This is a genomic window from Paenibacillus marinisediminis, from assembly GCF_054343325.1.
The window spans coordinates 1-57,671 of the sequence record NZ_JBTGUH010000016.1 but is presented as its reverse complement, the minus strand read 5'-3'; the positions used below and the strand labels follow the sequence as shown (position 1 = coordinate 57,671).

Sequence of the window (57,671 nt, the reverse complement as noted above, 5' to 3'; positions counted from 1 at the left end):
ATCATACGCTCATTAGCAGCTAGAAAAGGATCATTCTCATCAATCCAACCCAGCTTTCCTCCTTGTTGGGAAGTAAATGAGTCCGTTGACAAGGCTTCCGCTACCTGCTCAAACGATTCTCCTGCTTCCAACCGTTCTAAGGCGAGGTTAGCTGTATCGAGATCAGGAACCACGATATGCGACAATTGCATCGATACAGGATTGCTTATTTCATCTTCATGAAGATCGATATATTGCTCAATCTCTTCATCGCTTACTTCAATACCATGAACTGCAACCTTCTCCAGCATTAAATGATAATGCAGATCTTTATTTATCTGCTCTGGGCTCAAGCCCAACTGTTCCTGCATCGCGGTATAATACGCTTCAACACTCTCGTACCCATACATTTCACGGCGAAGCTCAGCCTCGACTTCTTCTTCCGATACTTGAATATGTAGCGCCGCTGCCTCCATCTCTACAGCTTTGATGGTCATCATCCGCTCCAATACCATGGAACCATACTGCCTCTGCAGCTCCTCGATCCACTGCTCTTTCAATATAGGCTCATTACCTACAACAGCCAAGACAGATGACTGCTCCTGTTCTTGATCAGGCACAGCTCCACGCTTAGGTATATCTATACGAAACAGCAGCATTCCTCCGAGTACGACCACACAAATAAACAGTACGATGATGCAGCCCCATAAGCTCTTGACTTCATTGGTCATGTGGCTAACGTTCCTTCTCTTATACGTTCTTCGCTTCCATCGACAAACGAAGTTGGGCTTCAACGACCTTAGCTAGTTATTACTTCATCGTTTGTGCTAATAGAGCTTCTAACTGTTCACGGTCAAAATGATACCATTCATTGCAGAAATGACACTGAGCTTCCGCTTTGCCATCTTCTTCAAGCATATGCTGCAGCTCTTCTCGTCCCAAACTAATTAAAGCTTGCTCTACGCGCTCCTGTGAGCATTGACAGCGGAACACAATCGGCAGATGCTCCATGATCTGAACATCCTCTACGATCCATGTCAGCAGCTCTTCCGGCTCCAAGCCTTGATCCAGCAGTGAAGTAATTGGCGGCAGCATGCTGAGGGATTGTTCAATCTTCGTGATCTGCTCATCCGTAAGTCCCGGCAGCAGCTGAATGATGAAGCCTCCAGCGTGCAGCACCGAATTATCCACGTCGACCAGCACACCTAATCCAACTGCTGACGGAGATTGTTCGGAGATTGCAAAGTAATACGTAAAGTCCTCGCCAAGCTCACCCGAAATGATAGGAGAACTGCCGCGATACGGCTCCTTCAAGCCAAGGTCCTTCGTGACGTGAATAAAGCCATCACGTCCAATAGCACCGGCTACATCCAGCTTGCCATGTTCGTTGCTTGGTAGATGCACATCTGGATTCGTGACATAACCTCTCACTTCGCCCTTAGCATTAGCATCTGCTACAACTTGGCCTATTGGGCCATCACCCTTTATCTGGACTGTCAGCTTCTCTTCGCCCTTCAGCATTGCACCCATCATGGCTGCAGCTGTTACGGTACGTCCAAGTGCTGCCGTTGCTGTTGGGTAGGTTTGATGGCGTTGCTGCAGTTCATTAACAAGCTGCGTCGTGCGTACTGCAAATACACGAACTTGACCACCAAGCGCCGTTCCTCTCACAAGCACATCTGCATGTGCCTCCTGAGGTGCCATCTCTTGTTCATGGCTAGTTGTCATCTATTTCTGCCTCCGTTGCGAATATATTTTAGACGCGAACTATTCGCGAATTGTTACACTTCGTTATACACTATTTCGTTGATAAATATAACGCAATCCTTCGAGCGTTAATAACGGGTTCGTCTCTTCAATCGTATGCGACTCGCTGCCGATTAGCTCTGCTAATCCTCCAGTGGCAATAACCCGTGTCTTCGTGCCCAGCTCCGCTTCAATACGGCTGATAATGCCATCCACTTGGCCCGCATAGCCGAAGATGATGCCAGCTTGCATCGAGTGTATCGTATTGCGGCCGATGACCGACTTCGGCTTCGTTAACTCAATACGAGGCAGCTTGGCAGCTCGCTGATAGAGTGCTTCCGTCGAGATGCCGATACCTGGCACGATCGCTCCGCCCAAGTAGTTCCCCTTCGAATCGATGACATCGAATGTGGTAGCCGTTCCGAAGTCGACGATGACTAGCGGCTTGCCAACACCATACAGTTCAATGGCAGCTACCGCATTGACGATTCGGTCGGCACCCACTTCACGCGGATTCTCATAGCGAATATTGAGTCCTGTCTTAATTCCAGGGCCTACGATCAACGGTACCTTATGCAAATAGCGTTCACATAACTGCTCCATCGTGTGCACAATAGGCGGCACGACAGACGATATAATGACACCTTCAATATCGTCGATTGATAATTGAGCCATCGATAGCAGGTTATGAATCATGACGCCGTATTCATCAGTGGTAGCTTTTCTGCTCGTACTCAGCCGCCAATGATGCAGAAGGGTCTTATCTTTGTAAATACCGAGCACAATATTGGTATTCCCTACATCAATAACGAGAATCACATTCTCACCCTGCCTTTTTTTCATTTAAGTCAAGACTAATGTCGAGCGCATGGAAGGAATAGGTCAGCGCACCGACCGAGATCACATCTACACCGGATTCCGCCTTCTCTCGTATCGTTTCCAGTGTAATGCCACCCGATGCTTCAATGAGCACATGAGGCGCCGCTGCGCGAATCCGACTGACCGCCTCTTTCATCAATGACGCGCTCATGTTGTCCAACATGATGATGTCGGCACCAGCATCCAATGCTTCCGCTACCTGCTCCAGCGACTCGGTCTCCACCTCAATCTTCATCGTATACGGAATCTGACCGCGTGCGCGAGTAACAGCTGCAAGAATCCCGCCCGCACCTTTAATATGATTATCCTTGATCATGACCGCATCATACAAGCCGAAGCGATGGTTAGCGCCTCCCCCTACACGGACAGCATACTTCTCCAGCGCCCGATGACCAGGCGTTGTCTTGCGCGTATCCACAAGCTTGGCAGGCAGATCAGCGATTACCTCCGCATAAGACGCAGTCTTCGTGGCAATTCCCGACAAGCGCTGCATCAGATTCAACGCCAAGCGTTCCCCAAGCAGGATGCTGTGCGTGCGGCCTTCAACCTCTGCCAGTACCGTACCCTTCTTGACGCGGGCACCCTCTTCTACCATAGGTCGGAAAGAGAGTGCGGGATCCACTACCTCGAATACGGCTTCCGCCACCGGCAATCCGGCAATGATTCCATCTTCCTTTGCATGAATAATCGCTTTCGACTGCTGCGCTTCCGGTATTGTAAATGCCGTAGTCACATCACCAGTACCGATATCTTCCTTCAACCATGCTGTAATCTGCTCACGCAGTGTCATACGCTCTATGCTAAATGTCATCAATTATCTCCTCCGATATACCCTGATCACGCTGAACGAGCGTGTGCTTATGCCAGTTCAGATCATCACGATCCGGGGCATCTTCACGATAATGCCCGCCTCGGCTCTCTACACGCCAATATGCCGACTCTGCTATAAGCATAGCGCATATCAGCATATTCGCAAACTCGTATTCCTCACGACGGGTTAATCGAGTCTGCAGGAATCCCCGTTGACGGTTCATCTCATCCAGCCCTTTCTGCAGCCCCTTCCCCGTGCGCGTAAGACCAACGTAGCGCACCATAAGCTTCTGCAGCTTCAATCGTCGCTCTACGACAGCCTGAATAGGTGAATCATGACGACCGATATCAGCCGAGATTAGCTCAAGAGGCTCTATCGCATCCTCAAGCTTCTCGATGCTGTCTGCGATTCGTTTGCCGAATACCAGCGCCTCTGACAATGAATTGCTCGCCAATCTATTCGCGCCATGAACTCCGGTGGAAGATGCCTCGCCGCAAGCAAACAAGCGCTTAATCGTCGTCTCCCCATGCAGGTCAGTCTTTACGCCGCCCATCATGTAGTGAGCAGCAGGTGCAACCGGAATCCAGTCGGTTGTCAGATCCAGCCCATATTGCAAGCAGGTCTCATAGATGGTTGGGAAACGACGCTTAACCATATCCGCAGATTCATGAGTAATATCCAGATAGACAAAGGTCGACTTCGTCTCCTCCATCTCGCTGACAATCGCACGCGCCACAATATCACGCGGGGCCAGCTCCAACTGATGATGGTATCTTTCCATAAACCGCTCACCCTTAATATTGCGCAGGATCGCGCCCTCTCCTCGCACCGCCTCGGATATAAGGAATCGAGGAGCGCCAGGATAGCATAAAGCTGTTGGATGGAACTGATTAAACTCCATATCCCGGATCACGGCGCCTGCGCGGTATGCTATCGCGATTCCATCGCCAGTGGCAACCTCCGGATTCGTGGTATAGCGATACAGCTGCCCTACCCCGCCAGTGCATAGAACCGCAGCTTTCCCCTTCACAAATACTCTGGAACCGTCTGGCCGCTGAACGATCGCTCCGCGGCACTCACCGCCCTGTATAACCAGATCGATCGCAAAGTGATCCTCCCAGATGGTGATATTCGGGTTGTGCCGTGCCTTCTCCGCCAAGGAGCGGACAATCTCGTAGCCAGTCGCGTCTCCATTCGCATGCAGAATACGGCGATGGCTGTGTGCGCCTTCTCTCGTGAGCGCAAGCTCTCCATTCTCCATATCGAATGATGTTCCGAATTGGATCAGCTCTTCTACACGAGCTGGACCTTCGTGCACAAGCACGTTAACCGCTTCTGTAGAGCATAGTCCAGCTCCGGCAATCAGCGTATCTTCTAGATGGAAACTGGGCGAATCTTCATCAGATATCACCGCGGCAATCCCGCCTTGTGCGTATCGGGTGTTGCTCTCAAAGAGTGATTTCTTCGTAATCATCGTAACCCGATGGTGCTGGCTGGCCAATATCGCGGTATATAACCCAGCGATACCCGCCCCAATCACGATAACGTCAGACTCCTCTATCGGCGTATGTTCAAGTGAAAAGTCTATTAAGTAAGGAGTGTTCATTCGGGCTCACCTCTGACAGATCTTATATGCAGCGATTGCGATTATCTGTGCGGTTAGCAGCAGATAGGGTATTGCAAGCAGAAGAGCAGCAACGTATATAGCATAAAGCCGCAGTATTCAACAGCAGTAACCACATTTCAATTAAAACTGTATCTATTTTAATGCCCCTAGCAACATAAATAAAGCTCATATGACAAATAATTGTCAAAGAGCCTTATTAGTTATTGATTCTATATACAATTGTTCGGAAAAACAAGAGAGTAGCCGCCAAAGTGCAGCTATATTGGGTGCCCTCTAAGGAGGATGACATCAGATAAAGAGATGTTGTATGCCGAAACCGATAATGACCACCCCCATTATGATAACTAATTTTCCACCAGATCGTGTGAATGCTAAATGTTCATCGCCTCGCTCCCTGTCATCAATTAAGTTCCAGAACAACCATGATTCAGGGTGTTTGATCCCAAACAAGCCAACCCCAACTAGTACAATCCCTAACATAAAGATAGAAATAGCCATATAATCACCTCCTCTAGAGATCAATACGCAACCCGTTGTTAAAGGTTTCCATCCAGGGATTAGTCAATGGATAGCTGATCATAAGAGCAAATATAAGAAAAAGCCCTTGATATACAAGGGCTTCTTGAAGTTAGTTCAGTTTATATATTGAGGGAGCATTACTTCACTTGCAACATGCGCTCCAAGGATAACCGTGCTTTCTCCGCAACGTGCTCTGGCACATAGATCTGCGGCTGCATCGTTTCGAGACATTTCACGAGCTTTTTCAGATTGTTAACCTTCATGTTTGGACATACCAAGTATTTAGTTGCGAAATGGAATGACTTATCCGGGCTGTCCTTGCGCAATTGATAGCCGGTTCCATCTTCCGTACCTACGATAAACTCTGTATGCTCTGAGTTCTTGCAGTATTGAAGGATCGCCGTTGTACTGCCTACGAAATCACCCATAGCGACTACTTCCGGTCTGCACTCTGGATGAACAACAAACTGCGCATGAGGATGCTTCACCTTCATCTCGACGACATCTTTAACCGTCAGCATATCGTGAGTATTGCAGTAGCCTTCCCATATAATCATGTTCTTGCCTGTCTTCTGCTGTACGTAATGGCCTAAGTTCTTGTCCGGCACCCAAATGATCTCTTCCGCATCTAGCGACTCGATCACCTTCACCGCATTAGCGGATGTGCAGCAAATATCTGTCTCTGCTTTGATGTCTGCAGAAGAGTTAATGTACGTCACGACTTTAGCATTCGGATGCTGTGCCTTTAATTTACGAAGGCCTTCTACATTGACCATATCAGCCATAGGGCATCCAGCGCGCTCGTCTGGAATTAGCACAGTCTTGTTAGGGGCTAGAATCTTTGCGCTTTCACCCATAAAGTGAACTCCACAGAACACGATAACTTCCGCATCCGTCTCCGCTGCCTTCTGTGCAAGCAGGAATGAATCTCCTCTGAAATCCGCTACTTCTTGTATCTCGTCTCGCTGATAATAGTGAGCAAGTATGACTGCATTGCGTTCTTTCTTCAACTGCATCAATCGTTCACGCAGTTCACGGTTTTGTTCTTCTTTACGAGCCAGTGCTAACGCTTCAAGTTGCACGAATACCCCACCCCTTGGCCTAATCATTAACAACTAATTTACACAACGACTCTAAGTGTGTCAATTCACAAATAGTAAAAAAAGAAGTGCGCCCATACAGGCGCACTTCCGATACCGACTAAGTTAGTCGGAGATTATGATTTCTTCTCTGGATCTTCAGGCTTCACTTCGTCCGCAGTATGAGCAGACTCATCAGCCTTCGAATCCTTAGGCTCCTCAACAGGTGCATGCTCTGTTTCATGCGTAACAGTGCCTGCCTCGGAAGTATCCGTTGGAGTCGATTGACTGTCCTTATCCCAAGGTGTCGGACCTAACTTCTCCGACTTGCCAACCAGATTCACCTTCACATCTCCTGAAGCTTTCACTTCAGCAGGATTCAGTACATCTACTTTAGGTTCAGCTTTGCTCTCTTTCTTTTCCTTCAGAATGCTTGGAACGAAACCTTCGAGCGAGCCGTTCTTAATGAGATGTTCAATCTGTTCGATCTCAAGCGTTTCTTCTTCAAGAAGCGTATTCGCGAGGAGATGCATCTCTCTCTCGTGCTTCTTCAGCAATTCGCGAGCTCGATCATAGCAAGCGCCGATCATGCTCTGCATCTCTTGATCGATCTCATAAGCAATCGCGTCAGAGTAATTCTGCTCATGACCGAGGTCACGACCAAGGAATACTTCACCTTGACGGCTTCCGAACTGCAGCGGTCCGAGTCTGTCGCTCATACCGTATTCCATAATCATGCTGCGAATGATTCGAGTAGCTTGTTGGAAGTCGCTGTATGCGCCTGTTCCAATCTCGCCGATATAGATCTCTTCCGCTACGCGTCCGCCGAGCAAGCCCGTTACTTGGTCCAGAAGCTCTTGCTTCGTAACCAGCATACGATCTTCCTTCGGCATCATGATCACATATCCGCCTGCTTTGCCGCGAGGTACAATCGTAACCTTATGCACGGACTGTGCATGCTCCAGATAGTAACCAATGACCGTATGACCTGCTTCGTGGTAAGCGACGATGCGCTTCTCGCGGTCGCTGATCATGCGGCTGCGTTTCTCCGTACCGACAATAATACGGTCAATCGCATTATCGATATCCTCCATGGTGATATCTTTATGATTCTTACGAGCAGCAAGGAGCGCCGCTTCGTTCAACAGGTTCTCAAGGTCTGCGCCTGTAAAGCCTGTTGTCCGCTTCGCAATAGTAGGCAAGTTAACGTCCGCATTAAGCGGTTTGTTGCGCGCATGTACTCTCAGTACAGCTTCGCGACCCTTCACGTCTGGGCGATCAACCGTAATCTGACGGTCAAAGCGTCCTGGACGAAGAAGCGCTGGGTCAAGAATATCAGGGCGGTTCGTAGCGGCTATGATAATGATACCTTCATTAGCACCGAAACCGTCCATCTCAACTAGCAACTGGTTAAGCGTCTGCTCACGCTCGTCATGGCCGCCGCCAAGACCGGCGCCGCGCTGACGACCTACCGCATCAATCTCATCAATAAAGATAATACAAGGAGCATTCTTCTTCGCGTTCTCGAACAAGTCGCGTACACGCGATGCACCAACACCGACGAACATTTCAACGAAGTCGGAACCGGAGATGCTGAAGAATGGCACACCCGCTTCACCCGCAACTGCGCGAGCGAGGAGCGTCTTACCTGTTCCTGGAGGACCGTTCAACAGAACGCCCTTCGGAATGCGCGCGCCGAGAGCGGCAAACTTGCGATGGTCTTTAAGGAACTCAACGACCTCAACAAGCTCTTGCTTCTCTTCATCTGCACCTGCAACATCTTCGAAGGTAATGCGTTTCTTCTCTTCATTATACAAACGAGCACGGCTCTTGCCGAAGTTCATAACTTTGCCGCCGCCGCCCTGCGCCTGATTAAAGAAGAAGAAGAACAGGACAAACATAATGATTAAGGGTATGAACGAAGTGAGGAGCGTCAGCCACATGCTTTGCTCTTTCATCTTGTCATATTTCCACTGTAAATCAGGCTGACTGTCACTGATTTCCTTAATCTCTTGTACTACCGAGTCTGTATCCGGTATGTACGTCATAAACTGCAACGACTTGGCATCCTGCGGCTTTTCTTTATACTTACCGACGACCAAGTAGGCTCGACCCTCATATTGCATCGTTAGTTCTTGTATATTGTTGGCTGCGAGCTCTTTGCGAAACTGGTCATATCTCGGGGTGTCAATGGCTTCATTGCCGCTTCCGATAAACTGTACAATGCCCACCACGACTAAAAAAAGAATCAGATAAAAACCAGAATTCTTGATGAACCGACTCATCCCCTACCTCCTCTCAAAGACACGAAATTATTGTATCATAGCACGTCTTACCATCTCAACTCACGAACTAGACTGTGAGGACATTCGTGCTCGAATATCTATTCTTCAGGCTCAGAATAAATTTCCGGCTTTAATACCCCTATATACGGAAGATTGCGGTAATATTCCGCATAATCAAGCCCATAGCCTACGATAAATTCATCCGGCAGAACAAACCCTTTATAATCAGCTTCCATATTTACATCACGGCGCGCAGGTTTATCGAACAAGGTAACCACTTTGATGGAGTTAGCCTTGCGTCCTTGAAGCACATCGATGAGATAGCTGAGAGTAAGCCCTGTATCGATAATATCCTCTACAATCAGTACATCGCGACCTTCAACCGATACTTCGAGGTCTTTCACGATGCGGACAACACCAGAGGACTTGGTGGAGGCCCCGTAGCTGGATACCGCCATGAAGTCGAGTTCAAGTGGAACTTCGATGCGCTTCACGAGATCAGCCATGAAAATAAATGCGCCTTTCAAAACACAGATTACAAGCGGCTTCTTGCCAGCGTAATCCCGACTAAGCTCCTTACCAAGCTCTTGAATACGGGCTTGAAGCTGTTCTTCACTAAATACTACCTTCTCAATGTCGTTATGCAATGATGGAACCTCCTAGAATAAATACTTGATGCTTATGATATCATCTCTACGTGCGCCAGTGGCACTCAGAATATGAATTCAACATGGACGAACATATGTCTACGATGTATTACGTTCGAAACCTCAGATGTTGTCGCTTCTGCTTGTTAAATCCGTAGTGACAACTCCAATACACGAACCGTCCTGTTTGTCACAAGCGATTGATCAGAGCGCCGCAGACCGGCGATCCATAACAATTGACCTGCTCCGTCTTCTATTAACGGAATACTGTCACGCAGCGATGGGGGAATTTTGTAGTCAACGAACATATCTTGTACTTTTTTGCTTCCCTTTAATCCTTGCAGCCTCATACGATCACCCGGTCGACGGGTTCTTACGACTAAAGGCCATTCCAATCGATCCGCATCGAATGCAGCATGAAATCGATTGGGCTGCGTTTCTCTGTTCAGCTCAGGCACAGAGACAATTCGCCATGAGAGCGTGCCAATCATACCTGGGAACGCTGCCTGACCAGATGAATTCGGGTCGGATATGATGAATTGGCTGTCCACGTCACTGCCGTCAACATGAACCAATTGATGCTCCTGATCTGAATTTACCCATAATAACTGATTGTATTCTCTTCGAAACTGCAAACCACTGCCGATATCCGCTTTCCAAGTAGTCGGCTCTTCGGCAAGCGCCTGCACACGTATACGTTCAATCGTACCATACTCAGCAGCCTGATCCGAGTCAGGCAACAGATAATTTAATATTAGTTTAATCAATCGGCGTTGTAAAGCAACATGTACCTTACTGAACGTGTTTCTGTCCATCGCACATCCGTTAAGGAAACGAAGTTTATATGACACATGCTGCCAATTCATATCGAGATTGGCTTTATGGATATATGTATACGGTTCCGCACGCTGCTGCATGCGGTTATCCCAGCTGACAATATGTTGATGAAAATAGTCGACAGCCTGTTGTTCCAGCCACTCCTGTTCACTTCGCAGGACTTCTGCCGTCTGACCGATCGCATCAATAATACGTGGATTCTCTTCTTCCAGCAGGGGCAGAATATCCATTCGGATCCGATTGCGTGTATAATCCCGCTTCTGATTACTGCTGTCTTCCGCATATGTAATGCCATGGTATGCACATAGCTCCAATATCTCACGCTTGCGCATATGAAGCAACGGACGAACGTAGATGTATCCAGATTGTTCTCGAGACCATGACATCCCCGAGAGCCCCGCGCTTCCTGAACCTCGGATCAGATGCATAAGAACCGTCTCCGCTTGATCATCCCCATGATGAGCCAACGCAATCCGAGTCATTCCATATCGATCAGCCGTCTCTCGCAGGAAATGGTAACGGAGTATGCGAGCGGCTGCTTGAGGATTAATCCCCTCACGTTCTGCATAGCCCGGAGCATCCACACGTGTCATCACAAAAGGAATTCCCAGCTTAGCCGCTTCGGCTTCAACTATACGCGCCTCTCTGTCTGACTCCTCCCCGCGGAATCCATGATGAACGTGCGCCACGACTAACCGAAGCTTCTCCTCCGAACTGCGGACAGATAATTCATGCAGCACATGCATCAGCAGCATCGAATCGGGACCGCCTGATACGGCAATTACCATGCCGTCTCCGTTATACCACAGCCCTTTCTGCAGTGCTTGCTGTTTCACCCGCTCCACATTCTCTATCCACATGTTTCGATCACGTTGATCTGATCCTGACATGCTGTACGCCTCCACTGTATAACTCAATATGTATTCCTTACACCCTGCTCTATGATCTTAAACTTATCGTATCGCGGTTTTCTTAAGCTTCAGCTTCGAACTGACGAGCTCCAACCGCTATGAATGATTGAAATTATTAATCCATACCATATATCAACAACAGCACCACAATAAGCAAAGACCCAACAAAAGAAAACTTCAGCCAACGTGGAGTTGGTCGAGACGGTCTTCCTGCACTGCGGTATACCGTTTGGGTTATCTTCTGCCATTCGACCAAAGCTTCATCTGTTGTCACAAAGGTTCCATATATAGCTCGGTGCAGCCAATGCTGATAGGGTCGCAGCTTAGAGCACCCGCGTATGATCTCCATCAGATCTTCCTGCTGCCGAACCTGCGGAAGCGAGCCCCGCACACATTGCTTGAGCTGATCCTTCTGATATAAGTGTACCATCAGAACAGCATAAGCAAACAGATCATATCCAATATCGGCCGACCGTAAGCCCCCATTCCAATAGCCGCGGTCATACCATTCGGTGAATTGACGCACGCTGCTGCCAATACGCGTCAGTCCGCCATAGTCCACCAGCTCAGCTTCACCGTCAGGAGTGACCAATACATTCTCAGCCTTGAGATCGCTGAATATCCATCCTGCCGCATGCAGCTCAGCTAACCTGCGCAGAAGCCTGCCGCCAACGACACCGAACCAATCCAATCCCCGTTTGCCAAGGTACTCGGAAAGCGTAACACCCTGTACATATCGCATGATATAGAAAGGATAGCGCTTGCCGTCGATCTCTACATCGTCCGATTCGACAAGAAAAGGGCGGGCGCTTATCCGCCCAACCCCACTCTTCATATGACGTCTTCCCGCTTCAAGGGAAGATAAAGCATTAATCTCGGATTGGAATTCCACTGCATCCATTCCGATCTTCATAGCGAATCCTCTGCCGCGCTCATTCGATGGCTGCGATTGACCACTCGATTTCGTCACATAATAAACGACACCGTTAGCGCCGCTTCCTAGTAACCTCTCAATCCGATACTTGCGCTTGTTCCATACACCCGTCACCACAGAGCCTACCTGAAGCGGTATCTTCTGAAGTAAGCTATTATTAGACGATATAGTCACTCCATATCCCATCCGTTCCGGTACCTTCGTGCCGAGGAGCAGCCAATAAAGAAGAGCTCTCTTCCACTCGGTCACTTTCCTTTATTGTACTATCATTTTGATAATAGTCTACCACATGCAGCAGTGCAGGTCCCGTTGGAGTCGTTCCGCGCATCTGAATTCGTTGAAACAGCTTCTTAACCTTGCTCATATCTTCAACCCATTCCAAGTCCATCACAACCTGCTCATCACTATAGGCACCTGGAAAATGAAATACCGCAAGCTCGCTCTTCCCTTGTCTGGCTTGCAGACTTAACATGAGATCGCGGATCGCTTCCTCAACAGCCGCCAGCTTCGGCTTCATACTGGCGCTTGCATCAATTAAGAGCGCGACGCGAAGCGGCGAATGTTCTCCCATCTCGTCCATTTCTTGAACGATTTCCGAGCGTTCAGCAGGAGGCAAGAACTCTAATTGGGACACTCCCCCTTCCTTGCCTAGTATGTGGCGAAGCTCCTGATTCACAGCTTGATGAATGGTATGCACCACTGTCTTGCGAGTCATCATCTGAATCGTTTGAGAGAGCTGACGTTGATTGACGATCCTGCTCATTCCGCCACCCATGCGGGCAATCTCCGCAATCTCTGTTGCTCCGTACTCTCCTATCGTGCCTTCATCGACAATTCCGACTACATTTACTGTAATATTAGCTTCTCGCGCTTGTGCTGCAGCAATAGCAGGCTGAACGCCCACATTCGAACAACCGTCTGTAATCAACAAGATTTGCCGTAACATAATAAAGCCCTCCCTAATAATTGCCGCTAGAATATAATTCTAGTATGGCCCTATTAGAGAGGGTTTAATCGATAGGCTGCAAGTTTCACCTCTTCCATTATCTAATATGCAGTCCGAGTTGACTGTCAACTGACCGTCAGTGGCCTTTCCGTTCGTTCATGCCCCGTCCAGGGGATACTTGACCACTGTGGTAAATGGCGCTCAATTCTAGTGACCACTACCGTCATATCATCATAGATTTGACCCTGGGCATCCCGAATAACGCTATCGAGCAATAGGTCGGCCGCCTCCTGCGGATCATCCGTATCCATCTCTGCTATAAGCCTCTTCATCCACATATCACGATTAACGACTGGCCCTGGCGAGTCATATACCCCGTCGCTCATCATAATGAGAAGGTCACCGGGCTTCATCGTCATATGAATGGCGTCCACATCGATATCCTGCAGTATACCGAGCGGGAGATTGCCTGCAGATACGGTCTGCACCTCTTTTCCACTTTTAATATAGCTCGGTATAGATCCGTTCTTCATCAATGTCGTCTTGGCGCTGTACATATCGACGATCGCTAGATCCACGGTGGCATATACCTCATCCGTCGAGCGCAGCATCAGAATTGAATTCACCGATTGAATGGCGAGATGCTCGTCCATCCCGGACTGCAGCAGCTGTGATAGCACGTTCAAAGCTGTGCTGCTCTCCATACTTGCCCGTTCTCCATTTCCCATTCCGTCCGATAATGCAATCACATACTTGCCTCCGCTCAGTTCTAGCGCATTCGTACTATCACCTGATAATAGCTCTCCTCCCTTTGCCGTTCCGGCTATTCCCACGCTAACATCATATGACTTGGCCGTCACGAATGTGGCGACACTCTCCATTCCATCCCCTATTCTCTTATCCTCCCGAACCGATATGTGCTCGCCTAATATGTCCGATAACAGCGGCGCAATCAGCTTGCGGCACTCATCATACCCTTCTGTAAAGGAATGAACGATCTCAATCTCCACATGCCCTTTATCCAACGACACAATATCCACCCGATTGACGGATAAGCCCATGTCATCCATCGCTTGGCGAATCTGCTCTTCTTGAAGAAACATTTGCCGCCCTTCCCGCTTAATCTCCTTCGCCAAGTCATCCATTACTCGAGATACCCCTGCCAACTGCTCTGCTACGAATGTTCGACTGTCATGCACCTGCTTCCTCCACTGCTGATCCTGCTTATAGTGCGCGTACTGATCGCGCATCTGCGCCAATACCTCCGCTGTCTTCAAGCATGCTGACTTCCACTGGGGCGGAATATGTTTCTCCTTAAAGTCCTGATTCTGTTCAAGTGCAGTCATCATGTCGGTCATCCAGGTAACCGTTTGCAGGTATTTTCCGTTCCAACAAGCCTGACGCCGCGGGCAGGCAGCGCAGGTCTGTCTCGAGACCGACTCCAAAAATAAGTTGAGATCCTCCTCCTTACGTTTGATTTCTCCTGTCCCTGCCATCTGTCCAAAGCTGCGCGAGAGCTGCTGAAACAGCTCAGAGAACTGTGTGACCCGATCCGCAGTCATATCTCGGACACGCTTCGCATAATCTTGTTGAGACTTCGTATGTTCATTCGTTCCAGGTGTATACTTCGCGAGTGTCTCTACCATCGAACGCGGAGTTAGTATAAATAATGCGGCTGCGACGATCGTCTCCCATGTCGAGACTAGCATCTGTTCAGTCGGTCCCAAGTAGACCGATAGAATGGCGGTGCCTAGCAGCATGCCGAAGGCTACAGCAAAGCGTTTCCCCTCGCGCATCAATCCAGCGAGGAGTCCAGCAAAGGCGAGCAAGCTCATCTGCAGCATCGATCCCGGCAGTGCCAAGCTCAGAATAAGCCCAAGGATAACGCCAACAGAGGCACCTAGCGGCGCACCGCCTACGAAAGCAAACAGCATGACGAGATAGCGAGAGAGTATATGATCCACCTGCAAGCCTTGTACGCTCCAGCCTACCGCCCCCGTCATCATCGAAGCCAGCAGAATCATCAGGCATATGAGCTCTTCCATTCGCAAGGAGTTGTTGCGTTTATTCAACATCAGTACTGGCAGCGCGTGGACAAACACAAGCGTCAGCATGAATCCGAGCACCGCATCTGTTACGTCCATCAATACGGCATACCAGGTAACCTCTGAACCTAGCATCGTCACAAATAGATGAACTGCTAGATTCGCGATAAATACCATAAACGGCGCATAGTTCATCTCCGATCGTCCAAAGGCTTGCAGCCCTCGCTGCATCAAGATAATGAGCAGAAGCTGAGCACCGATCATGACAGTCGTTGGTTCTGGTGCAAATAAACTACCAGCCAGAATAACGGTCCCCGTCCAAACTGCTAGATCGCGCCTAGTAAAATACATAACAGCAAAGAATGCAGCTGCAAAAGGGAATAAATCATCCAAGATGACGGCTCGTCCGAGCAAGAATCCGATGCCCATAAATAATAGAGTCCATTTCCGTGTTCCGATCAGCTGCCTAAAACGATCAAACCGCCACCGTCTCGTTCTGCTTGCAGCCATAGCAGCTGCCTCTTCTTGCAACCCTTCATACCATACCTGTCTCGGAAACGGAATAATCTTAGCCTTGTTCATCTCCCAAGCACCACCTATTCTCTGAATTCGTGTGCCTCTCATTATAGGAGCTAGAGTTGGAAACGTTTGTCAGAATCTCGTATCAATTCCCAAAAAGTTTCCGACAGGTATTGAGGCTCGAATGAACGGAACTCGAATGGACGCAACCCGTTGACTGGACAAGGTTTGATGGAGTATAGGTCGGGTTCAGCTGTCAGATTATAGCTGTACTCTCTTTATCGATTCGAGCCCATTCCCTTGTAAATGTACCGTGAAGGTTGCTTATTAGGGGTGGTTCCTGTCGCAACTCTTTTTTCAGCCGACAATTGCGCGTGTAACGAAGAGATGAAACGCATCTTCCGCCACACACTGCACCTATGTTAGGTCTAGCTGACGAATCATGCACACTGGTCGAAATTATTAGCATTTTCGGAGCTATCTGTCGGAGAGTTGGAGAATCGGAGGATAACTGCAAGAAGCGTAATATAGCAAAAAAGCCGTATCGTGGTGTATATCCACCACGATACGGCTCTGTATAATCGTATATCGATTCCCTATTAGACTCGACGAGCGCCGCGTCCTCCGCGCTTGCCTTCCGTATTCTTCTTAAGCGATGAGATGCGTTCCTCGCTGTCCTTCAGGAAGCGTGACATTTTATCCTCAAAAGAAGGGGTATTGTACGAAGATCTTCCTCTTCCGCGATCTCGATTCCCAAACCCAGGTCTGCTGCCACTATCTCTTCCGCCACTCGGACGATCCGGACGGTCCGGTCGAGGAGCTCTTGGCGGGCGCTGCTCCGATGCAGGTCTATCCACCGCTTGCTTGATAGACAAGCCGATCTTGCCGTCTTTGTCGACGTTAATAACTTTGACAGTGACTACATCGTCAATCTTCAAATGGTCATTGACGTCTTTGACGTAGTTGTCGGCAATCTCTGAGATGTGAACTAGCCCTGTGACACCTCCCGACAGATCAACGAACGCTCCGAAATGCGTAATGCCTGTCACTTTGCCTTCTAACTTGGTGCCCACTTCAATTGTCATAGAATAAAACGTTCCTCCCTTAGAATGTTAAACCGCACATTGCTCGAAAAACGTGAACACCGCAGCGCTTGGATGTTCGGTCACCAATTGCTGCGACGAGGACATATTCCCTATGCAAAGTACTGCTTATGTCGTGATTATACTGTAACAGCGCGGGGTTGGTCAACTGATCGCTGTCCCATAATGCAGCCTATTCTTCTTGTTTTCGAATAAACCGCTCATCCGGAAGCTTCATCCCGCGACTGCGTGCGATTTGTAAAATATACTCTGTTGTATCTAATTTGTCGACCTCTTCTTGGAGATTGTTACGTATTTCCAGAGCTTCCTTATGTTCCTGACCGCGCGCTTGCTTCTCCTGCTCCAGATCCTGCATCGTAAACATCTGGCTGACATAAGTGTACCCGCTCCAACACAAGAATACGCATATAAACAACAGCCACAGCTGAAGCCGTCGCTTCGTCCCTTTACGAACGGTTGCGTTCAACTTTTCAGTATTCCTATTCGCTTCAACGGATCTTGTTCTTGCATGGACGCTAGCCATATTCGGGTACCTCCTTCTATCCAGATTCAGTTCGTTGTATCGGGTGGGCGTTTAAACCAACCTAATACCTTGCGGTATATGCCAACACAACGTATCTTAACCCGATTCCATCTCGTTGAAACCGAGTGTGCCGCACGCATGATCTTATCGCGGACTCGCATGATCTTCGCTGTCATCTGCCAACGGTTCCACAACGGCATAATTAACGGCGATAACATCCATCGTACAAGCCACCACAATGGTTGAGCCAATTTTAACACAAATTTTAGGATGAACATAGCCGCTTTTCCTATAAATCGAAGGGTTGCCCACAAAAATAGGATTAAAGTCTTAGTCGGCAGTACAAGCACGACATGAAAAACCCGAAGGAGGAATCGCACGATCGCTTTGAACATGTTAACGATCCAGGTTGTCAAGGTGATGGTCATACGACTGAGCAATATATAATACAACCAAGCTCCAAGCGCCAGTCCCAGAAATACATAGAACCTTAATTCTCCCTGGTTGCCTTTCACGAGCAGTTGGAACACGAACCAAGTCGCAGCGAGCCAGTACACGATGTCGAGGCATGGCAGTGTCCACCGTGGAAAGCCCAGCTGATGCGCTACAACACGATAGCTGTCGTATGCTATTCCTAGTGCCAAACCACTGAACAGCATCAACAGCACCGTCATCCACTGTGCGTGCAGATCGAGATGGGTCACTTGAACAATTTCCCGAAGAAGTTCTTGGATGTCTTCTGCTGATTGGCGTCTAAGTAAGCTAAGGAGTTCACCATGCCTTCAATCGCAACGAGCCCCTGCTCTAGGCTCAGATTCTTGATGTGCAGGTTCTGACCGCGAATCGTAAGGAACCCGCACTCCGTTTCCAACAGAAACTCCTCGCTGTCGAAGCTTTCCACACTGCTCACGCCGCTGATCTCCAGAACTTTTCGATTCATCATCTTGATTTCTTGACGCTTGGCCGGTTTATTCGTTTCGTACATAGCCTGTACCCCTCCTTCTCCTCACTAGAGTATGAGAGAGTGGTACAAGTTTAGAACCAGTTCTTCACCTGCTGTACCAGCTTATCGGTTGTCGATCTTCTCCGGATACATATCATGCTGGAACAGGCGATTGCGCGCCATATCTTCGTATACGGTTCCAGGACGCCCGTAATTGCAGTATGGATCGATAGAGATGCCGCCGCGGGGGGTGAATTTCCCCCACACCTCGACATAGCGCGGATCAAGAAGCGCGATCAGGTCATTCATGATGATATTGACACAGTCTTCGTGAAAGTCCCCTTGATTGCGGAAGCTGAACAAGTATAGCTTGAGCGACTTGCTCTCTACACATTTCTGATCCGCAATATAGCTGATATAGATCGTTGCAAAGTCCGGCTGCCCGGTTATTGGGCACAAGCTCGTGAATTCTGGACAATTGAATTTTATAAAATAATCGCGGTAGGGGTGCTTGTTTGGAAAGGACTCCAGCACCTCCGGTGCGTATGTCGATTTATAAGTCGTATGCTGACCAAGATGAGTCAGCGGCAATTCAGCTTCTGTACGCCCTGCCATTATACTCAGCTCCTCTAAGTTTGGTGTTTATGATATAAAGTCGTATCTGTCTTATCTGTTTCGATCGAAAAAAGGTTATACCCCGCGCTTATTCCCCCATACGAGTGTGTGCAGCTGCGGCAGCACTCTACAATCGCTTAGACGGGAATCTTGGTTGGATGCTTGGATCAACCATTCATAACGGCGCAGCAGCCCCAGAGCCAATTCCTGATCATCATTCGAGTGGACTTCTGGATTGCCCGTTTGCAAGATGAACGGCACTGCGGGATATCGCTCGTGCAATGCGGCAGCATACTGCAGGTCCATCTCATCGAAGATGACCACTTTCAGATTGATGCTGCTGCCGTTGGATGCAAGCTCCGTAAGCAGGTAATCAAGCCGCGCATAGTCGGTATCCATGCCCGAGCTTGGCGGCTTCGGAGATACCGTGACGTCGTCCACATGCTTCAGCCAATCTTGCCAGCGCGAGCCTTGAGTCTCCACCGCGGTGCGAACGCCTAGCTCTCGCAGCCGTTCAACCAAGGGGCCAAGCTGCGTCAATAGCGCAGGGTTGCCTCCCGATAAAGTGACGTGCGCGAGTCTCCCCTGCGCAAGCCGCTGCAGCTCTTCTATGATGGTATCCGCCGTCATGTGGCGGATATCCTTCTTGCTGCTGCCATCCCATGTGAAGGCAGAATCGCACCAGCTGCACCGGTAATCGCAGCCAGCCGTGCGCACGAACATCGTCTTCTGCCCGACCAGCATTCCTTCCCCTTGGACGGTCGGGCCGAAGATCTCCAGCACCGGAATAGGTGCTGGGGTTGCAGCGCTTGTACTCATTCGACCATCCACTCCCGTCTCGCCTCAGCGTAGCTGGTAGGCGTTTCGTAGAGGCGGACGAATTCGGTGCGCGCTCCCTCGCAGGCCTGAGCGTATACAGGCTCCTGCAGCGCCGCTTCCAGCTGCTCGAACAGCCACACGACCATATTTTCCGCAGTGGTGTTCATGTTCGGCAAGCTTTCGTTCAGATACCGATGATCGAGATAAGGCTCGATCCGGTCTTTCCATATCGTCTTTATATCGCCAAAGTCGAGCGCAAGCCCGATCTCATTCACATATCCGCTAATACCTAACACGACGCGGTACGTATGACCGTGCAGATTTTTGCATTTTCCGTCGTAGGCATGCAGATGATGGGCTGCGTCAAACGTAAATTCCTTGCTCACGAGTACCCGCTTGCGATGATAGCGCAGCTCATGGTGCTGAATGTCCTGATTATACTGCTGCAGACGCTCTACGATGCGGTAAGGTCCAGGCTGTCTCATGACTGTACCCCTTCCTGTTCCACAGAAGAAGAGTCGCGTTCGCTCAGGTACTGCTCCAGCCCCGCGCGGCGCAGCTTGCAAGCCGGACACTCGCCACAGCCGTCTCCAGGCAGGCCATTGTAGCAAGTAACGGTCTTCTCGCGCACGAAGTCCAGCGCTCCAAGCTCGTCTGCCAGCTTCCATGTCTCCGCCTTGTTCAACCACATCAGCGGCGTATGCAGGACAAAGCCGAAGTCCATCGCCAGATTCAGCGTCACATTGAGCGACTTGACGAATACGTCACGGCAATCCGGGTATCCGCTGAAGTCGGTCTCGCACACGCCAACTACGATATGACGCGCGCCTGCTTGCTTAGCATAGATAGCTGCGAAGGTGAAGAATACCATGTTCCTTCCTTCGACAAATGTATTCGGGACCTGGCCTTCCTCATGCTCAATGGCTACATCGCTGCGCGTGAGCGCATTCGGCGCCAACTGGTTTAACAGGCCCATGTCGAGAATTCGGTGCGGCACTCCAAGCTCAGCAGCTATACGCGCTGCATGGTCAAGCTCGGTTCGATGGCGCTGTCCATAGTCGAACGATATCGCTTCGACTTCCTTGAACTCCTTCAGTGCCCACCATAAGCAGGTGGTGCTGTCTTGACCGCCGCTGAATACGACAATCGCTTTCTCTTGTTGATTCATGTGTCTCATCCTTTCTATTCCCTCGATCGGTGAAAGGCAGACCGTGATATGAAGAGGAATGCCGTACGACATAAAAAGGGACGCGAATTGTTCGCATCCCTTGGCATCTCTTCAAATGCAGCACGAATAAAACGGTAACGTGATCCATGGCTGTTCCGTGCTGTTGGCCTAGTTTTTTATAGAGGGAGGGTTGCGAACCTCTCCCGCGTCCGATGAACGCGGAATTGATGAAGTTGTCGGATGTTATTATAACACATATATGTTCAGGACATCATTGTCACAATCTAACTGTTACATGACTGCCTCACTTTAACTCATACTCTAGCTCGTTCTCCTACAGTATGAAGTCATTGTCCTATTCCGTTGTCTAAGCAATCTTCTAAACAATCTATCGTTATATGAATTGTTGTACATCGTACAACATTCCGAACATCAGCACCTACATAGCTTCTCTTAGCACGATATAAAAACAACCGTGCCACTGCATTCCTGCAGCAACACGGTTGTATATACATTCTTCATTACCATCCAAAGTCATCTTGCTTCGGAATCGGTTCTTCTCGGAGCAGCGTATACATGCCTGCAGCCTCGTCCTTCTTCGTCGTCTCTTGAAGACGTTCGACACGGACGGTAACGAGCTTCTGTCCGAACTGCACTGTGATCTCGTCTCCGACCTTCACCGTACTGCTTGGCTTCGCCTCGCGGCCGTTCAACACGACGCGCCCCTGACCGGACACATCCTTAGCAACTGTGCGCCGCTTGATGAGTCGCGATACTTTCAAGAACTTGTCGAGTCGCATTATTTTACAGCTTCTTTAAGCTTGTTGCCCGCTTTGAAAGCAGGAATAGTGGACTCAGGAATTTCGATTGTGTTGCCTGTTTGCGGGTTGCGACCTGTGCGGCCAGCACGTTTGCGAGTTTCGAATGTGCCGAAACCGATCAGTTGAACTTTGTCGCCGCTAACGAGCGCGTCAGTTACTTCACCGAAGAAACCGTTCAATACTGTTTCTACGTCTTTCTTAGTCATACCGCTTTTGTCAGCAATGTTGTTGATCAGATCTGTTTTGTTCATGTCTATTGGCCTCCCAATTCTCTTAAATACTCTTTGAGCTTATATGGCTAGGTAGGTCGGTTATATCCGGTTGTAACCATCTGCCACGGAATACGTTCGCTGTATGTATTCTTGCTTTATGTGTAAATTCCTTCTCGAGCGCGGCACTTTTTCAAATTTTGACGAAAAATAGGGAATAAGGCCGCCATTCGCTAGAGACAAGACCTACAAACCTACAACCGTTTCGCTTCCTGCCACCATTGCTCCATTTCTAGTAAGTCAGTTTGGTCAAAAGATTTGCCGTTTATACGAAGTTGCTCTTCAATATATCGGAAACGCTTCACAAATTTGCGATTAGTCATCGTAAGAGCTTCCTCCGGATCAACGTTTATAAAGCGCGATACGTTTACGGCTGCAAATAGAAGATCACCGAGCTCTTCTTGCGCCGCAAGGATTGCGTCTTCCTCTTTCGCCTTTGTTCCGCAAGCTTTGACCGCCTCCTGCAATTCTTGCAATTCTTCTGCCACTTTGTCAAGTACATCTTCCACACAGTCCCAATCAAAGCCAACTTTGGCAGCTTTTTTCTGCAATTTATAGGCTTTCATCAGCGCCGGAAGATCGCGTGGCACGCCATCTAGTGCAGAAGTGCGTTCATTCGTCATCCCTTTAAGCCGCTTCTCTTCTGCCTTCATCTGCTCCCAATTGCCTAGTGCAGATTGCGCATCCTCTGCATGTCGATCTCCAAATACATGTGGATGGCGGAATATCAGCTTATCATTCAGCCCTTGAATCACATCGTAAACGTTAAAGGCCCCTGCTTCATCTTCCATCTGCGAATGCAGCATAATCTGCATGAGCAGGTCGCCGAGTTCTTCCTGCATCGCTGTAGGATCGTCGTCATCGATCGTTTCCAGCACCTCATACGTTTCTTCGATCAAGTTCTTCCGGATCGACTGGTGTGTCTGCTCTTGATCCCATGGACAACCTCCTGGGCTGCGCAAAATGTTGACGATCTCCTTCAGCTTCGCAAATGTCCGATGGTGAACGCGCTGGTTATCAGTTTTTGGCACCCATATCAGCGACAGATTTCCGTACCCTTCGATACGATCCAGCTCATGCAATGGGATTCGCACGATTCGCTCTAAACTCGGAATGCCGAGAGCATGTCCAACGACGATTTCAAAGTCATCGGGATACAATTCCATCAAGCCCAGCTTGACGTCTGAAGCCGTAAATACGTCATAGACTTGTCCGATGACGGTGTTCAGCTGAGGGGACAATACAGCAGCGGATACTTCGGATGCATCGATCAGTTGGAACCCGTCGATCGGGTCGAATCCTAAGCGGATAAATGCTTGATCCAAGAAGCTTTCTCCGCCTAATATCCGAAGCTCTACCCCCGCTTCTGGGCAGCGTTCTTTCAGCAGGCTGACCGTCGATTCAGCAACCATCGGGTGCCCCGGAACGGCATAGATGATGTTCTCCTCTGGCAGCTCCCGTGCCTTGTCGATCAGGCGGTGCGCGATCTCGTCATACACCTCCGGGAAGCTGTCATGCGCCTCATAGACGCTGTCGAACGTGGTGTAGCGAATCTGATGATCGCGCAGAAATTCCATGACCGGATGGTGCTCTGTACGAACATATAGATGCTTGGCACTCTGCAGCAGCTGCCAGATACCGAGCGTGAGTTGAGTATGATCGCCGGTTCCTAAGCCGACGACTGTCAGTTGTCCGTTCATTGTGTAAGCCTCCTATGGCGATATCGATGTAATGCGAAGCTAATTACTTAGAGCGCGCCCAGCGGGCGGCCAGCGCGGCTAAACGCGGACCAATACGCGGCACGGCGGCCCATTCCTCTGGCCGCACGATCTGAAGCCGCGCTGCGAGCGCTGCGAACAGCAGCGCGCCGAGCGGCACAGCCACAAGCGTGGCGGTCAGCGCGCCCAAGCGGCCGCCCATTGGGGCGAATGCGGCGGCGATGAGCCATGCCGCTAGCCCCATGGCGGCCAGCGCGACAGCCAAGCGCAGCGGGCGCTCGAGCCACGCCGCGACAGGCAGGCCGCCATAGCGCGCCAATGCGCGGCTGTTGAGCCACGCTGCGGCGGTGAGCGCCGCGAGCCCCGCCACGGCGGCGCCGTTAATGCCCCACATCGGCACAAGCGCGATGTTGAGGGCAATCTTGACTGCGGACGCCGCCAGCAAATTGAACGCTGGCGCCCGCAGTATGCCGACACCTTGCAGCATGGCGGTAGATACCGCCTGCACGGTGCCGGCCAAGGCCGTGCACGACACGAGCACGAAGGTCATCGTGCCCCTGTCGTCCGTGTACAGCGCCGTGTTGATCGGCCGGGCCAGCACAGCCAGGCCCACCGCAGCGGCGCTGCCAACGATCCAGGCCGTGCGCATCGCACCGGCCATGGTCGTGTACAGCTTCGTCTCCGCGCCAACGCGCTTCGCCTCCGCCAGTGCAGGCACGAGGCCGACCGCAAGCGAGGTCGCCACCATCGTGACCAGCTGCACCAGCGGCAATGCGCGGCTGTACACGCCAAACTGCACCATCGACTCCGTTTCCGTCAATCCGTATTCCGTCATTAATCGCGGCACGGTAAAGACGTCCACTACGTTAACGAACGGCACTACAATCGCGCCGAGACAGATCGGCAGCGCTGTCCGTGCCAGTCGTTTCATCCAATAGCTTATGCTTTTAAGAGGCAGCTCGTTTGATGCATTCTTGAGCTGGTTCGCACTTTCTATGCGATCACCCTTGTGCTTTCGACTAAGGAGCGGCAATAAAATGAGCAATCCGCATACACCGCCAGCAAACGAGCCAAAAGTAGCTCCTGCGGCAATCAGTTCATCGGCAGCTCCCTGCTTCGTCAACAGAACCAACAGAACAATCATCACCGTAACTCGTGCGAATTGTTCCACCACCTGTGAAACAGCCGTAGATACCATGTCGCCGCGTCCCTGCGAATAGCCGCGCAGCACCGCCATAATCGGCACCACAAGCAGTGCAAAGGAAGAAGCCCGTATGGCGTTCGTCGTGAGTGAATTGCCGATCCAACGCGCTATGTCTGCCGAACCCGCATACATCAAGACAAAGCCAACAACACCACTCAGCCCCATCAAGAGGCAGCCCGCCTTCGTCATCTGAACAACACTGCGTCTATCCCCCAGTATTTCCAGCTCGGCAACAAGTCTTGCAACTGCAATAGGTATACCTGCTGATGCAATTGCTGTTAACAATACATAAAACGGGTAAACCGTATTATATATACCAAATACGCCGTCTCCGCCAATATTTTGCAGCGGTATCTTCTGAAGCGTACCCAGCAGCTTGGAGATGACGGTAGCCAATCCAAGCAAGAGCGCGCCATGTACGACTTGATTCGCGGCGCGCAGTTTACGCTCTGTCATTGTCCACCACGCCTATCCGTTATCCTCTGCATATCGTCCCGTATTATAACACAACGCGTCGGCTTGTTTCACTCCAGCTACACTACAGCTAATACGGTTAATGTCTTAAAAGGGTTGATATGATGGTCAGGTAAGCTGAACACAGCTAAAATACACAAAAACTCCTTGTCCCTCAACATGTATGCGTATTACCGCACACCTGTATCAGGCAAGGAGTCTTTAGTAAATAACAGTGATTATTGTTCCATCTGCTTGCCTAGGAAGCCAGCAGCAGTCTCGGACATTTTTTGTTCCATGATTCCCATCTTAACGCTCTCGTCTTTGTTCAACATAACGACTGTTCCGATTGGGTCTCCACCAGCGATGATTGGCGCAACTACGAAGGATGACAATGTTTCCGAGTTGTCTTTAACAATTTCATAAGAATTCGTGTTTGTTTCAACAACAGTTTTACGGTTATCCATGCAGTTTTCAAGCAGTGTGCCGATAGATTTATCCAACATTTCCTTCTTGGATCCGCCAGCTACAGCGATTATAGAATCGCGGTCGGAAATTAGTGTGATGTTGCCTGTGCTCTCATACAACGATTCAGCGTATTCTTTAGCGAAGTCTCCCAATTCACCGATCGGGGAGTATTTCTTCAAGATAATTTCACCGTCGCGATCAACGAAGATCTCAAGAGGATCTCCTTCACGTATACGCAGTGTGCGGCGAATCTCCTTAGGGATAACTACACGACCGAGGTCATCAATACGACGAACAATACCAGTTGCTTTCATGATAAGTTGCTCCACCTTCCATTGCTTATTTTGAGGATTGTTGAATTATTTGCGAAAAGGAGCGTGTCAGTTAAAAATGTTAAACTGACCATAGTATTCATCCAGCCCCAAATTCTTATACATCTCCTATATACGCATGTAATTCGTTTGAGTTGCAAAAAATATCAAAATTCGACACTTACCGACAAAATTAGTGCAAATTTTTTAAAGATGTCATCTTTTTACGCAACACATCTGGAATATATAGGCAATATGTAGTTTGGTTAGCGGTACCTCTTTTTACCCGCTATTTTAGCATCTTACTTTTTCAAGCGACTTATGTATAGACTTTTTCATGTTTTTTACCAAATTTGCCCCATTTCTCATTTTTTACATACAGATGTTCACTGTACACGCACATTTTATGTTTCTTTATTGTCATCATACACTGGAAAATCCACTTTTCGACACAAATCTCATATTCCTAACATAATATGCCCTATTCTTAATTTTCACTGATGTCGTCTAACCTGGAAAATAATAAAAACGACCCCTCCGCCTGAAACAGCGCAAGGGATCGTCTTCTCTAAGCCTATAGTTTATTTCTTATCTTCTGCTGCAGGCTTCTTCTCATCAGCAGGCTTGTCCGTTTTGTCTGTAGACTTATCTGTTCCATCAGTCGTTGATTTGTCTGCAGGTTCTTGTTTCTCTACTGGTGGAAGTTTAATTTCCTTGATTACTTTCTTCTCAAGGTCTTCTTCCATGAACTTGTTCATCTTCTCAGATGCAGCAAGTGTCTTAAGCGTTTCCTTCTCTGCATCCGTCAATCCTTCAAATGTCTTCTCTGTGCGTTTTTCCACTCGCATAATGTGGTAGCCGTATTGTGTCTTAATCGGATCAGAAATCGTGTTCAACGGAAGCGTCAATGCTGCTTCTTTGAACTCTGTTACCCATTTGCCGACTGGTGTATCTTCATAAAGACCGCCTGTGCTTGCGTTGCCGTCATCCGAGTATTCTTTGGCAAGCGTTGCGAAGTCCTCCCCTTTATCCAAACGAGCTTTGACTTCATTTGCACGTTTAAGGGCATCTTCTTCTGTACGCTCTTTACCATCTTTGTCCTTGAAGCCAATCAAGATGTGACGAACAGATGCCGTTGTCATATCACGCTTGTTCTTCTCGAACTGTGCCTTCATATCTTCGTCAGTCACTTGTTTATTAAAGCTGTCGACCACTGTTAGAATACGTGCCATGTAGTCCGTAACATCTGCATCTGTCAGATTCTTCTCTTTAATTAATTTCTTGTATTCATCTTCACCGAATTGTGCCTTCATATCTTTAAGCTGCTTCTCTGCTCTCTTCTTGCCCTCTGCTTTGGATTCATCAGGTGCATTGGCAGCCAAGTACTCATATGCAATCTGCTGTTTCACAAAGTATTCACGGAACTCGTCCATTCCAAGTAATTGCTCATACTCTGGGTAAAAGAGCATCATGTTCGCTAATTCTTTATCAAATTCTTGCTGCGTGATTTCACCACCCTCATAAGTGGCAACGACTGTATTATCACCAGCCGCGTTCTTGTCATCTTTCTTGCCGCAGCCCGCTATAACTGTAACCGCCAGTATTAGCGTTAACGCTACGATCATTCCTTTCCAGGAACGTCTATTTTTACTTTGCAACATCTTGTAATTCTCCCTTCGATTTAATCGCATCTTTCGCCCCTTGCATCAGTTGCTCCAGCTTCATCAATAGATTCATCGCATCGTAACCCCGTGCATTTAACTTAATCGGAACGTTTGCTTGGCGATCGATCGAGAATCTCTTGTCAATGTTAGCTGCAATTGCAGCCAACTTCTTGCGATCTAAACGTGACTCTGCAAGTGGATGAACCTTCAGCGATACATCATCACCACGCTGAGTTAGGGCCTCAATACCATATTGCTTCGCATACCATTTCAGTCTCGATACAGCTAGCAGCTGCAGCACTGCGAGCGGCGGTTCTCCGAAGCGGTCGACCAGCTCATCACGCAGCTCTTCCACTTCTTCCAGTGACCCGAGGCTGGCTACTTTTTTATATATTTCAATCTTCTGAATACTATCATAAATATAATCCGCGGGCAAATAGGCATCGATATTCAGGTCGATAAGCGTATTCCATTCCTGCGCATCCTCTGTTACGACACCGTCTAGTTCTGCCTTGCGTTTCGATATTTCATCTGACAACATCTGAGAATATAGATCAAACCCGACAGACGCAATAAACCCATGCTGCTCCGCTCCCAGCAGGTTCCCCGCTCCACGGATAGACAGGTCGCGCATCGCGATCTTAAAGCCTGATCCCAGCTCCGTGAATTCCTTAATGGCTTGAAGTCGTTTCTCTGCTACTTCATTCAGCACTTTATCACGCTGGTACGTAAAGTAGGCATAAGCGATCCGATTAGAGCGTCCAACTCGTCCTCTTAATTGGTAAAGCTGAGATAGGCCCATCTTGTCCGCATCATGCACGATTAGTGTGTTTACACTTGGAATATCAACGCCTGTCTCAATAATGCTCGTACTAACGAGTACATCGTACTCTCCATCCAAGAAATCGAGTATTGCACGTTCCAGCTCTTGCTCTGACATTTGACCATGACCAACTGTTACGCGTGCATCAGGCACCAGCATTTTGATATGATCGGCTACTTGATGAATGCCTTGAACACGATTGTACAAGTAATATACCTGACCGCCGCGAGCCAGCTCGCGCTCAACCGCTTCTCTAACAAGTGAATCGCTGTGCTCTAGCACATACGTCTGCACAGGGAATCTATTTTCAGGCGGCGTCTCAATAACCGATAGGTCACGAACTCCGAGCATAGACATATGGAGAGTTCGAGGAATAGGCGTTGCAGTCAACGTCAACACGTCGACATTCGTTTTGAGACGCTTGAGCTTCTCCTTATGGGTAACACCGAATCGCTGCTCCTCATCGACGATAAGCAAGCCTAGATCCTTGAACACGATATCCTGCGATAAGAGTCGATGTGTACCGATAACTACATCTACAAGGCCGGACTTCAGGCGTTTCATCGTCTCATTCTGTTCTTTACGCGTCCGGAAACGGCTCAATACACTAATGTTAAACGGATAATCCGCAAACCGTTCACGGAATGTCTCATAGTGCTGTTGAGCTAGAATCGTAGTAGGAACTAGAATCGCTACCTGCTTGCCTTCCATTACCGATTTGAATGCAGCACGAATTGCAACCTCTGTCTTGCCGTAACCGACATCACCGCATAATAAGCGGTCCATTGGACGCGGCAGCTCCATATCCTTCTTGATCTCGTCGATCGCACGCATCTGATCCCGTGTTTCGTGATACGGGAATAAGTCCTCAAACTCCTGCTGCTCAGGTGTATCCTTCTCGAAGGCGTAACCAGGGGATGTTTGACGCGCAGCGTAGAGTTTAATTAAGTCATCGGCAATGTCCTTGACCGACGCCTTGACCTTATTCTTAACTTTGGTCCACTCCGAGCCGCCAAGCTTATTAACCTTAGGCTCCTTCTCTTCTGAGCTGACATAGCGCTGAATGAGATGCAGCTGATCTACAGGAACTGACAGCTTATCGCCGCCGGCATACAGGACATGCAAATAATCCTTATGGATTCCGTTGATCTCCAGTGTCCCGATTCCCATATACTTGCCTATACCGTGATTCTGGTGGACGACGTAATCGCCGACTTTAAGCTCCGTATAGCTGCGAATACGTTCCGCATTATCGATCTTGGCGTCAGAACGACGAGTCGTCTTCCGCTGCTTCGAGGAGAACATCTCCGACTCCGTGATGACAACCAAATGCACCGACGGCAGCTCAAATCCGCTCTGCAAGTTGCCATTCATAATCGTAGGCTCCGGAATCTGATAATCCTGAAGCACGCGACGAATACGGTCGACTCGCTCGTCACCGTTCGCCAATATTATGACGTTAGCGTTGCCTTTCTTCCAGCGCTCCATCTCAGATTTCAGCACGTTCATCTGACCGTGGAAGTTCTGCATCGCGCGGCACATGACATTCACGATGTTCTGCGGCTGAGTATGTGGTACTTGGCGCAAGAAGAGCGCCATAAACACAGTCTGGAATGGACGCTTGCCCATCGCTTCCTCTACTGTCTTTCCAAGTGAAAGCATTGGCAGTGTCTTGCCGTGCTGCAGCAGATGCGTATTCCATTCCGCCTCATCTCGCTCTAGCTGCTTTGCCGTTTCTAATACGCGCGCAGGCTCATCTACCACAAGCAGCGTATCTTCAGGCATATAATCATATAAAGTGTGCTTCTCCGGATAGAGAAGCGACACGTACTTGTACATGTCATTAAAATACGTATGGCCGCGCAGTCGATCGATTTCCTGATGGATCTCCTGACGCAGCTTATCCTTCAGCTGACGATCACTCATCTTGGCCAGCTGCTCATCCAATCGCAGCACAGCTTCGTCTGCTGCGTGTATGAATCTTGCCGAGTCAGCAATCATCTCCTTGGCTGGAGTAATGACAAGGCGTTCCAGCTTCTCTAACGAACGCTGATCCGCTGGATCAAATGAACGAATGGAGTCGATCATATCATCGAACCACTCCACTCGATAGGCCACATCAGATGTGTAGGGATATATATCGATAATCCCGCCGCGAACACTCATTTCCCCGCGTGATTCTACACGTTCGGTACGCTCATAACCTAGCGCTATCATCCGCTCAAGGAACTGCTGCAGCGGAAACTCCTCATCCACAGCGATCGGCAGCTCGGCTTCTGCCATAATATTGCGCGCAGGCAAATAGCGCCGCAGCCCTGCATACGGCGTGACTACGATACCGCGGAATCCTCTAGCCAAGCGAATCAGCGCATCGATTCGCTGTGCAATGACTTCAGGGCTGGATATAGCGGACTCCGCTGCTACCAGCTCATTAGCCGGATATAGGATGACTTGATCTGGCCCAAGGCATTCCTGCAAATCTTCTGCTACCTTTTGTGCGGAAAACATATTATGTGTAACGGCTAGCACCGGACGATTGAGATCTTGCGACAGTGCAGCCATCATCACTTGACGTGCAGATCCAGACAGACCTGAGACGAGCTGCTCTTTCATCCCTGCGCGGATGCCTGCAGAAATAGACTCTATATCGCGTTCCGCAGATAATGCTTGCATAAGTGCTTTTAACAAGGATTGGCACCTCTTTCATACGAGTTCGGAATTAGTGAATTCCGAGGTATTACGGAAATCGTGAAATTTTGATTCGCAATTTAAACGTTCACCAATGGCGACTGCTCATTTTAAACAGAAATCACGAGCGTGATAGCTCATACAGACAATGAATCTCACAAATTCGTGCAAGTCTCCTTAAGAGACTTAGCCTCATATCTTCATAACATAAACCTCTAATACGAAACCATCTGATATGACGATGTCCGCTTAGAGGTTTACTTATATTATACCTTAGCTAACATGAGCTACGGTCACAAATAAGCCTCGGCATCTGAGCCAAGGCTGCCATAAACGAAGTCGGATCTCACATGATATGCAATCTATTGCAGCGGAGAAGCTAATCCAGCTAATTCCGGATTGTTAGCATAAGCTTCCGCGCAATAATCACACGTCATACGAACCGTTATATCTCCATTGGCATGATTGCGAACATAATGCTGACGTTCTTCGACCGTTAGTTCGTCGAATCCTAACCGCATCTCATCGCATTCCATGCCTTCGATGCGTCCAATTAACGTGTGACAGTGCTTACAGACATAATTCACAGACATGTATATGCCCCCTAACGAAGGATTATACCGTCTAGTATATCCGTCCCTTACCAATGTTAGCCTGACTAACCGTTAAATTTGGCCATGGTTTGTTCGAAGGTATGGGTTAAGGAGAACTCTACCGCATCACATGTACGTCCAATGGCTTGTTGAACCGGATCACGGTCTGTTTTGGTAAACGCTTGCAGAACATAATCAACGATGTCCCGCCCTGGGGCAGGCCGCGAAATGCCTAAGCGAACTCGATTAAACGATTGCGTTCCGGTGTGCTGGATAATAGACTTGATCCCATTGTGTCCCCCTGCACTGCCTTGATAACGCAAGCGAATCTTGCCAACTTCTGTATCCATATCGTCATACAGCACGATCAAGTCTTCCAAGCTTGCTTTGTAGTAATCCATGTATGCTCTTACCGTTTCCCCAGACAAATTCATGTAGGTCATCGGTTTAATCAGCACCACCTTCTCTGTTCCAACACGTCCTTCACCAACAAGAGCCTTGCATTTGCTGTCGCGAACGCTAATGTTAAAACGATCCGCCAGCTCATCAATAGCCATAAATCCTATGTTGTGGCGTGTGGATGCGTATTGAACGCCTGGATTACCCAAGCCAACAATCCACTTCAATCTTACCTCTCCTCTCTGCCCCTTATAGCCCGCAGGCACAGGCAATGCCGATAAGGGTTACATCTGCAAGCATGTAGTTTGCAGATGTAACCCTATGTTTATGCAGAAACCGGACACAAAGGTCCGGCTTCTTCTATTCTTATTACTCGATCTCGAACAATTTACTGATGGACACTTCTTCGTGAACCCGAATAATGGCTTCACCCATAAGTGGAGCAACCGACAGTGTATGAATCTTGCTTGAAGGATTCGGATGCTTCACTGGAATGGTGTCAGTGATTACAACTTCTTTAAACGGAGATTCTTCCAGACGCTGCATCGCAGGACCGGACAATACCGCATGTGTACAACAAGCGTACACCTCTTTGACACCGTATTCGACCAATGCATTGGCACCCAATACAATCGTTCCCGCAGTATCAATGATATCGTCAATAATGATCGCCGTTTTGCCTTTAATATCACCAATAATGTTCATAACTTCACTAACATTCGGCTCTGGGCGACGCTTGTCAATGATCGCAAGTGGAGCATTTAAGAAGTCTGCTAATTTGCGTGCGCGTACTACCCCGCCATGGTCCGGTGATACGACTACTACATCTTCCATCTGTTTGGAACGGAAATACTGCGCCAGTATTGGTACACCGAGTAAATGGTCTACCGGAATATCAAAGAATCCTTGAATTTGCGTCGCATGCAGGTCCATTGCAATAACTCGATGTGCACCGGCTGTCTCAATCAGGTTAGCTACCAGCTTCGCCGTAATCGGATCGCGGGATCTCGCTTTACGGTCTTGACGAGCATATCCGTAGTAAGGAATTACAACGTTAATGCTCTTCGCTGAAGCGCGCTTCAGCGCGTCAACCATAACGAGCAACTCCATTAAGTTGTCGTTAACTGGGTCGCATGTGGATTGAACGACGTATACGTCGCAACCGCGAACACTTTCGTTCAGCTTAATCTGAATTTCTCCATCACTAAAGCTTGTAGTTACTGAATCTCCCAATGGTACACCGATATAATCTGCGATTTGCTGCGCTAATTTCGGATTGGAGTTACAAGTGAATATTTTCAACTTGGAATCACAATACGTCATAATAGTTGTTTACCCTCCGTGCTGGTTCATGTTCATCGTTGGTTTGTTCAAGAATCATAGATGGTGTTGGTTATTCAATTATTACATTTCGTTCTGCTCGCGTTCTTTCTTCGCTTTTGCGCGTGCTCGAATCTTCTCGCCATAGCCTGGTTTGTTGACTTGCCGCTCTCGAGCAATGGCAAGATCATTGTCTGCAACATGGTGCGTAATTGTAGAACCAGCAACGACATAGGCACCTTCGCCTATCTGGACAGGTGCAATCAGATTGACATTGCTGCCAATGAAAGCATTGTCCCCGATTTCTGTAACGGACTTATTATATCCGTCATAGTTAACTGTTATCGCTCCACAGCCTACATTTACATTTTTGCCCACTTTTGCATCTCCGATATAACTAAGATGCGAGACTTTCGAATGGTCGTCGATCGAAGCATTCTTCACTTCCACGAAGTCGCCAATCTTTACATGACTGCCAATACGCGCTCCAGGTCGCAAATAGGCGAACGGACCGATAGAACTGTCCGGACCTACCTCTGCTTCCAAGAGGACAGAGTTGGTGATCGCAACGCGGTCTGCCAGCTTGGAATCCGTGATATCCGCATTCGGACCGATGACACAATCCGAACCGATCACTGTATTGCCGCGAAGTATCGTACCCGGATACAAGACGGTATCCGAATCGATGATGACCCCTGCTTCTACATAAGTTGCTGCAGGATCAACAATTGTCACGCCATTCAGCATATGACGGCGGTTGATACGCATGCGCATCAACTTCTCTGCTTCAGACAATGCCAACCGATCATTTACCCCGATCGATTCTGCTTCATCCGGTGTGCAGTAGGCTTGAACCAGTTCACCTTGCGCTTGCAGGATTCCAATGACATCTGTTAAATAATACTCGTGCTGAGCGTTGTCATTGGTTACTTGATTCAGCGCCGCAAACAGTTTGGCGTTATCGAAGCAGTAAGTTCCTGTGTTGATCTCTCTCACTTGCTGTTCGGCAGCCGACGCATCCTTCTGCTCGACAATTTTCAAGACCGAACCATTATCTGCTCGAATAATCCGCCCATAACCTTGCGGTTGATCCAGTTCTGCCGTCAAAATCGTCGCCGAAGCGTGCGCCTTCTCATGCATTTCCATAAGCTGTGCTAGGGTCTCAGATGTTACGAGAGGCGTATCTCCACAGATAACAATTGTCGTGCCTTGTTCACCGTCAAGAAGCGCCTTTGTCTGCATGACCGCATGACCAGTCCCTAACTGTTCCGCTTGCAACACGAATTCCGCACGGCTTCCTAGATATCCTTGTACTGCTTCGGCACCATGACCGACAACTACTACTGTGCGCTCGATGTTAACCTGCTCCACAGCATGAAGTACATGTCCTACCATAGGTTCACCACATACGGGATGAAGCACTTTGTACAGTTTGGACTTCATTCTTTTGCCTTGTCCAGCGGCTAGCACAATGGCCATTCTCTTCAAAGTGTCCGACCTCCTGCTACTTTACTCCATAGATGAATATATCTCATTATGAACAAAAAGAAAAGAGAGCCACCATGTATTGGCTCTCTTTCTTTGTAACCCCAGTGTTTTCCTTATTATGCGCCCTCTTCAATCATGTCCTCGTCTGTGGCAGCACGCTCATATTCAGCCAGTACCGCAGCTTGAATCTTCTCGCGAGTTGCAGAAGAGATAGGATGAGCAATATCTCGGAATTCGCCATCTGGCGTACGCTTGCTTGGCATAGCAACGAACATGCCGTTGTTGCCGTCAATAACACGGATGTCATGAACTACAAACTCGTTATCGATTGTGATCGATGCGATCGCTTTCATTCTGCCCTCTGTGTTGACGCGGCGGAGTCTAACATCAGTAATTTGCACGTGTGTTCACCACCTTTTTCCATTCAAGACTTGGTGTAATATTCCACACGCGCAATTGATTTCCTTCTTTATTTTTGCATGAAATAAAATTTTTTTGAACTTTTTATGTCTAAATTAGTACATATCGACAACGTTCGATTTACTTCGTAGCAATCAATTCAATTTCGACAAAAACATCCTTCGGCAATCTAGCTACTTCCACAGTGGATCGCGCAGGTTTATGAGCGCCAAAGTAGGATTCATAAATAGCATTAACTTGCGCAAACTGATTCATATCTTTCAGAAATACAGTTGCTTTCATCACACGGTCCAAAGAGGAACCCGCTTCACTTAGAACTGCCTGCAAGTTGCGAAACACTTGATGGGTCTGTTCCTCAACTCCGCCTTCGATAAGAGTTCCCTCTGGTGTAAGTGGTATTTGACCTGATGTCAAAATCAATTCTCCGAATACAACCGCTTGCGAATAAGGTCCAATCGCTTGCGGAGCATTAGTTGTCGCTACGATCTCAATTGGTTTCGTCATGCTGCATCCTCCCTTGATTATAAGAAAATAGGGCTGGCAACGTTTATCGTTATCAGCCTCTTTATCCGTTCATACCTGTATTTAGCCTAAATGATCAAAATAATTGCCCGGCTTTACTGTCATATGACGCATGCGAGCATCAACTGTACCGACCCGCACCAAGGAAACGTAGTCATGTAGCAAGCGTTCTTCACTTGGAACATCCTCGGATTCCATCAGGACGCCAACACCTGCTACTGTCGCGTTGAACTCATGCAGCAGATCGATCATACCGTTAATGGTACCGCCTGCACGCATAAAGTCGTCCACAACCAGCACGCGTGAACGCTCTTTAAGGGCTCTTCTAGCCAGTGTCATCGTATGAATGCTCTTCTGCGAGCCCGAAACATAGTTGATGCTCACTGCCGAGCCTTCAGTTACAACATGATCACGACGTACTAATACAACTGGCAAATTCAGATGCGCAGCCGCCGCATAAGCAATTGGTATTCCTTTAGTTTCAACCGTCATAACGACATCGATGTCGCGACCAGCAAACGCTGATGCAAACATCTTGCCAACTTCATTCATTAAACCAGGCTGGCCTAAGATGTCTGTTACATAGTAATAGCCGCCAGGCAGCATCCGATCCGGCTGTACTAGCTGCTCACATAGATCCTGAATGATTGGCAGTGCCTTCTCTGGATTGCACTTCGGAATATACTTCACTCCGCCGGCAGCACCTGCCAATGTCAGCAATTCACCTGTTTCTTCGTCCTCGCACACCTCTTTAATGATAGCCAAGTCTTCACTGATCGAAGACTTCGCCGCTCCGTACCGTTCTGCAAAGGTGGTGAGCGGAATGAGCTTATGTGGATTTGACATCAGGTATTGTGTCATATCCACTAGCCGCGCACTTCGCTTTAATTTTTTCATGTTTATTCCTCGCTCAAATCCGAATATTATTAACGTAATATTACATTAATGTACGTCGATTATCAAGTTTTTCGCGATTTTAATCGCTTGATATTCGGCTTATTGCCTGTAATTCTTATATTTGCTTCATATTATACTCCAACCACTGAGAAGCTACGTCAGCATTCGTACCGCATACACTTCCTTGCAGAAGCCGCGAAGTCCATTATATATTCGAGCGATCTTGGATTCCTTGGATACGAGTCCAAATACCGTCGGACCGCTGCCTGACATCAGAACACCATCCGCGCCAAGACGTATCATCGCTTCTTTCAGCTGCTGCACCTCAGGGTGCATAGGCAGAGTCACATCCTCCAACACGTTGCCTAACGATTGACAGATGCCTGTAAACGACTGATCCTCTATAGCCTTGCGCATGTCAGCTAAAGAAGGATGCTTCGGAATACGGTTGGCTCTCAGCCTGCCATATACATCGGCTGTCGACACGTTGATCGGCGGCTTAGCCAGTATGACCCAGCATTGAGGCGGATTCGCGATATGCTCGAGCTTCTCGCCGCGGCCTGACGCAATTGCTGTACCGCCAGTCACGCAAAATGGCACATCTGAACCAAGCTCCGCACCAAGTGTCTGAAGCTCTTCATCGGAGATGTTCAGCTGCCATAGGCGGTTTAATCCGCGCAGTGTAGCTGCCGCATCGCTGCTGCCCCCTGCTAGCCCTGCCGCAACAGGTATCTTCTTGTCCAAATGAATATAGACGCCTTTTCGGACATCATAACGCTCTTTGATCAGTCTAGCCGCCTGGAAAGCCAAGTTCTTCTCGTCCAATGGTATGTAACCAGCTTGGCTGGAAATGATAATCGTGTCACGCGGCAGTTCTTCCATTTCCAATCGGTCTGCTAAGTCGACCATGGTCATGACCATCTCAACCTCGTGGTACCCGTCCTCACGCTTGCGCAGCACGTCTAGCATCAAATTAATCTTGGCTGGTGCTTTCTCATATACTTTCACTGGCTATTCACCTTCTTTACCCTATGAATCGCTTCCGTTATTATAGCAGACTATTATATCCAAGTCATTCGTAACGGACATAAACGCAAAGCGCTTCAATAAGTATTCACAAGAGCTATAACGGGACCATAGAATCGACGCTCAGCCTCAGAATATAGAAATAAAGCGAATCCGCTCTCTCCAGCGGAAGAGGCGATTCGCTGCTTAGTGCTTCAACCACAAGTTAAGGCTTGCGAGCAGCGGCCTGCTCAGCCATCTGGATGGCTCGCTTCACCATATTGCCTGCATCCTTGGCTTTAATGGCACCCCAGCCTTCCTTCTCGACGGTATCATAGAAGCCAAGGTCCTTTGCCAATTCGTACTTTAAATCCTCAGACATCACACTGCGTCTACGACGACTCATAGTTAGCCTCCTTTAAGCTTATGGATAACCGATAGTTAACAGCCAATGCGACCTGCGATCGCAGTTGCTTCATCCATGCTTCCATGTGATCACATTGAAATACTGCTGCCTGTCGCTAACCTATACAGGGTCGAATGAAAAGTATGAATGACCATAACTGCGGCTTGTTGAACTGCTCCATACTTAATGTGCTCACTATAACGATCCTTATACGTCTGTACAGCTTTCCCACAACATAGCTATCCTCAAGCTTCAATCAGCACAATCAAAAAAAAGCAGCCCCGAAGGACTGCTCTCATGTGAATCATTAACCGCGAATGTACTCAATCTTTAATTCACCGTTATCTGCGCAGACGGTAACCTCAACGGATTCCGTCAAAATATCTGCATAGCTGTAGGAAACACGTTTAAACGCGTTCTGTTCCTCGTCCAGCTTAACAATAAAAACTGAAGGGTAGGTTTCTTCCAACACGCCTGTGCGTTCGATCGTCTTGCGACGTCCTCCATTAGCACGAAGCAAGATCTTCTGACCAACATGCGGTTCGAGACATCGTCGTATTTCAAATAGCGCATTCTTTGCCATTTCAACTACCACCTCTTTCCTAATACATTATAACTAGTTCCAGAGGTTTTGTCAAATTAAATAAATAATTATAACAATAAGACAAATTGTATGTCAATTCATTTTTTTATATAATTTTTTATGTTGTCCATACGCGTTAAAAATTATGCAGGATCTTGAATAAAGTCCAATAATAAGGTCTTATTATGCCGAATAAACAAAAAAACGGCCGCATCATACGACCGTTCACTTCTTATTCATTATAAATCAATGCTCGGTGTTACTGACAAGGTAGCTAAGTCCTTCCACTTCGGCATCCCAATCCGGTGGCTTCCCCTCGTCTCTACCCCGCCCAGCCCTTCCATGCCCGTCATCGTATGCGGGGCAATATCAGCGATCTGAACCGTATCCTTAATCGAAGTATAAGCTGCTTTAGCGGCAACATATACAGGGTCAAGCGCATGAATCATGATTCGACTCGGGGAACTAGCGAAGTTGGCGCCTTCCAGCAGCAGCGCTTCAAAATGAGATTGGCACGCCCCCGCCACGATTGTCAGCATATCAAGATGCTGTACATACTGCCTTGCCGCTTTCACCGCATTGACGAAGTTCTGAGAATTTTTATAGCTCTGCAAACTGTGCAGATCCCTGTTCTTCAAATTTTTATATACGCCATCATGCCCAGTGATGACGATAATATCCGGCTTCACTCGCGGCAGCAAGCGCGCAACCGCGTCAGGCATATTCATCTCACGCACATAATGACCTTCTGCCGGTACACGAAGCTGATTGTACACCAGCATGCTCTTCTGCAAGTACAGAGGGTCTCCGTCCAAATGCAGCACCTTTCCAGGCATTTCAAATGTGGATGTACCATTCATAGCTCCAGGAGGATGAAATTCTGCAATACGACGTTCTGACTGACGCTTGCAATGCTGCTGCAGCGCTTCTACCGACTGCACCATCTTGATGTGCGCTTGTTTGGACCTGCGTTTAATCGTCGCTTCTGACACATTCACAAGATCGGATAACGGCGAGTCCGCCAGCAAGCGGTAATCGGTCCCCTTAATAATGCTCATATCCTGAACAATATGCTCGATCCGGAATGTGATGTCGCCGCCATACGACTTGCGGACAACCAACTCTCCCTCTCTCATAGGCGTAATCACCTCTTGACTATCGTATGGGCTTAAGGAGAGATTGGTGTCTAATTATATTGATTAGCCATTAGCTTTAAGGGCATATGCTTGATGTATGGCGTCACTCAGGCTCGCATACTCCTGCAGGGACAGCGTCTCCCCGCGTCGTGATGGATTGATCCCAACACGATCTAGAGCCGCTTGCAGCGCTTCAACACCGATGTCATTGCCATAGCGCGCCTTCAAGTTATTCCACAGCGTCTTGCGGCGTTGAGCAAAACCAGCCTGTACCACTTCAAAGAATCGCTGTTCATCCATTACCTCAACAGGAGGCTTCTCACGTACTTTAAGACGTATAACCGCTGAATCTACATTTGGCTGTGGAATAAATACCGTTCCAGGAACCGTACATACAATCTCAGGCTCGCTGTAATATTGAACCGCGATGCTCAAGCTTCCGAATTCCTTGCCGCCAGGCTTGGCAGCCATGCGTTCAGCAACTTCCTTCTGAATCATAACCACGATATTTTTCAGGGGCAAACGTTCTTCCAACAGCTTCATCATGATTGGCGTCGTAACGTAATAAGGGAGGTTCGCTACTACGCTCACCTTCTCCATCGAATGGAAGCAGTCCGCAAACAATTGTTTGAGGTCCACCTTCAGAACATCGCCGTGTACGACTTTTACATTTGTATAGGGCTCCAGCACATCACCAAGTATAGGAATGAGCCTCTGATCGATTTCTACAGCGGCTACAGAGCCCGCTAGACGAGCTAACTGCTCCGTCAAGGCACCTATCCCCGGTCCTATCTCCAAAGCCCCAGTGTGTTCATCCAGCTCGGCTGCTTGCACGATCCGCCGCATGATGTTCATATCGATCAGAAAGTTCTGACCCAAGCTCTTCTTAAAGGAGAAACCGTGCTTGCGTATAATTTCCTTCGTCCGCGACGGCGTGGCAATATCCATTGCGCCTTTTGTCATGATTAGTCCTGCCTTCCTCTAACATCTATATCTCATATCAGTCATTTACGTAATGCTTAAGTATTATTGTCGCTCATTACGGTCATGCTCACTCAATTCCCGCAATGCGTGCTCAAATTCCTCGCGAGTAATCTGGAAGGCTGTGCAGCGCTTCAAGAATTGTTTCGCATTGCAATATCCGATTCCCAATAACTCACCTAGCTTCATTCTACGTTCCGATGAGCCCTCAAGCGCTGTTAAACCCGCTGCAATGAGATCGCTCCAAGTGAGAACTGCACCTTCCGGAGAGGGCATCTCTGTACGTACGTTCGCCAAGGCTTGTCTTATGGCCTCAGGGGACGCATTCTCCACTCCGATGTCACCCTTCGCCAACGCTTCCCGCTTCGTTATAAACGCATGCTTGCAGCCAGGCACACGCCCTGCAATTGCCTTGCGAATCCGTTCGCCTGGAAAGTCGGGATCCGTAAAGATAATAACCCCTCGCCGCTCCTGCGCCATGGCAATGCGCTTAAACGTCATTTCATTCAAAGCAGATCCGCCGGTCTCGATCGTATCGGCTTCTACTGCTCGCTTGATGGCAACCGTGTCATCTCGACCTTCTACCACGATAACTTCTCGGATCACTGCTGACCACCCTTTCTATACCCTGACCGAGCTATATGAAAAAAACACAAAAGAAGAGGGGGATCCCCTCTTCTTAGCATGACATAAACAGTTATGAATTACTATATCATAAGTACACAGCCGCAATCTACCTCGAGTATGTCCGGAATCGACGGCTTAGTTGGCCTCTGGTTTAACAGGACCGATAACATATACCGTGTTTCCTTTTTTGCGCCCAAATCGTTTTACTTCCTTGGAACTGTCGTAGTAGATATCAACGATCTTTCCTTTGACGGCACCGCCCGTGTCTTCTGCACGGTAGAAGCCATAACCTTCGATATATACCCACCATCCAAGCGGAATCAAATCAGGGTCTACAGCAATCGTTCGACCTTCAGTAACCTTGGTTCCGGATGCTGTCTTCGCCCCTGGGGTGCCTTTCTCTTCCGTATAAGCAGTCAACTGCACATTAGTAAGTTTCTTCTTGTAGTCAAAGCCGACACTGTCCTTCGCCGTCTGTTCGGTATCTACGCTCTTGGCTGACAATACCGCAACTTCCGGTTCCTTCTTCGTACCGTAAGCAATAACTTGGTCAACTTGCTTGGCTTGAACTGTCTTGCCAACCATCTGCGAAAGAACAAGCTTGCCATCTTCATAAACCTGCTCGATCTGCTGTACGACTAGACCATTTTGACCCTTCTGAACAGTCTTGGTAGAACCTTTCTTCAGATTCGGATCAGCTTGCTTTACAACTTGAAACGGAACATCAACTTTGCGCTGTACAATATCCTTGGTCACACGGACCACTTTGATGTCCATATCGGACTTTATAGCTGTGTCTACGCTTGGGTACACTTTGTCCAGCTCGGTTAACGAGACATTAGCCTCATCCAAGACATGCTTCACATCGTACTCTGTCGTGTACAATGTTTTCGTTTGTCCGTCTACCGTCAAATGAACAGGTTCCGCGCGATCTATGATGATTTTAGTTCCGTCTTCTACTTCTGCTGCTAGCTCCACCGACACATCATCATGTGTTCCTACGGTAATCGCGTGCTCATCCAAAACTTCGCGTACCGTATCCTGTCTCGTTTCAAGCTTCATCAACTGTCCGTCGACGAATACAGATACCGTCTTCTTCGAATAGCTGAAACCGACCAATACACTGACTACTGTTATAGCGATAGCAACTACAGCAATTACTGAAATTATTCGCACATTTTCATGCTTCCACTGCATTGCGAGTGACTTGCTGGATGATCGGGGATCATGGGGTTCGTTATTCACGATGTTTCCCATTTCTCGGTCCTCCTTACATAGTCCCGCCGTCAAGAATGCTGCATGATTGCTTCTGACGCGACTATTGGTGATAGGATGTTGAACAAGCTTGTGCCGGCTTGTTCTTCATACCAACCCCAGTAACGGTTCCTTCCTCACCTTTGCTTCTTCTAACCTATGAATAGGCTAGCACGATTATGCGAGTTTCCATTACTCACAGTCTCGAAGCTGATTAAAACGAAAAGAAGCCTAAATTAAGAGGAATCTCTCTCATGGCTTCTAAGATGACCCAAACAGACAACCCATTTAGGACTCAAGACGAGGACCTCTCTCCATACGCTTGCGAGGTTAGCTGTCGGGTTCGGGCGCTGAGAGTCGCCCTATCCGTTCGTACCGGCTCATGGCTCGGTCGCCCGGAACTCACCCCTAGGATACACTCCGCATCGGTGTGGCACTAACCGATGGCATGTGGTTCCCCCGCTCTCTTGTTTCAGAGACTCAGCGTTACTGGTTGGTTGGAACAATATTCAAGTTCAATCGAACTTCTGTGAGTCATCATATCGTGTTTATTACAAAGTTGTAAAGATCTAATCAATTTCGTTTTTCGGTAAAAAGGATTAAAAAAAAGTTACAATCCGCTGTTTTGATAAAGAAATCCATTTAAATTTTGGCGTAGAACATTAAATCACCGGTTTTTCTTCGTTTTTCAACGCATGTCAAAACATGTAAGGGCGTTGTCGGTCGTTTTTTTGCAAAATTCTTCAAAATCTAACTCTTTTATTCCAGCTGCTTCCTCCGCTACAAGGCGCACATAAGCAGATTCATTTCGCTTTCCACGGTATGGATGAGGTGTCAAGTATGGACTGTCCGTTTCAACCAATAAGCGGTCCATCGGCACCTGCTTCAACACTTCCTTAGGCTGCTTGGCATTCTTGAACGTAATCGGGCCTCCAAACGAAATATAGAACCCCATATCCATACACATCTTCGCTGTTTCCCAGCTGCCAGAGAAGGAGTGCATGATACCGCCTACATCCTTCGCTTTCTCTTCACGGAGAATGCGTATCACATCTTCATGAGCATCCCGGTTGTGAATGATGATCGGCATCTTCAATTCGCGAGCCAGTCCAATCTGCTGACGAAACACTCGCTGCTGCACATCCTTAGGGGACGTGTCCCAATAGTAATCAAGCCCAATCTCACCGATGGCAACAACCTTCTCATGTTCTGTCAGCTTTGCAATCCAATCGATATCGGATTTCTCCATTGTAATAGCATCCGTCGGATGCCAACCCACTGCCGCATATATAAACGGGTACTTCTCAGCAAGCTCCATTGTCGTAGGAATCGTTTCTCGATTAAAGCCCACGTTTACCATACGTGTTACGCCTTGTTCCACTGCGCGAGCAATGACCTGTTCGCGATCTTCATCAAATGCTTTATTATCCAAGTGCGTGTGTGTGTCAAATATCATGCTCACTTGCCCCTTCCATTTCCCTCATTAACAGACTTCGAATTGATGGCGACAGCTGATTAGCTAAAGGTCTGATTCTATCCATTGGAAAGTATATAACATACTTGCCGCGGCGAATTCCGCTAATGGAACGGATAATATCGGAACGCTTAGACAGCTCCACCAATTGCTGATTTCGATCCAACAGCATGATGTGCTGCTGGGTCGGCTCCTCTCCTGCACGATACACATCGTACGGCTTATCCGTAGGGGAGTCAAACCATAGATCATAATCAGGATCTAAGCCGATATTACGCCATTCCTGCTTCAACTCTTCGCAAAATGACTGATCTAATCCATCTACCTCTACATATTTATACAATTTACGTTCCATGAATCGTTGGCACAAGTCTGCAAGCCGCTCATCCTTCTCCTGCATCCATTGTGAGAACATTGCTTGAACAAACGCTTCATCTAATTGAACATATTGTGACGCTGTTATTCTTCCCTCAAATAAAGCATCCAGCGGAGGCAAGAAATAACGAAACTCATAACCATCATGATACAGTTCAGTCGCTCGTCTGAAGATGAGCCGCAACAACAGCTCGGAGCTGCGTGTAACGGGGTGAAAATACACCTGCCAGTACATCTGATACCGAGACACTAAGTAGTGCTCAACAGCATGCATCCCGGTCTCCTTCACCACGATACGATCCTTATAAGGCCTTAACATACGCAGGATACGATCTAAGTCAAAGTTTCCATAATTGACACCTGTAAAATAAGCATCTCGCAGCAAATAATCCATTCGATCGGCATCCAGCGGACCAGATACTAAATTCACGACAATAGGCTTGTCATAAGTCTTTCTAATAATAGAAGCAATTCGTTCAGGGAGTGAGGGATCTTTGCGTGCCAGTACCCGATGGATCTCAGAATCTTCACTAATAATACGGCATGTCCAATCCTCATGATGTACTCCAAACGCTTCTTCAATGGAATGAGAAAACGGCCCATGTCCAACATCATGAAGCAGTGCAGCGCACATCGTCACAAATCCTTCTTCGACTGGCCAATCTTCGTACTGATTGCGTTCAAACTGAGATATGATACGCCTAGTTAACTCGTACACACCAAGCGAATGTGAGAACCGACTGTGTTCAGCACCATGAAATGTAAGATAGGAAGTACCTAACTGTCGAATTCGACGCAGCCGTTGAAATTCTTTCGTATTGATAAGCTCCCATATGGTTCGATCTTGAACATGGACGTAATTGTGAACAGGATCCTTGAACACCTTTTCTTCGCGCAGCATAATCCACCCCTCCTCAAATCCATAATAGTTAAAAATTTCTATATTTCCATAAACTTTTCGACATATTTCTCGTTTTCCAATTAAAGTCATTATATGAATTTATATATATTAATATGTAAATATATACTTAATAAAAATAGATATTATACCTTATTTTACTATATTATGGCGAAAATAAGGCGAATAACAAGCATATATTATGAAATTACCCATTAATTAGCACGCTATCAATCTATATTTTAGGTTGACTATTTTGGGAATGGTTGGTACCATAATAGACAACAAAACATAGAATAATGTCGAAACATGACATATCGCAAATCAGAGGAGTGGGAATAACTATGATGAAGTCCACAGGTATCGTCCGTAAGGTCGACGAACTTGGCCGCGTCGTCATTCCAATTGAACTTCGCCGTACACTGGGTATTGGCGAGAAAGACGCTTTGGAAATTTACGTTGACGGTGAGCGCATTATGCTCAAAAAATATGAGCCAGCATGCATCTTCTGCGGCAATGCAGAGAGCGTTACATACTTTAAAGGAAAAATTGTTTGTCACGAATGTATATCAGAAATTCCACAACCTGTGACAAATTAAAAAATATAGTATATAATAGCTTTAATCGAATTTGTTAATTCTAACCTTTTAATATCTTCCTTGACGCCTTCATGGTTATGAACCCAACCATGAAGGTCCTTTTTTTATATAAACCTCTGTACTGCTTGCCAGCTTGTCCCCTGTGTGAGACTTATTCCTCTTCACTCTTCATTCTGTGCGGCCAACAGTTCTTGATAAATATCTCGTTTGGATAATCCTCGATCCTTTGCCGCCTGCTTCATGGCGTCCTTCTTAGACATCCCTTCCGCCTCTTCATATCGCGCAACATGCTCAGTTATAGATAACCCGCTCCACCAGATTTCATCCTGCGCATTCAGCAGATATTCTTCCGTCGCGCCTTCGATCACGATACAGCACTCGCCTAATGGGGGCTCAGCCTCATAGTACGCTATGCATTCCGACACTTTGCCGCGCGTGAACTGTTCATAACGCTTCGTTAATTCCCTTGCTACCGTTACTCGTCTATCTCCTAATACCTCGCCGATTCGATCAAGTGTCTTAATCAACCGATGAGGAGATTCGTACAGTAGGATTGATCCTTTCACTCGCTTCACGGAATCAAGAATATCGTCAATTGACTTCCGATCGCGAGGCAAGAATCCGATGAACATAAACTGATCTGTAGGCAATCCAGATGCGATAAGTGCGCTCAGCGCAGCATTCGCACCTGGTACTGGAATAACCGGAATATCCACTTCCACAGCTAACTGAACGAGATCTGCCCCTGGATCAGAGATTGCGGGCAAGCCTGCATCGCTCACCAGAGCAATGCGCTGGCCTTCCTGCATCAAACGCACTAATTCAGGACCGCTTGCCCGTTTGTTATGTTCGTGGTAGCTGTACAGCTTCTTGCCTTGGATATCGAAGTAAGTCAACAGCTTCCTCGACTCTCTCGTATCCTCCGCCGCAATGATATCCGCTTCCTGCAGCGTCTTGATCGCACGGAATGTCATGTCATCCAGATTGCCGATTGGTGTCGCCACAAGGTACAACGCCCCTGTACCCTCTTGACTGTTACTGTAACTATTCTGCACCTGCACATTCGTCATCTTCATTTCTCAACTCCGTCTTACTTCCATAATAGATATCCATTAATTCTTCACAGTACTGTTTTCCTTCATTATATACGATTAACGGTGGAAGCAAACGCAGGTCAGGCTTTCCATCCTTAGCGCCCTCAACCAACACCATATTCGCTTCTTTTCCAAGTCGCGGATGAACCATGCGAACACGTTTCGGCTCCAAGCGATATTGACGAAGCAGAGTCAATATATCAGTTAACCGCGTAGGTCGGTGTACCATGGATATTTTACCGCCTGGCTGCAGAAGACGTGAGCAAGCGGAGATAACATCCTCCAGATTGCAGCCAATCTCGTGGCGGGCCATGGCTATATGTTCATTTTCCTTAACCATTCCAGTCGTTAGTGCCATATAGGGAGGATTAACCGTAATCGCTTCATAATAAGGGGATTCATCCTCAGGTGGTTGATAACTCTTCAGGTCGCCTTCCATGATACGAATTTGCTCCTCAAGGCCATTGAGCTTAACGCTTCGTCGTGCCATATCTGCCAAGCGGGGCTGAATCTCAACTCCGTCGATTCTCGCCTTCGTTCGAGTGGAGAGCAAGAGCGGAATAACTCCGTTACCTGAGCATAGATCCAGAATTCGCCCGCGCTGCGGAATAGCAGCGAAACGAGCTAGCAGTACAGCATCCATAGAGAAGCTAAATACCTCGTCACTCTGTATGATTCTCAGATCATGAGTCAACAAGTCATCTACACGCTCAGATGGCAATACACCTTCATTCATTGCAGCAGCTCCTTCTTACCTATTCATCATGATGCATAATTGAAATAAAGCCGTAGGGTAGAAGAGCATTGCGCTTCCTACGCCTACGGCCGTGGTTATTTATTAAGGAAGGACAAGCAGAACAAGCAATCCCCTTCCGTCCTCAAATGACCATAATACACGTTGCAAATATGAAATCCTTCGTGATACAAACGGGCTAGGTTATCATAACCTTCACCCACAAGGCTTGCTTTCAGCTCTTCTTCGTTCTTAGCTGGTCCAACAGGACGAGCCTTTTGCGGTGACGATGGAGATGGAACCGGGTTCTGCTTCTGCATGTTCGGCTCCTGATGTTCCTTCTGCAGCACTTTGCGTAACTGCTCATTCTCCATCAGAAGGCGCTGATTCTCCTCCAGCAGTTCCTTTACAATGAGCTTGAGTTCACCAAGTTCTTGATGAAGGCTGCCCATATTCGATTCGAGATTATGAATCTGTGCGAAAATATCTTTTTTCTCCAAGTTCCCACCCCAGAGCATCAAGCCGTAGTCCAGCCATTCTACTTGACGACAACGTCGTCGAACAGCAGTTCCTTCACCTTACCAAGTTCAAACAACTGCACATGAACTTTGCGTTCACCTACACTTACACCGACAACCTTACCTTCTCCCATAGAGGTAATAACCATCTTGCCCACTGTAGGGAGTTCTTCCTTCGCACTCTCGTAATTATCATGCTCATATTTCAAGCAGCACATGAGACGTCCGCACAAACCCGATATCTTCGTCGGATTCAAGGACAGATTCTGATCCTTGGCCATCTTAATCGATACCGGCTCGAAGTCTCCAAGCCATGATGAGCAACACAATACTCTTCCGCACGGACCGATTCCGCCAAGCATCTTAGCTTCATCGCGAACACCGATCTGCCGCAGTTCAATTCGAGTACGGAATACACTTGCCAAGTCCTTCACGAGCTCTCGGAAATCTACTCTTCCTTCTGCTGTGAAATAAAAAATAATCTTGTTGCGGTCAAATGTGTATTCCACATCTACCAGCTTCATCTTCAATTGGTGTGCTCGGATCTTCTCCAAGCATGTACCAAATGCATCCTTCGCCGCTTTACGGTTATTGTCGACCAACTGCCCGTCCACTTCCGTAGCGATCCGGATCACTTTCTTCAGAGGGAGCACCACATCGTTCTCACCGACTATCTTGGGCCCTATCACGACTTTGCCGTATTCGATGCCGCGCGCCGTTTCGACGATCACATGCTGGTCCTTCTGGACCGGCCATTCAACCGGGTCGAAATAATAAACTTTGCCCGCTCTCTTAAAACGGACGCCGACTACATTATACAATTACGTACCTCCTTGCATCCCCACCAGAAACTGTTCTAATACAAGCTGCGGGTTGACATTCGCTCGAATTCTCTTCTGCGCCTCGGCTGACGCTTCCATGCAGCGAATCCAACCCTCGGCTGACCGTGTCCAAGCAATCTTGCTGATGACCTCAAGTTGGTCTTGATACACTAGACTGTCCTGTCGGTTCAATTGGTAATTTAACATATCTCGAAACCAGAGATGGAACAACCGGAATACCATATCCGTGTGTTCCGCAAGCTCCGTCTTAAATATTCGTTGCTGAGCAGTCAGAAGTGCGGCCGATAATCGACCTGTACACTCCTTTCCTAATTGTAACATTACGTTTCTCAATTCTGCAAACCAATTCTGTTGGCATAATTCCCTACCTTGTTCCAATCCGTTCACTAATTGGACCGCACAACGAGCTAAAGTCGGAGAAACCCCTTCTTGCATGAGGCGATCATAGATTAATTTAGGATCCTGCGGGGAAAATGGCACCCATTGTGACCGGGATACGATAGTCGGGAGCATAGATTGTCCATGCTCTGCCAGCAATATAGCCACAGTCGGACTAGTAGGCTCCTCCAGAAACTTCAGCAAGCTGTTCGAAGCTTGTACAGTCATCTTATCTGCCTGCTTCATAATATAGATTTTACGGCTCGAAGGATGAGAACGATAAGAAAATTCACGCTGCAGCTCTCGGATCTGCTCAATCTTGATAGATTGACCCTCCGGCTCAATTATATGAACATCCGGATGGTTTCCGTGATCGATCTTGCGGCAGGATAAGCATTCGTTACAGCAATCATCCTTGAGCCGTTCGCAGAACAGCGCCTTTGCAAAAGTTAGCGCTGTCTGCATCTTCCCGGTTCCAGCCGGGCCGCTAAACAAATAAGCATGGGACACCTTTTCGGCTTGAAGCCCATGCTGTAGAATCATCTTGGCTCTTTCTTGCCCAAGTATATGCTGAAATGACATCTTGCCTTTCCTTTCTCGCTATCTGCATTCGGCAGCTAATCACTTAGAACGCCAAATTAATCAGCATACCGCGAATTTCACCGACCTTATGCAGCAATTCCATCTTGCCTTGCTCGGATTGAAGTAATTCATCCGCCAGCTCGAGCAGAGTACTGTCTATTTCTTCTACTAGACGGTACCGTTTGCTTCGTCCTCTTCGGTCCCATCCACGAGCGTCACGCAAAGAGATTCCCTTGCGAACAGTATCCTCCAGAAATCGTTTCACCATCGTACGATACAGGCGCAATTCTCGAACAGTCATCGATTTACTCAGACGTTCGCCCTGACGGTAAATGTCTTGAAGACGCTGCTGAAGCTCTTGCTGTGAGGAATGACCATCCTGCTGCTGCATCGTATCCGCGAATGATTTAGTCGTTACCGGCTTGGTAACGGGATCCCCCATACGCAGATCTTTACCTAAAGGGCGAAAGCCCGGATTAATCTTCATAAATGTTCACCTGCACCGTCCTAAGAATTAAAAATGTTCAAATCGATCAACTGGAAGCACAAACACAGTAGCTCCGCCCACTTGTACTTCAACAGGCAATGGCATAAATGAATCCGTCGTTCCACTCATCGGAGTAACCGGCGTTACCAGCTGATCGCGAACTTTACAGTTCGTACGGATCGTCCCAAGCACAGAATCAACTTGGTCATCCTCAACCCCGATCATGAATGTAGTGTTCCCAGCTCGAAGAAATCCACCTGTACTTGCCAGCTTTGTCGCACGAAAATCAGCTTTAACTAAAGCATGGCTCAATCGGTTGCTGTCCTTGTCCTGAACAATCGCTACAATTAACTTCATGATAACATCCTCCTCTGATGAGATGAATTGTTGTCATAGACAACTTAATTAACTCAGTGCTCTAATAAAACAAGACAAGAGCCTACTTATTCATTAGACTACTATATATGTTATTAGACATCAATCGGTGAAAATCCTTGTTCTCTCGCGCAAAACTTCCATAATATCGCGGACAATCAGCTCTGGAGACTGAAGGGCATCAATACGAACAATGCGCTTCGCATCGCGCTCCGCTAGAATCTGATATCCCTCTCTCACCTTTTGATGGAAGGGCAGCTTCTCTTGATCCAGCCGGTTCACTTCATCACTGCGACTAGCCGCAATACGCGCAAGCCCCGCTTCCGGTTCAATATCCAACCATAACGTAAGATCAGGCATCACTCCGTTGATCGCAAAACGATTGATCTCCCACACTTCTTCCATTCCAAGTCCTCGGGCATATCCTTGATAGGCCATACTGCTGTCGACAAATCGATCACATAGAATGACCTCTCCGCGCTCAAGAGCCGGCATAACCTTCTCGGTCAAGTGCTGGCGACGTGCGGCCGCGTACAGCAAAGCCTCAGTCCTTGGATCCATCTCCGTGTTCTCAACATCCAATATGATCTTGCGAATCTGCTCCGCAATCGGGATACCGCCCGGTTCACGCGTAACGAGAACAGATTGACCGCATGCTTCGAGCTGCTCTTTCAGATATCGAAGAGCTGTCGTCTTGCCTGCGCCTTCTCCACCCTCTAATGTAATAAATATACCCTTCTTCACCATAGCTCACACTCTATCCTCTCGATGAATATCACATACCGTCCTATCAATCATATACCTGAATTGTCCTTAACGTCGGATCCGCCATCTCTTGACACTTAGCGCCTAATACGGAGAGACGTTTCAAGATGGCTGCATGCTGTTCCGTAATGCGTTCTCCTGCGTAGAGCAAGGGGATGCCTGGCGGGTAAGGCACGACCGATTCAGCCGCATCATAGCCAGCGCAAGCTTCTACTTCTACTGTCTTCACCGTACGATATACCGATTCATATATGGAAAAGGTCATGGGGTCAGAGATCAACGTTACATCATCTAGAGAGACATCGTCTAGTGAGCTGCTAGTACTTGCAGTTTCCACACATCCCATATGTTCCACCTGCTCAGCTTCCAGCTGCTTCAGTGCCTGCAGCAGTCTGACAGCATCCATCATCGTCGAAGCAAACGTAAATAGCAGTACTACATATCGCTCATCCGCCATCTCCGCCACGCAGCCATGCGCAGCAAGCTTCTCCAGTAGCTCATAGCCGCTCCAATGGCTTGTACGATCAGAGATAACCACTTTAAACGGATCCTGTGTAAAGCGAGCCGCATCTCCTGACATTACCGCGAACCGTTCCGACCCGGCCAGCGCAGCTCTGACATGCGAGACAGCTTCTAATCCAGCTGTAAACAGTGCCTCGCCTTGCGTCGCCAACTGCTGACGGCTCATATCGAGCGATGCGAGCAGAGGATACGACGGGCTCGAGCTCTGCACCATCGTCAGCATCCGTTTTAGGCGATGCCGGTCGATTCTTGCGCCCTGCACATGCAGCATCGCCGTCATCGTCATGCCACCCAGCATCTTATGGGTGGATTGCACGACGGCGTCCGCTCCTGCCTGCAGGGCGGAGCTAGGCAGTTCGGGGTGCATGCCGTAGTGCGCCCCGTGCGCTTCGTCGACGAGCAGCGGCACATCGGCCGCATGTGCAGCCGCGGCAAGCTCCTTCACGTCCACACCCAGTCCGTAATAGTTCGGACTGCAGATGACGACCGCCTTTGCTTGCGGATAACGCTGCAGCGCGATATGCACCGTGTCCGGTGCCGGCGCGGCCATGAGTCCGCTAGCCTTGTCCACGCGCGGGCTAAGGAATACCGCCCGCGCCCCTGCTAGGCGCAGCCCGTTCAACACCGACTTGTGCACGTTCCGCTGCACAATGACGATGTCGCTTGGCTGCGTGCAGCAAGCCATGACAGCGGCCACGTTGCCAACGGTGCTGCCGCCTACAAGAAAGTGCGTCTCCTCCGCGCCAAAGCACGCGGCGGCGAGCTCCTGCGCCTCCCGTATAGCACCGGTCGGCTGGTGCAAATCGTCCGTGCCGTCGATCTCCGTCACGTCCTGGCGCAACAAAGCCGCATAGCGGCGGTACACCTCCGCCATGCGCTCATCTTGGGGGGCCGCCTCCGCAAGCGCATAGGCCGCCCCATCTTTGTGCCCGGGCACGTGTAAGGACACGTCTCCCCGGGCTTCATATTCCAGCAGCGCCTCTACGATCGGCGCCCGCTTATATCTATCGTCGCGGCTCATCCTAAACCTCATTTTCACAATAATAATCTTATTGTATCATAATCGGTCCCTTCGCCCGACACAAAAAAAGCCCGGATCCCGGACTCTCGTTCATACGACTTACGCCTGCAATTGCATCCATAGACGCTTCAATTGATGAATATAATAAGGATATTTCGCGTCCCCAACCTCGGTATGAACCATCTCCTGCTCACAGCCGGAACATATAAATTGATCAACGATGACGATTCCTTCTTCCTTCTGTTGACCGCATATAATACAGCATTGCTCCGATTGGCGTTCCATGATCATCCCACCTTTGACATCATTTAATGTTAGTATGCCCATTTTTAATAGAGTTATACACGTTTTCATAGTTTTTTAACATAACTTTATTCTATATAACCGACTTCTCCCCATCTGTTTCCTATTCCATAAGGGTTGTAACACAGCCATTATATGATTATCTGCTTGGGTATGTGCCTAAGTGCTCTTCATTCTATGATTTAAATAGCCGATATCATATATATTAATGTATCAATAGAAAGGGCGGTCCTTATGTCAACTAACTCTGATCGGACATTTTACCAGTATCAACTGCTGCGCAAGGTTAAGTTTACACCCGTCCTTCTTGGTATCTACCTCTTACTTGGTGCTGTGGCGGTTGGAGCTGCAATATGGGCGGATGGCATTAAGGGACTTACATATACCCTGTTAGTATGGGGAATATTGCTTTGGCTTCATTATGTGATTGCTCGCTCCATTTTCTTGATGGATCGTTATACATATCGTAAACGTTGGGGATTTCAGTGGAAAATTCCCTGGATCGGCTTTTTGCCATATGAACAGCAGTATATCGGTTATCGATACTGGCGAAAAACAAATCTTCTTATCTTTTTCATTACTTTCATAGTTATTGTTCTGTTGCTGCCATTCGTTCCTATATTGCTGACACTTCAATTTTTGTTTTGGCATCTATGGTTGTCTGGACCAAGGCTTTACTCCATGGTGGCGGCTGTTACGATTTCTCAAGATAAATTAGTGAAGTTAGGCTTACGTGAGTTTCTTATTTATAAAGCATAATGACTTCATCATTCACGACAATTTTAATGTGCCTTGTTGTCCCGAATTCATAATGACCTTATATTACCAATAAACTATCGTGCGAAAAATGAAACTTTTACTATTCTAGGATCGTATTTGTAACATGTCAGCAAGATGACCAACCACATATGCTATTTGCAAACTCCAAAGGGGAGTAGCTGCTACAGTAAAGTCGTCATTTCGAGAGATCCTCTCCGGCTTTATTGGCAACATCAAGTTGTTAGCGAGACCTTTGCCTATTTAAGGCAAGGGTCTTTTTTGTTGCTCGATTCCGTTTAGATGTTGCAATAGGCGAAGTTAGACATGGGCATCTTAAATAGACGATACAACCATCGTGTTGGATAAGAATTGGGGGAACTAATATGGATATTGCTTTGTTAATGGAGTACCTATGGGTGTTAATCGTCCTCGTGGTGCTCGAAGGCTTGCTTGCAGCCGATAATGCACTTGTGTTAGCGATCATGGTGAAACACTTACCAGAAGATCAGCGGAAAAAGGCTCTGTTCTATGGCCTTATAGGCGCGTTCATATTCCGCTTCGGATCACTGTTTATTATTTCATACTTGGTCGATGTGTGGCAGATTCAGGCTATTGGTGCCATTTATTTATTGTTCATTTCATTAAACCACATATTCCGAAAAGTGGTATTCAAGAAAGAGGATGCTGAGCAAGTTGATAAAAAACCAGAAGCCAATGCTAAAGGATCTGGATTCTGGATGACCGTATTAAAAGTGGAAGTATCAGATATGGCTTTTGCGATTGACTCCATTCTTGCAGCTGTTGCACTCGCTGTCGCATTGCCACCAACTCCACTTCCGCATATCGGTGGTATGGACGGCGGACAGTTCCTTGTTATCTTTACAGGGGGCTTCATCGGACTTATCATCATGCGATTTGCAGCATCTGCTTTCGTTAAGCTATTGGAACGCAGACCTGGACTGGAGATTGCAGCCTTCGTTATTGTAGGCTGGGTAGGTGTGAAGCTAGCTGTCATTACATTAGCTCATCCAAGTATCGGTATCATCTCAGAAGAATTTGCTCATTCAACAGGCTGGAAGCTAACGTTCTACATTGTACTCATCATTATTGCGGCTTTGGGCTGGTTCTTATCGAGTGAAAAGGATCAGAGTGAAGCCACTGCCCCTGAAAGTTCTAAATAAATAGTATTCATGGAAGAGCTGATGGTTAAACTTCTTCACCAATTGTTGTTGGAGAAGAGACCATCAGCTTTTTTAATGCTAATATCACGGTTTACCTTACATATATTCCATGTTATTCTAATTACGTTTTATCTGTCCACTCAGAGCATTTTATAACCAGAATAAGCAGACAGCTTCATCTATTATCATATTAGGGAGTGAGCAAATATTAGCTGGATTGAATCGATGCAGAGAGCGATCAATTATATGGAAGAGCATTTGCTTGAGGATATCACGGTCGAACAGATCGCAGGGAAGGCCCATTCATCTCCGTTTCATTTTCAACGTATCTTTTCAATCTTAACGGATATGACTATTGCCGACTATATGCGGAGAAGACGTTTGACTCTGGCTGCCCAAGATCTTGCCTCATCTGATGCTAAGATTATTGATATTGCCCTCAAGTATGGCTATGAGACTCCCGAGGCCTTTGCTAAGGCCTTTCGCAAGCAACATCAGATGTCACCTACTGATGCGCGAAATAGTGGTGGCAAGCTTAAATCTTATAACCGCCTGGTTATTCAGGTGAAACTGAAAGGAGTACAACCAATGAATTATCGTATTATTGAAAGAGAGAGCTTTCAGGTTGCTGGCGTAAAACGAGGGTTTTCGATTAGCAATGGAGAGAATTTGGTCGGCATCCCCTTGTTCTGGCAGGAAATAAATAATGATGGTACTGATAAGCTGCTGTTTCAGATCAATCAAGGGCAAATCAAAGGTATCCTTGGAGTATGTGTCGATGAACCGTACGAGAAACCGTTCGGGAAACCAGAAGATATGGAATACTGGATCTGCACCGAATGTGATGGCGATATTCCAGAAGGCTTACTCAAGCTGGAAATTCCCGCATCCCGCTGGGCCGTGTTTGAGGTCCATGGACCAATGCCAGACGCCATGCAGAATGCCTGGAAGCAAATCTTTTCCGAATGGTTCCCGTCCAACTCGTATCAACATACAGGTGCCCCCGGCATGGAGGTATATACTGATGAGGATCCATCCAGCCCTAACCTATACTCGGAAATCTGGATCCCAATAAAATAATCAGCCGATAAGACGATCCCTGGCTTGCTTCTATGGCCTATGGTATCGTCTTTTTTGCTTCATGTGTATTCGTCGCGCCGCTCCTCGGCATATCCCTAGTTACCGCGTGGTGAGGTGTATTCATATGCCGTGTACCTTGTTGAATTAACTGCATTTTGTGCTGCTAGTATGTAGTGTCTGTATGTTGGCTGAGTGCTTACTGCATAATGTGCATCTATTTCAGCTACTTTTAAGTTCATTGCCCGATTCCGACCGAAATAAATGCACGAAATACAGTTAATTTGTGTTTTAGGACTATCATCCGTGCAATTAGATGTACAATATGCATTTAGCCTGTGTGACACAGGCCTTGCACATAGAAAAAACCCGCTGTCGATTCGAGATCAACAGCGGGCTTTAGTTAGCTTGGCGACGTCCTACTCTCCCAGGACCCTGCGGTCCAAGTACCATCGGCGATGAAGGGCTTAACGGTCGTGTTCGGGATGGGTACGCGTGGAACCCCTTCTCCATTGCCACCAAACCTATTTTGTTCAAGGTATATACCCTGAAAACTGAATGCGAAGTTTGAAAAGCCTTGCTTGAATATCATTTAGGATAAGCCCTCGACCGATTAGTATTCGTCAGCTCCACACATTGCTGTGCTTCCACCCCGAACCTATCTACCTCGTCGTCTTCAAGGGGTCTTACCATTGCTGTGGGA

At 48.0% G+C, this 57,671-nt stretch carries 58 protein-coding genes, 2 rRNA genes and 2 riboswitches (1 of these 62 running past the window's edge); of the genes, 4 read left to right on the top strand and 56 right to left on the bottom strand.

Going from position 1 to position 57,671, the window contains the following annotated elements:
- The 44 genes from ACXX53_RS21565 to ACXX53_RS21350 all read right to left on the bottom strand — a co-directional run.
- On the bottom strand, positions 1-710 hold the 5' portion of the coding sequence (locus tag ACXX53_RS21565; RefSeq protein ID WP_458570753.1) for a peptidylprolyl isomerase. Its footprint begins 238 nt before the window's first position; 710 of the gene's 948 nt are visible here — the first part of the coding sequence; it begins with the start codon at positions 708-710; the stop codon falls past the left edge of the window.
- 79 nt (positions 711-789) lie between these two features.
- Positions 790-1,707: an Hsp33 family molecular chaperone HslO gene (hslO, locus tag ACXX53_RS21560; RefSeq protein WP_458570752.1), complete on the bottom strand. Its 918-nt coding sequence runs from the start codon at positions 1,705-1,707 to the stop codon at positions 790-792.
- Between the two features lie 63 nt (positions 1,708-1,770).
- Positions 1,771-2,544, bottom strand: a complete 774-nt coding sequence (locus ACXX53_RS21555; protein WP_458570766.1) for a type III pantothenate kinase — start codon at positions 2,542-2,544, stop codon at positions 1,771-1,773.
- Positions 2,545-2,548: 4 nt separating this feature from the next.
- The gene (nadC, locus tag ACXX53_RS21550) at positions 2,549-3,415 is read right to left on the bottom strand and encodes a carboxylating nicotinate-nucleotide diphosphorylase (protein ID WP_458570751.1); all 867 of its coding nucleotides are present in this window, start codon (positions 3,413-3,415) and stop codon (positions 2,549-2,551) included.
- Positions 3,405-5,021 (bottom strand): L-aspartate oxidase, encoded by a 1,617-nt coding sequence (gene nadB, locus ACXX53_RS21545; protein WP_458570750.1) that lies wholly within the window; start codon positions 5,019-5,021, stop codon positions 3,405-3,407. The genes nadC and nadB overlap by 11 nt, the downstream gene beginning before the upstream one ends.
- A gap of 309 nt (positions 5,022-5,330) precedes the next feature.
- Entirely contained in the window at positions 5,331-5,540 is a 210-nt protein-coding gene (locus tag ACXX53_RS21540; protein ID WP_458570749.1) for a hypothetical protein, read from the bottom strand.
- Between the two features lie 158 nt (positions 5,541-5,698).
- Complete coding sequence (gene nadA, locus ACXX53_RS21535; RefSeq protein ID WP_458570748.1) at positions 5,699-6,670, bottom strand: quinolinate synthase NadA; 972 nt, start codon at positions 6,668-6,670, stop codon at positions 5,699-5,701.
- A 107-nt stretch (positions 6,671-6,777) separates the two neighbouring features.
- Entirely contained in the window at positions 6,778-8,925 is a 2,148-nt protein-coding gene (ftsH, locus tag ACXX53_RS21530; RefSeq protein WP_458570747.1) for an ATP-dependent zinc metalloprotease FtsH, read from the bottom strand.
- Between the two features lie 98 nt (positions 8,926-9,023).
- Positions 9,024-9,572 (bottom strand): hypoxanthine phosphoribosyltransferase, encoded by a 549-nt coding sequence (gene hpt / locus ACXX53_RS21525; protein ID WP_458570746.1) that lies wholly within the window; start codon positions 9,570-9,572, stop codon positions 9,024-9,026.
- 146 nt (positions 9,573-9,718) lie between these two features.
- Complete coding sequence (gene tilS, locus ACXX53_RS21520) at positions 9,719-11,299, bottom strand: tRNA lysidine(34) synthetase TilS (RefSeq protein ID WP_458570745.1); 1,581 nt, start codon at positions 11,297-11,299, stop codon at positions 9,719-9,721.
- A 136-nt stretch (positions 11,300-11,435) separates the two neighbouring features.
- Entirely contained in the window at positions 11,436-12,428 is a 993-nt protein-coding gene (locus ACXX53_RS21515; RefSeq protein WP_458570744.1) for a protein kinase domain-containing protein, read from the bottom strand.
- On the bottom strand, positions 12,412-13,200 hold the full coding sequence (locus tag ACXX53_RS21510) for a vWA domain-containing protein (RefSeq protein ID WP_458570743.1): 789 nt from the start codon (positions 13,198-13,200) through the stop codon (positions 12,412-12,414). Before ACXX53_RS21510 ends, ACXX53_RS21515 begins: the two co-directional genes overlap by 17 nt.
- A gap of 125 nt (positions 13,201-13,325) precedes the next feature.
- Complete coding sequence (gene spoIIE / locus ACXX53_RS21505) at positions 13,326-15,827, bottom strand: stage II sporulation protein E (RefSeq protein WP_458570742.1); 2,502 nt, start codon at positions 15,825-15,827, stop codon at positions 13,326-13,328.
- Between the two features lie 536 nt (positions 15,828-16,363).
- Positions 16,364-16,849, bottom strand: coding sequence for a S1 domain-containing RNA-binding protein (locus ACXX53_RS21500; RefSeq protein WP_458570741.1), 486 nt, complete (start codon positions 16,847-16,849; stop codon positions 16,364-16,366).
- A gap of 190 nt (positions 16,850-17,039) precedes the next feature.
- On the bottom strand, positions 17,040-17,390 hold the full coding sequence (locus ACXX53_RS21495; RefSeq protein ID WP_458570740.1) for an FtsB family cell division protein: 351 nt from the start codon (positions 17,388-17,390) through the stop codon (positions 17,040-17,042).
- A 26-nt stretch (positions 17,391-17,416) separates the two neighbouring features.
- The gene (yabQ, locus tag ACXX53_RS21490; protein WP_458570739.1) at positions 17,417-18,094 is read right to left on the bottom strand and encodes a spore cortex biosynthesis protein YabQ; all 678 of its coding nucleotides are present in this window, start codon (positions 18,092-18,094) and stop codon (positions 17,417-17,419) included.
- Positions 18,091-18,375, bottom strand: coding sequence for a sporulation protein YabP (gene yabP, locus ACXX53_RS21485; protein ID WP_458570738.1), 285 nt, complete (start codon positions 18,373-18,375; stop codon positions 18,091-18,093). Before yabP ends, yabQ begins: the two co-directional genes overlap by 4 nt.
- An 81-nt stretch (positions 18,376-18,456) precedes the next feature.
- Entirely contained in the window at positions 18,457-18,948 is a 492-nt protein-coding gene (gene queF, locus ACXX53_RS21480; RefSeq protein ID WP_458570737.1) for a preQ(1) synthase, read from the bottom strand.
- Between the two features lie 75 nt (positions 18,949-19,023).
- Positions 19,024-19,767: a 7-carboxy-7-deazaguanine synthase QueE gene (gene queE, locus ACXX53_RS21475; RefSeq protein ID WP_458570736.1), complete on the bottom strand. Its 744-nt coding sequence runs from the start codon at positions 19,765-19,767 to the stop codon at positions 19,024-19,026.
- Positions 19,764-20,252, bottom strand: a complete 489-nt coding sequence (gene queD / locus ACXX53_RS21470; RefSeq protein WP_458570735.1) for a 6-carboxytetrahydropterin synthase QueD — start codon at positions 20,250-20,252, stop codon at positions 19,764-19,766. Before queD ends, queE begins: the two co-directional genes overlap by 4 nt.
- Positions 20,249-20,935, bottom strand: coding sequence for a 7-cyano-7-deazaguanine synthase QueC (queC, locus tag ACXX53_RS21465; protein ID WP_458570734.1), 687 nt, complete (start codon positions 20,933-20,935; stop codon positions 20,249-20,251). The genes queD and queC overlap by 4 nt, the downstream gene beginning before the upstream one ends.
- Positions 20,936-21,097: 162 nt before the next feature.
- Positions 21,098-21,142: riboswitch (PreQ1 riboswitch) on the bottom strand.
- A 314-nt stretch (positions 21,143-21,456) separates the two neighbouring features.
- The gene (locus ACXX53_RS21460) at positions 21,457-21,735 is read right to left on the bottom strand and encodes an RNA-binding S4 domain-containing protein (protein ID WP_458570733.1); all 279 of its coding nucleotides are present in this window, start codon (positions 21,733-21,735) and stop codon (positions 21,457-21,459) included.
- Positions 21,735-22,007 carry an HU family DNA-binding protein gene (locus ACXX53_RS21455; RefSeq protein ID WP_458570732.1) on the bottom strand — a complete coding sequence of 91 codons (273 nt, stop codon included), beginning with the start codon at positions 22,005-22,007 and terminating at the stop codon, positions 21,735-21,737. The genes ACXX53_RS21460 and ACXX53_RS21455 overlap by 1 nt, the downstream gene beginning before the upstream one ends.
- Before the next feature lie 212 nt (positions 22,008-22,219).
- A complete protein-coding gene (gene yabN, locus ACXX53_RS21450; RefSeq protein ID WP_458570731.1) occupies positions 22,220-23,725 on the bottom strand; it encodes a bifunctional methyltransferase/pyrophosphohydrolase YabN in 1,506 nt (501 codons plus the stop codon).
- Between the two features lie 43 nt (positions 23,726-23,768).
- The gene (locus ACXX53_RS21445; protein WP_458570730.1) at positions 23,769-25,403 is read right to left on the bottom strand and encodes a putative polysaccharide biosynthesis protein; all 1,635 of its coding nucleotides are present in this window, start codon (positions 25,401-25,403) and stop codon (positions 23,769-23,771) included.
- Positions 25,404-25,639: 236 nt separating this feature from the next.
- A complete protein-coding gene (spoVT, locus tag ACXX53_RS21440; protein WP_458570729.1) occupies positions 25,640-26,182 on the bottom strand; it encodes a stage V sporulation protein T in 543 nt (180 codons plus the stop codon).
- Between the two features lie 578 nt (positions 26,183-26,760).
- Entirely contained in the window at positions 26,761-27,840 is a 1,080-nt protein-coding gene (locus ACXX53_RS21435) for a peptidylprolyl isomerase (protein WP_458570728.1), read from the bottom strand.
- Positions 27,827-31,354: a transcription-repair coupling factor gene (mfd, locus tag ACXX53_RS21430; RefSeq protein ID WP_458570727.1), complete on the bottom strand. Its 3,528-nt coding sequence runs from the start codon at positions 31,352-31,354 to the stop codon at positions 27,827-27,829. Before mfd ends, ACXX53_RS21435 begins: the two co-directional genes overlap by 14 nt.
- Positions 31,355-31,716: 362 nt before the next feature.
- Positions 31,717-31,947 (bottom strand): anti-sigma-F factor Fin, encoded by a 231-nt coding sequence (locus ACXX53_RS21425; RefSeq protein ID WP_458570726.1) that lies wholly within the window; start codon positions 31,945-31,947, stop codon positions 31,717-31,719.
- Between the two features lie 65 nt (positions 31,948-32,012).
- Complete coding sequence (pth, locus tag ACXX53_RS21420; RefSeq protein WP_458570725.1) at positions 32,013-32,573, bottom strand: aminoacyl-tRNA hydrolase; 561 nt, start codon at positions 32,571-32,573, stop codon at positions 32,013-32,015.
- Between the two features lie 142 nt (positions 32,574-32,715).
- A complete protein-coding gene (locus tag ACXX53_RS21415; RefSeq protein WP_458570724.1) occupies positions 32,716-33,669 on the bottom strand; it encodes a ribose-phosphate diphosphokinase in 954 nt (317 codons plus the stop codon).
- 81 nt (positions 33,670-33,750) lie between these two features.
- Entirely contained in the window at positions 33,751-35,154 is a 1,404-nt protein-coding gene (gene glmU, locus ACXX53_RS21410; RefSeq protein ID WP_458570723.1) for a bifunctional UDP-N-acetylglucosamine diphosphorylase/glucosamine-1-phosphate N-acetyltransferase GlmU, read from the bottom strand.
- A gap of 116 nt (positions 35,155-35,270) precedes the next feature.
- Positions 35,271-35,555 (bottom strand): septation regulator SpoVG, encoded by a 285-nt coding sequence (gene spoVG, locus ACXX53_RS21405; protein ID WP_458570722.1) that lies wholly within the window; start codon positions 35,553-35,555, stop codon positions 35,271-35,273.
- Positions 35,556-35,694: 139 nt separating this feature from the next.
- Complete coding sequence (locus ACXX53_RS21400) at positions 35,695-36,078, bottom strand: RidA family protein (protein ID WP_458570721.1); 384 nt, start codon at positions 36,076-36,078, stop codon at positions 35,695-35,697.
- 81 nt (positions 36,079-36,159) lie between these two features.
- On the bottom strand, positions 36,160-36,993 hold the full coding sequence (gene purR / locus ACXX53_RS21395; protein ID WP_458570720.1) for a pur operon repressor: 834 nt from the start codon (positions 36,991-36,993) through the stop codon (positions 36,160-36,162).
- 153 nt (positions 36,994-37,146) lie between these two features.
- Complete coding sequence (gene ispE / locus ACXX53_RS21390) at positions 37,147-38,001, bottom strand: 4-(cytidine 5'-diphospho)-2-C-methyl-D-erythritol kinase (RefSeq protein ID WP_458570719.1); 855 nt, start codon at positions 37,999-38,001, stop codon at positions 37,147-37,149.
- A 223-nt stretch (positions 38,002-38,224) separates the two neighbouring features.
- Positions 38,225-38,404: a small, acid-soluble spore protein, alpha/beta type gene (locus ACXX53_RS21385; protein WP_458570718.1), complete on the bottom strand. Its 180-nt coding sequence runs from the start codon at positions 38,402-38,404 to the stop codon at positions 38,225-38,227.
- A 307-nt stretch (positions 38,405-38,711) separates the two neighbouring features.
- The gene (gene veg / locus ACXX53_RS21380) at positions 38,712-38,987 is read right to left on the bottom strand and encodes a biofilm formation stimulator Veg (RefSeq protein WP_458570717.1); all 276 of its coding nucleotides are present in this window, start codon (positions 38,985-38,987) and stop codon (positions 38,712-38,714) included.
- Positions 38,988-39,226: 239 nt separating this feature from the next.
- Complete coding sequence (gene yabG, locus ACXX53_RS21375; protein WP_458570716.1) at positions 39,227-40,123, bottom strand: sporulation peptidase YabG; 897 nt, start codon at positions 40,121-40,123, stop codon at positions 39,227-39,229.
- 63 nt (positions 40,124-40,186) lie between these two features.
- Complete coding sequence (rsmA, locus tag ACXX53_RS21370) at positions 40,187-41,086, bottom strand: 16S rRNA (adenine(1518)-N(6)/adenine(1519)-N(6))-dimethyltransferase RsmA (protein ID WP_458570715.1); 900 nt, start codon at positions 41,084-41,086, stop codon at positions 40,187-40,189.
- Positions 41,087-41,149: 63 nt separating this feature from the next.
- Entirely contained in the window at positions 41,150-41,710 is a 561-nt protein-coding gene (gene rnmV, locus ACXX53_RS21365) for a ribonuclease M5 (protein ID WP_458570714.1), read from the bottom strand.
- Positions 41,711-41,866: 156 nt separating this feature from the next.
- A complete protein-coding gene (locus ACXX53_RS21360) occupies positions 41,867-42,988 on the bottom strand; it encodes a ubiquitin-like domain-containing protein (RefSeq protein WP_458570713.1) in 1,122 nt (373 codons plus the stop codon).
- Positions 42,989-43,288: 300 nt separating this feature from the next.
- A riboswitch (cyclic di-AMP (ydaO/yuaA leader) is annotated at positions 43,289-43,481 on the bottom strand.
- Between the two features lie 192 nt (positions 43,482-43,673).
- A complete protein-coding gene (locus ACXX53_RS21355; RefSeq protein ID WP_458570712.1) occupies positions 43,674-44,441 on the bottom strand; it encodes a TatD family hydrolase in 768 nt (255 codons plus the stop codon).
- Positions 44,431-45,735, bottom strand: a complete 1,305-nt coding sequence (locus ACXX53_RS21350; protein WP_458570711.1) for an HD domain-containing protein — start codon at positions 45,733-45,735, stop codon at positions 44,431-44,433. The genes ACXX53_RS21355 and ACXX53_RS21350 overlap by 11 nt, the downstream gene beginning before the upstream one ends.
- A gap of 341 nt (positions 45,736-46,076) precedes the next feature.
- On the opposite strand from ACXX53_RS21350, the gene ACXX53_RS21345 reads away from it, so the two are divergent.
- Entirely contained in the window at positions 46,077-46,331 is a 255-nt protein-coding gene (locus ACXX53_RS21345) for an AbrB/MazE/SpoVT family DNA-binding domain-containing protein (RefSeq protein ID WP_458570710.1), read from the top strand.
- 161 nt (positions 46,332-46,492) lie between these two features.
- Here the strand turns inward: ACXX53_RS21345 and rsmI are convergent, their stop codons facing one another.
- From rsmI to ACXX53_RS21295, 10 genes are all read right to left on the bottom strand, one after another.
- Complete coding sequence (rsmI, locus tag ACXX53_RS21340) at positions 46,493-47,401, bottom strand: 16S rRNA (cytidine(1402)-2'-O)-methyltransferase (protein WP_458570765.1); 909 nt, start codon at positions 47,399-47,401, stop codon at positions 46,493-46,495.
- Positions 47,376-48,161, bottom strand: coding sequence for a tRNA1(Val) (adenine(37)-N6)-methyltransferase (locus tag ACXX53_RS21335; RefSeq protein ID WP_458570709.1), 786 nt, complete (start codon positions 48,159-48,161; stop codon positions 47,376-47,378). The genes rsmI and ACXX53_RS21335 overlap by 26 nt, the downstream gene beginning before the upstream one ends.
- Positions 48,162-48,256: 95 nt before the next feature.
- Entirely contained in the window at positions 48,257-48,658 is a 402-nt protein-coding gene (locus ACXX53_RS21330; protein WP_458570708.1) for an initiation-control protein YabA, read from the bottom strand.
- A gap of 38 nt (positions 48,659-48,696) precedes the next feature.
- Complete coding sequence (locus tag ACXX53_RS21325; protein WP_458570707.1) at positions 48,697-49,497, bottom strand: PSP1 domain-containing protein; 801 nt, start codon at positions 49,495-49,497, stop codon at positions 48,697-48,699.
- Positions 49,498-50,478, bottom strand: coding sequence for a DNA polymerase III subunit delta' (gene holB, locus ACXX53_RS21320; protein WP_458570706.1), 981 nt, complete (start codon positions 50,476-50,478; stop codon positions 49,498-49,500).
- A gap of 43 nt (positions 50,479-50,521) precedes the next feature.
- Positions 50,522-50,965 carry a YaaR family protein gene (locus ACXX53_RS21315; protein ID WP_458570705.1) on the bottom strand — a complete coding sequence of 148 codons (444 nt, stop codon included), beginning with the start codon at positions 50,963-50,965 and terminating at the stop codon, positions 50,522-50,524.
- 27 nt (positions 50,966-50,992) lie between these two features.
- Entirely contained in the window at positions 50,993-51,322 is a 330-nt protein-coding gene (locus ACXX53_RS21310) for a cyclic-di-AMP receptor (protein WP_458570704.1), read from the bottom strand.
- Positions 51,323-51,442: 120 nt separating this feature from the next.
- Entirely contained in the window at positions 51,443-52,087 is a 645-nt protein-coding gene (gene tmk, locus ACXX53_RS21305) for a dTMP kinase (protein WP_458570703.1), read from the bottom strand.
- Between the two features lie 43 nt (positions 52,088-52,130).
- Positions 52,131-53,648 (bottom strand): aminotransferase class I/II-fold pyridoxal phosphate-dependent enzyme, encoded by a 1,518-nt coding sequence (locus tag ACXX53_RS21300; protein ID WP_458570702.1) that lies wholly within the window; start codon positions 53,646-53,648, stop codon positions 52,131-52,133.
- A 99-nt stretch (positions 53,649-53,747) separates the two neighbouring features.
- Positions 53,748-53,933, bottom strand: a complete 186-nt coding sequence (locus tag ACXX53_RS21295; protein ID WP_458570701.1) for a sigma factor G inhibitor Gin — start codon at positions 53,931-53,933, stop codon at positions 53,748-53,750.
- Between the two features lie 252 nt (positions 53,934-54,185).
- On the opposite strand from ACXX53_RS21295, the gene ACXX53_RS21290 reads away from it, so the two are divergent.
- The 3 genes from ACXX53_RS21290 to ACXX53_RS21280 all read left to right on the top strand — a co-directional run bounded on the left by ACXX53_RS21290 (position 54,186) and on the right by ACXX53_RS21280 (position 56,971).
- Positions 54,186-54,710 carry a hypothetical protein gene (locus ACXX53_RS21290; protein WP_458570700.1) on the top strand — a complete coding sequence of 175 codons (525 nt, stop codon included), beginning with the start codon at positions 54,186-54,188 and terminating at the stop codon, positions 54,708-54,710.
- 383 nt (positions 54,711-55,093) lie between these two features.
- Positions 55,094-55,891 (top strand): TerC family protein, encoded by a 798-nt coding sequence (locus ACXX53_RS21285; protein ID WP_458570699.1) that lies wholly within the window; start codon positions 55,094-55,096, stop codon positions 55,889-55,891.
- Positions 55,892-56,098: 207 nt separating this feature from the next.
- Complete coding sequence (locus ACXX53_RS21280; protein ID WP_458570764.1) at positions 56,099-56,971, top strand: AraC family transcriptional regulator; 873 nt, start codon at positions 56,099-56,101, stop codon at positions 56,969-56,971.
- A 403-nt stretch (positions 56,972-57,374) separates the two neighbouring features.
- Here the strand turns inward: ACXX53_RS21280 and rrf are convergent.
- Together rrf and ACXX53_RS21270 are read right to left on the bottom strand one after the other, a co-directional pair.
- Positions 57,375-57,491 (bottom strand): 5S ribosomal RNA (rrf, locus tag ACXX53_RS21275).
- A 70-nt stretch (positions 57,492-57,561) separates the two neighbouring features.
- Positions 57,562-57,671 (bottom strand): 23S ribosomal RNA (locus ACXX53_RS21270); the annotation flags it as partial.

Bases quoted from the DNA above. Each gene is read 5' to 3' on its own strand.
- hslO (WP_458570752.1), bottom strand. From the start codon at position 1,707: ATGACAACTAGCCATGAACAAGAGATGGCACCTCAGGAGGCACATGCA.
- nadC (WP_458570751.1), bottom strand. From the start codon at position 3,415: ATGACATTTAGCATAGAGCGTATGACACTGCGTGAGCAGATTACAGCA.
- nadB (WP_458570750.1), bottom strand. From the start codon at position 5,021: ATGAACACTCCTTACTTAATAGACTTTTCACTTGAACATACGCCGATA.
- ACXX53_RS21540 (WP_458570749.1), bottom strand. From the start codon at position 5,540: ATGGCTATTTCTATCTTTATGTTAGGGATTGTACTAGTTGGGGTTGGC.
- nadA (WP_458570748.1), bottom strand. From the start codon at position 6,670: ATGATTAGGCCAAGGGGTGGGGTATTCGTGCAACTTGAAGCGTTAGCA.
- ftsH (WP_458570747.1), bottom strand. From the start codon at position 8,925: ATGAGTCGGTTCATCAAGAATTCTGGTTTTTATCTGATTCTTTTTTTA.
- tilS (WP_458570745.1), bottom strand. From the start codon at position 11,299: ATGTCAGGATCAGATCAACGTGATCGAAACATGTGGATAGAGAATGTG.
- ACXX53_RS21510 (WP_458570743.1), bottom strand. From the start codon at position 13,200: ATGTTACGGCAAATCTTGTTGATTACAGACGGTTGTTCGAATGTGGGC.
- spoIIE (WP_458570742.1), bottom strand. From the start codon at position 15,827: ATGAACAAGGCTAAGATTATTCCGTTTCCGAGACAGGTATGGTATGAA.
- ACXX53_RS21500 (WP_458570741.1), bottom strand. From the start codon at position 16,849: ATGACAATTGAAGTGGGCACCAAGTTAGAAGGCAAAGTGACAGGCATT.
- ACXX53_RS21495 (WP_458570740.1), bottom strand. From the start codon at position 17,390: ATGGCTAGCGTCCATGCAAGAACAAGATCCGTTGAAGCGAATAGGAAT.
- yabP (WP_458570738.1), bottom strand. From the start codon at position 18,375: ATGTACGAAACGAATAAACCGGCCAAGCGTCAAGAAATCAAGATGATG.
- queF (WP_458570737.1), bottom strand. From the start codon at position 18,948: ATGGCAGGGCGTACAGAAGCTGAATTGCCGCTGACTCATCTTGGTCAG.
- queE (WP_458570736.1), bottom strand. From the start codon at position 19,767: ATGAGTACAAGCGCTGCAACCCCAGCACCTATTCCGGTGCTGGAGATC.
- queD (WP_458570735.1), bottom strand. From the start codon at position 20,252: ATGAGACAGCCTGGACCTTACCGCATCGTAGAGCGTCTGCAGCAGTAT.
- queC (WP_458570734.1), bottom strand. From the start codon at position 20,935: ATGAATCAACAAGAGAAAGCGATTGTCGTATTCAGCGGCGGTCAAGAC.
- ACXX53_RS21460 (WP_458570733.1), bottom strand. From the start codon at position 21,735: ATGCGACTCGACAAGTTCTTGAAAGTATCGCGACTCATCAAGCGGCGC.
- ACXX53_RS21455 (WP_458570732.1), bottom strand. From the start codon at position 22,007: ATGAACAAAACAGATCTGATCAACAACATTGCTGACAAAAGCGGTATG.
- yabN (WP_458570731.1), bottom strand. From the start codon at position 23,725: ATGAACGGACAACTGACAGTCGTCGGCTTAGGAACCGGCGATCATACT.
- ACXX53_RS21445 (WP_458570730.1), bottom strand. From the start codon at position 25,403: ATGACAGAGCGTAAACTGCGCGCCGCGAATCAAGTCGTACATGGCGCG.
- spoVT (WP_458570729.1), bottom strand. From the start codon at position 26,182: ATGAAAGCAACTGGTATTGTTCGTCGTATTGATGACCTCGGTCGTGTA.
- ACXX53_RS21435 (WP_458570728.1), bottom strand. From the start codon at position 27,840: ATGTTGCAAAGTAAAAATAGACGTTCCTGGAAAGGAATGATCGTAGCG.
- ACXX53_RS21425 (WP_458570726.1), bottom strand. From the start codon at position 31,947: ATGTCTGTGAATTATGTCTGTAAGCACTGTCACACGTTAATTGGACGC.
- ACXX53_RS21415 (WP_458570724.1), bottom strand. From the start codon at position 33,669: ATGACGTATTGTGATTCCAAGTTGAAAATATTCACTTGTAACTCCAAT.
- ACXX53_RS21400 (WP_458570721.1), bottom strand. From the start codon at position 36,078: ATGACGAAACCAATTGAGATCGTAGCGACAACTAATGCTCCGCAAGCG.
- purR (WP_458570720.1), bottom strand. From the start codon at position 36,993: ATGAAAAAATTAAAGCGAAGTGCGCGGCTAGTGGATATGACACAATAC.
- ACXX53_RS21385 (WP_458570718.1), bottom strand. From the start codon at position 38,404: ATGAGTCGTCGTAGACGCAGTGTGATGTCTGAGGATTTAAAGTACGAA.
- veg (WP_458570717.1), bottom strand. From the start codon at position 38,987: ATGGCAAAGAATGCGCTATTTGAAATACGACGATGTCTCGAACCGCAT.
- yabG (WP_458570716.1), bottom strand. From the start codon at position 40,123: ATGAGAGAGGGAGAGTTGGTTGTCCGCAAGTCGTATGGCGGCGACATC.
- rsmA (WP_458570715.1), bottom strand. From the start codon at position 41,086: ATGACAAAAGGCGCAATGGATATTGCCACGCCGTCGCGGACGAAGGAA.
- ACXX53_RS21360 (WP_458570713.1), bottom strand. From the start codon at position 42,988: ATGGGAAACATCGTGAATAACGAACCCCATGATCCCCGATCATCCAGC.
- ACXX53_RS21355 (WP_458570712.1), bottom strand. From the start codon at position 44,441: ATGATATTTGACACACACACGCACTTGGATAATAAAGCATTTGATGAA.
- ACXX53_RS21350 (WP_458570711.1), bottom strand. From the start codon at position 45,735: ATGCTGCGCGAAGAAAAGGTGTTCAAGGATCCTGTTCACAATTACGTC.
- ACXX53_RS21345 (WP_458570710.1), top strand. From the start codon at position 46,077: ATGATGAAGTCCACAGGTATCGTCCGTAAGGTCGACGAACTTGGCCGC.
- rsmI (WP_458570765.1), bottom strand. From the start codon at position 47,401: ATGACGAATGTGCAGGTGCAGAATAGTTACAGTAACAGTCAAGAGGGT.
- ACXX53_RS21335 (WP_458570709.1), bottom strand. From the start codon at position 48,161: ATGAATGAAGGTGTATTGCCATCTGAGCGTGTAGATGACTTGTTGACT.
- holB (WP_458570706.1), bottom strand. From the start codon at position 50,478: ATGTCATTTCAGCATATACTTGGGCAAGAAAGAGCCAAGATGATTCTA.
- ACXX53_RS21315 (WP_458570705.1), bottom strand. From the start codon at position 50,965: ATGAAGATTAATCCGGGCTTTCGCCCTTTAGGTAAAGATCTGCGTATG.
- ACXX53_RS21310 (WP_458570704.1), bottom strand. From the start codon at position 51,322: ATGAAGTTAATTGTAGCGATTGTTCAGGACAAGGACAGCAACCGATTG.
- tmk (WP_458570703.1), bottom strand. From the start codon at position 52,087: ATGGTGAAGAAGGGTATATTTATTACATTAGAGGGTGGAGAAGGCGCA.
- ACXX53_RS21300 (WP_458570702.1), bottom strand. From the start codon at position 53,648: ATGAGCCGCGACGATAGATATAAGCGGGCGCCGATCGTAGAGGCGCTG.
- ACXX53_RS21295 (WP_458570701.1), bottom strand. From the start codon at position 53,933: ATGGAACGCCAATCGGAGCAATGCTGTATTATATGCGGTCAACAGAAG.
- ACXX53_RS21290 (WP_458570700.1), top strand. From the start codon at position 54,186: ATGTCAACTAACTCTGATCGGACATTTTACCAGTATCAACTGCTGCGC.
- ACXX53_RS21285 (WP_458570699.1), top strand. From the start codon at position 55,094: ATGGATATTGCTTTGTTAATGGAGTACCTATGGGTGTTAATCGTCCTC.